45 protein-coding genes are annotated in these 45,106 nt (G+C 72.3%); 28 read left to right on the top strand and 17 right to left on the bottom strand.

Translation table 11 applies throughout. The features are described from left to right. The 10 genes from ADK55_RS26865 to ADK55_RS26820 form a co-directional block, all read left to right on the top strand. Positions 1–1,163, top strand: a 1,163-nt coding sequence (locus tag ADK55_RS26865) for an isochorismate synthase (protein WP_053682398.1), incomplete at its 5' end; no start/stop codon positions are given. Next, positions 1,160–2,806, top strand: a complete 1,647-nt coding sequence (locus ADK55_RS26860) for a (2,3-dihydroxybenzoyl)adenylate synthase (RefSeq protein ID WP_053682388.1) — start codon at positions 1,160–1,162, stop codon at positions 2,804–2,806. The genes ADK55_RS26865 and ADK55_RS26860, both read left to right, overlap by 4 nt. 47 nt (positions 2,807–2,853) lie before the next feature. Further along, positions 2,854–3,486, top strand: coding sequence for an isochorismatase family protein (locus ADK55_RS26855; RefSeq protein WP_053682387.1), 633 nt, complete (start codon positions 2,854–2,856; stop codon positions 3,484–3,486). A 158-nt stretch (positions 3,487–3,644) separates the two neighbouring features. Beyond that, positions 3,645–4,247, top strand: coding sequence for a 4'-phosphopantetheinyl transferase family protein (locus ADK55_RS26850; RefSeq protein WP_234350261.1), 603 nt, complete (start codon positions 3,645–3,647; stop codon positions 4,245–4,247). Between the two features lie 133 nt (positions 4,248–4,380). Next, positions 4,381–4,863 (top strand): DoxX family protein, encoded by a 483-nt coding sequence (locus tag ADK55_RS26845; RefSeq protein WP_053682386.1) that lies wholly within the window; start codon positions 4,381–4,383, stop codon positions 4,861–4,863. A gap of 284 nt (positions 4,864–5,147) precedes the next feature. After that, on the top strand, positions 5,148–6,197 hold the full coding sequence (locus tag ADK55_RS26840) for a FecCD family ABC transporter permease (RefSeq protein WP_053682385.1): 1,050 nt from the start codon (positions 5,148–5,150) through the stop codon (positions 6,195–6,197). A gap of 11 nt (positions 6,198–6,208) precedes the next feature. Then, positions 6,209–7,414, top strand: a complete 1,206-nt coding sequence (locus ADK55_RS26835) for a FecCD family ABC transporter permease (RefSeq protein ID WP_234350260.1) — start codon at positions 6,209–6,211, stop codon at positions 7,412–7,414. After that, positions 7,411–8,217 carry an ABC transporter ATP-binding protein gene (locus ADK55_RS26830; RefSeq protein WP_053682384.1) on the top strand — a complete coding sequence of 269 codons (807 nt, stop codon included), beginning with the start codon at positions 7,411–7,413 and terminating at the stop codon, positions 8,215–8,217. The genes ADK55_RS26835 and ADK55_RS26830 overlap by 4 nt, the downstream gene beginning before the upstream one ends. 14 nt (positions 8,218–8,231) lie before the next feature. Further along, positions 8,232–9,269 (top strand): ABC transporter substrate-binding protein, encoded by a 1,038-nt coding sequence (locus tag ADK55_RS26825; RefSeq protein WP_053682383.1) that lies wholly within the window; start codon positions 8,232–8,234, stop codon positions 9,267–9,269. Positions 9,270–9,357: 88 nt separating this feature from the next. Beyond that, positions 9,358–11,193 (top strand): siderophore-interacting protein, encoded by a 1,836-nt coding sequence (locus ADK55_RS26820; protein WP_053682382.1) that lies wholly within the window; start codon positions 9,358–9,360, stop codon positions 11,191–11,193. A gap of 268 nt (positions 11,194–11,461) precedes the next feature. On the opposite strand, the gene ADK55_RS26815 is transcribed toward ADK55_RS26820, so the two are convergent. Together ADK55_RS26815 and ADK55_RS38795 are read right to left on the bottom strand one after the other, a co-directional pair. Continuing rightward, complete coding sequence (locus ADK55_RS26815; RefSeq protein ID WP_053682381.1) at positions 11,462–12,478, bottom strand: cation diffusion facilitator family transporter; 1,017 nt, start codon at positions 12,476–12,478, stop codon at positions 11,462–11,464. A gap of 156 nt (positions 12,479–12,634) precedes the next feature. Further along, positions 12,635–12,808, bottom strand: a complete 174-nt coding sequence (locus ADK55_RS38795) for a hypothetical protein (protein WP_159041558.1) — start codon at positions 12,806–12,808, stop codon at positions 12,635–12,637. A 279-nt stretch (positions 12,809–13,087) separates the two neighbouring features. On the opposite strand from ADK55_RS38795, the gene ADK55_RS26810 reads away from it, so the two are divergent. Then, positions 13,088–15,481, top strand: a complete 2,394-nt coding sequence (locus ADK55_RS26810) for an ATP-binding cassette domain-containing protein (RefSeq protein ID WP_199826631.1) — start codon at positions 13,088–13,090, stop codon at positions 15,479–15,481. Between the two features lie 99 nt (positions 15,482–15,580). Next, positions 15,581–16,273 carry an RraA family protein gene (locus ADK55_RS26805; protein ID WP_053682379.1) on the top strand — a complete coding sequence of 231 codons (693 nt, stop codon included), beginning with the start codon at positions 15,581–15,583 and terminating at the stop codon, positions 16,271–16,273. 106 nt (positions 16,274–16,379) lie between these two features. Here the strand turns inward: ADK55_RS26805 and ADK55_RS26800 are convergent, their stop codons facing one another. After that, on the bottom strand, positions 16,380–17,249 hold the full coding sequence (locus ADK55_RS26800) for a DUF4394 domain-containing protein (protein ID WP_053682378.1): 870 nt from the start codon (positions 17,247–17,249) through the stop codon (positions 16,380–16,382). Positions 17,250–17,585: 336 nt separating this feature from the next. Between ADK55_RS26800 and ADK55_RS26795 the strand changes: the two genes are divergently transcribed. Beyond that, complete coding sequence (locus ADK55_RS26795; RefSeq protein WP_053682377.1) at positions 17,586–18,323, top strand: VOC family protein; 738 nt, start codon at positions 17,586–17,588, stop codon at positions 18,321–18,323. A 4-nt stretch (positions 18,324–18,327) separates the two neighbouring features. On the opposite strand, the gene ADK55_RS26790 is transcribed toward ADK55_RS26795, so the two are convergent. Next, a complete protein-coding gene (locus tag ADK55_RS26790; protein WP_053682376.1) occupies positions 18,328–19,740 on the bottom strand; it encodes an NADP-dependent succinic semialdehyde dehydrogenase in 1,413 nt (470 codons plus the stop codon). Positions 19,741–19,919: 179 nt separating this feature from the next. Between ADK55_RS26790 and ADK55_RS26785 the strand changes: the two genes are divergently transcribed. Next, positions 19,920–21,164: an FUSC family protein gene (locus ADK55_RS26785; RefSeq protein ID WP_053682375.1), complete on the top strand. Its 1,245-nt coding sequence runs from the start codon at positions 19,920–19,922 to the stop codon at positions 21,162–21,164. Here ADK55_RS26785 and ADK55_RS26780 read toward each other — a convergent pair. Continuing rightward, complete coding sequence (locus ADK55_RS26780; RefSeq protein WP_053682374.1) at positions 21,149–21,523, bottom strand: hypothetical protein; 375 nt, start codon at positions 21,521–21,523, stop codon at positions 21,149–21,151. The genes ADK55_RS26785 and ADK55_RS26780 overlap by 16 nt on opposite strands. Positions 21,524–21,721: 198 nt before the next feature. Here ADK55_RS26780 and ADK55_RS26775 point away from each other — a divergent pair, with 198 nt between their 5' ends. Then, positions 21,722–22,567, top strand: coding sequence for an alpha/beta fold hydrolase (locus ADK55_RS26775; RefSeq protein WP_199826630.1), 846 nt, complete (start codon positions 21,722–21,724; stop codon positions 22,565–22,567). Positions 22,568–22,715: 148 nt separating this feature from the next. Continuing rightward, a complete protein-coding gene (locus tag ADK55_RS26770) occupies positions 22,716–23,210 on the top strand; it encodes a heme-degrading domain-containing protein (RefSeq protein ID WP_053682373.1) in 495 nt (164 codons plus the stop codon). A 58-nt stretch (positions 23,211–23,268) separates the two neighbouring features. On the opposite strand, the gene ADK55_RS38790 is transcribed toward ADK55_RS26770, so the two are convergent. Beyond that, on the bottom strand, positions 23,269–23,439 hold the full coding sequence (locus ADK55_RS38790) for a hypothetical protein (protein ID WP_159041557.1): 171 nt from the start codon (positions 23,437–23,439) through the stop codon (positions 23,269–23,271). 188 nt (positions 23,440–23,627) lie between these two features. On the opposite strand from ADK55_RS38790, the gene ADK55_RS40545 reads away from it, so the two are divergent. Further along, the gene (locus tag ADK55_RS40545; RefSeq protein WP_266973236.1) at positions 23,628–23,750 is read left to right on the top strand and encodes a hypothetical protein; all 123 of its coding nucleotides are present in this window, start codon (positions 23,628–23,630) and stop codon (positions 23,748–23,750) included. Between the two features lie 86 nt (positions 23,751–23,836). After that, complete coding sequence (locus ADK55_RS26765) at positions 23,837–24,520, top strand: DUF4230 domain-containing protein (protein WP_053682372.1); 684 nt, start codon at positions 23,837–23,839, stop codon at positions 24,518–24,520. Positions 24,521–24,586: 66 nt separating this feature from the next. Here the strand turns inward: ADK55_RS26765 and ADK55_RS26760 are convergent, their stop codons facing one another. Further along, entirely contained in the window at positions 24,587–25,567 is a 981-nt protein-coding gene (locus ADK55_RS26760; RefSeq protein ID WP_053682371.1) for an ArsR/SmtB family transcription factor, read from the bottom strand. Between the two features lie 156 nt (positions 25,568–25,723). Between ADK55_RS26760 and ADK55_RS26755 the strand changes: the two genes are divergently transcribed. Then, positions 25,724–26,914 (top strand): MFS transporter, encoded by a 1,191-nt coding sequence (locus ADK55_RS26755; protein WP_053682370.1) that lies wholly within the window; start codon positions 25,724–25,726, stop codon positions 26,912–26,914. Between the two features lie 16 nt (positions 26,915–26,930). On the opposite strand, the gene ADK55_RS26750 is transcribed toward ADK55_RS26755, so the two are convergent. Both ADK55_RS26750 and ADK55_RS26745 read right to left on the bottom strand, forming a co-directional pair. Further along, positions 26,931–27,911 (bottom strand): hypothetical protein, encoded by a 981-nt coding sequence (locus tag ADK55_RS26750; RefSeq protein ID WP_053682369.1) that lies wholly within the window; start codon positions 27,909–27,911, stop codon positions 26,931–26,933. A gap of 104 nt (positions 27,912–28,015) precedes the next feature. Beyond that, positions 28,016–29,290 carry a M14 family metallopeptidase gene (locus ADK55_RS26745; protein WP_053682394.1) on the bottom strand — a complete coding sequence of 425 codons (1,275 nt, stop codon included), beginning with the start codon at positions 29,288–29,290 and terminating at the stop codon, positions 28,016–28,018. Positions 29,291–29,501: 211 nt separating this feature from the next. Between ADK55_RS26745 and ADK55_RS26740 the strand changes: the two genes are divergently transcribed. Beyond that, positions 29,502–30,773, top strand: coding sequence for a hypothetical protein (locus tag ADK55_RS26740; protein WP_053682368.1), 1,272 nt, complete (start codon positions 29,502–29,504; stop codon positions 30,771–30,773). A gap of 103 nt (positions 30,774–30,876) precedes the next feature. Here ADK55_RS26740 and ADK55_RS37975 read toward each other — a convergent pair whose 3' ends face one another. Beyond that, positions 30,877–31,248: an SH3 domain-containing protein gene (locus ADK55_RS37975; RefSeq protein WP_053682367.1), complete on the bottom strand. Its 372-nt coding sequence runs from the start codon at positions 31,246–31,248 to the stop codon at positions 30,877–30,879. Positions 31,249–31,383: 135 nt separating this feature from the next. Beyond that, a complete protein-coding gene (locus ADK55_RS26730) occupies positions 31,384–32,019 on the bottom strand; it encodes a TetR family transcriptional regulator (protein ID WP_053682366.1) in 636 nt (211 codons plus the stop codon). Between the two features lie 96 nt (positions 32,020–32,115). On the opposite strand from ADK55_RS26730, the gene ADK55_RS26725 reads away from it, so the two are divergent. Beyond that, entirely contained in the window at positions 32,116–32,298 is a 183-nt protein-coding gene (locus ADK55_RS26725) for a hypothetical protein (protein ID WP_053682365.1), read from the top strand. Beyond that, complete coding sequence (locus ADK55_RS40130; RefSeq protein ID WP_234350259.1) at positions 32,295–32,720, top strand: hypothetical protein; 426 nt, start codon at positions 32,295–32,297, stop codon at positions 32,718–32,720. The genes ADK55_RS26725 and ADK55_RS40130 overlap by 4 nt, the downstream gene beginning before the upstream one ends. 70 nt (positions 32,721–32,790) lie before the next feature. On the opposite strand, the gene ADK55_RS26715 is transcribed toward ADK55_RS40130, so the two are convergent. From ADK55_RS26715 to ADK55_RS26705, 3 genes are all read right to left on the bottom strand, one after another. After that, complete coding sequence (locus ADK55_RS26715; protein ID WP_234350258.1) at positions 32,791–33,750, bottom strand: aldo/keto reductase; 960 nt, start codon at positions 33,748–33,750, stop codon at positions 32,791–32,793. 41 nt (positions 33,751–33,791) lie between these two features. Further along, positions 33,792–34,142 carry a PRC-barrel domain-containing protein gene (locus tag ADK55_RS26710; RefSeq protein WP_107089316.1) on the bottom strand — a complete coding sequence of 117 codons (351 nt, stop codon included), beginning with the start codon at positions 34,140–34,142 and terminating at the stop codon, positions 33,792–33,794. A gap of 290 nt (positions 34,143–34,432) precedes the next feature. Further along, entirely contained in the window at positions 34,433–34,612 is a 180-nt protein-coding gene (locus tag ADK55_RS26705; protein ID WP_053682364.1) for a CsbD family protein, read from the bottom strand. Positions 34,613–34,815: 203 nt separating this feature from the next. On the opposite strand from ADK55_RS26705, the gene ADK55_RS26700 reads away from it, so the two are divergent. Both ADK55_RS26700 and ADK55_RS26695 read left to right on the top strand, forming a co-directional pair. After that, positions 34,816–34,977: a hypothetical protein gene (locus tag ADK55_RS26700; RefSeq protein ID WP_053682363.1), complete on the top strand. Its 162-nt coding sequence runs from the start codon at positions 34,816–34,818 to the stop codon at positions 34,975–34,977. Between the two features lie 534 nt (positions 34,978–35,511). After that, the gene (locus tag ADK55_RS26695; protein ID WP_159041556.1) at positions 35,512–35,901 is read left to right on the top strand and encodes a hypothetical protein; all 390 of its coding nucleotides are present in this window, start codon (positions 35,512–35,514) and stop codon (positions 35,899–35,901) included. 64 nt (positions 35,902–35,965) lie between these two features. Here ADK55_RS26695 and ADK55_RS26690 read toward each other — a convergent pair whose 3' ends face one another. After that, positions 35,966–36,535, bottom strand: a complete 570-nt coding sequence (locus ADK55_RS26690; protein WP_053682361.1) for a hypothetical protein — start codon at positions 36,533–36,535, stop codon at positions 35,966–35,968. Positions 36,536–36,794: 259 nt separating this feature from the next. Between ADK55_RS26690 and ADK55_RS26685 the strand changes: the two genes are divergently transcribed. Both ADK55_RS26685 and ADK55_RS26680 read left to right on the top strand, forming a co-directional pair. Continuing rightward, positions 36,795–38,120 carry a cytochrome P450 family protein gene (locus tag ADK55_RS26685; protein ID WP_053682360.1) on the top strand — a complete coding sequence of 442 codons (1,326 nt, stop codon included), beginning with the start codon at positions 36,795–36,797 and terminating at the stop codon, positions 38,118–38,120. A 26-nt stretch (positions 38,121–38,146) separates the two neighbouring features. Then, a complete protein-coding gene (locus tag ADK55_RS26680) occupies positions 38,147–39,256 on the top strand; it encodes an amidohydrolase family protein (RefSeq protein WP_078999449.1) in 1,110 nt (369 codons plus the stop codon). Between the two features lie 117 nt (positions 39,257–39,373). On the opposite strand, the gene ADK55_RS26675 is transcribed toward ADK55_RS26680, so the two are convergent. Beyond that, positions 39,374–40,954: an MFS transporter gene (locus ADK55_RS26675; protein ID WP_234350257.1), complete on the bottom strand. Its 1,581-nt coding sequence runs from the start codon at positions 40,952–40,954 to the stop codon at positions 39,374–39,376. Positions 40,955–41,140: 186 nt separating this feature from the next. Between ADK55_RS26675 and ADK55_RS26670 the strand changes: the two genes are divergently transcribed. Continuing rightward, a complete protein-coding gene (locus ADK55_RS26670) occupies positions 41,141–41,725 on the top strand; it encodes a helix-turn-helix domain-containing protein (protein WP_053682359.1) in 585 nt (194 codons plus the stop codon). A 60-nt stretch (positions 41,726–41,785) separates the two neighbouring features. Here the strand turns inward: ADK55_RS26670 and ADK55_RS40125 are convergent, their stop codons facing one another. Then, positions 41,786–44,023: a serine hydrolase gene (locus ADK55_RS40125; protein WP_234350256.1), complete on the bottom strand. Its 2,238-nt coding sequence runs from the start codon at positions 44,021–44,023 to the stop codon at positions 41,786–41,788. A 513-nt stretch (positions 44,024–44,536) separates the two neighbouring features. On the opposite strand from ADK55_RS40125, the gene ADK55_RS26660 reads away from it, so the two are divergent. After that, positions 44,537–45,061, top strand: coding sequence for a hypothetical protein (locus ADK55_RS26660; protein ID WP_053682358.1), 525 nt, complete (start codon positions 44,537–44,539; stop codon positions 45,059–45,061). Positions 45,062–45,106 lie beyond the last annotated feature (45 nt).

The raw sequence follows: 45,106 nt of genomic DNA, 5'->3' as shown, positions 1-45,106 counted from the left end.
CCCCCGCCCACCCCGCCGTGGGCGCCGCCACCGGCCTGCTCGACGCCTACCGCGCCGGCGACCGGTTCCTCGCGACACCGACCCGCACCCTGCTCGCCTCCGGCGTCAGGAAGGAACTGCGCTCCGACGCCTCCCGACTGCCGGGCGACGTGCGCGCCGCGCTGCTCGACGCGGCGCGGGCCGGGGACTCCGGGGCCGTGGTGATGGGAGCCGTCCCCTTCGACCCGCAGGCACCGGCCGCGCTGGTCGTCCCGCAGCGGGTGCGCAGCGGTCCCGCGCTGCGCACGGACCCCCTGGTCGCGCTGGAGGCGACCGCCCCGGCCGCCGCCGACTGGTCGGTGACCGAGGTCCCCGCGGCCGAGGTGTACGCCGAGGGCGTGGCCCGGGCGGTGGAGCGGATGGGGCGCGGCGAGTTCGACAAGGTCGTCCTCGCCCGTTCCCTCGAACTGGCCGCCGCCGGCGACCTGGACCTCCCGGCGATGCTCGGGCGCCTCGCCCGCCGCGACCCCGGCGGCTACACCTTCGCGCTGCCGACCGGCCCCGGACGCACCCTGCTGGGCGCCAGCCCGGAACTGCTGGTGTCGCGCCGGGGGGACCGTGTCGTCGCCAATCCGCTGGCCGGGTCCACCCCGCGCAGCGACGACCTCGCCGAGGACGTGCTCCGGGCCGCGACCCTCCTGCGGTCGGCGAAGGACCTGCACGAGCACGGTGTCGTCGTCGACGCCGTCGCCCGGGCCATGGCCCCGCACTGCGCGGACCTCGACGTCCCGGCGCGGCCCACGCTGATCCGTACCGCCACCATGTGGCACCTGTCGACCACCGTGTCCGGGCGGCCGGCCCGCCCCGACGTGACCGCGCTGGAGATCGCCTCGGCCCTCCACCCCACGCCCGCCGTCTGCGGCACGCCCACCGGGGTCGCGCGCGAGGTCATCCGCGAGACGGAGCCCTTCGATCGGGGCTTCTTCACGGGCATGGTCGGCTGGCAGGACGCGAGCGGGGACGGCGAATGGGTCGTCACCATCCGCTGCGCCGAGGCCGAGGGGCGGCACCTTCGGCTGTTCGCGGGCGCCGGGGTCGTCGAGGCCTCGGACCCCGCCTCGGAGACCGCGGAGACCGCGGCCAAGTTCCGCACCTTCCTCCAGGCCGTGGGGGCGGCGCTGTGACCGCCGCGGCACCCACCTGGCCCGCCGAGTTCGCAGAGCGCTACCGCGCGGCCGGCTGGTGGCGCGGGGAGACCTTCGGCGGCATGCTGCGCGAGCGCGCCGCCGCGCACCCCGACCGGATCGCGATCGTGGACCCGACCGGCGGCCCCGACGGCGGCCGTCGCACCTGGACGTACGGCGAACTCGACCTGCGGGCCGACCGGATGGCGGCCGGGCTGACCGCCCGGGGCATCGGCGCCGGGGACAAGGTCGTCGTCCAGCTCCCCAACGTGGCGGAGTTCTTCGAGGTCGTCTTCGCGCTCTTCCGGATCGGCGCGCTCCCGGTGTTCGCGCTGCCCGCGCACCGGCGGACCGAGATCGGCTACTTCTGCTCCTTCACCGGAGCGGCGGCGTACGTGATCCCGGCCACGCACGGCGGCTTCGACTACCGCGAACTCGCGGCGCAGGTACGCGAGGACGCCCCGGAGCTGCGGCACGTGTTCGTGACGGGCGGCGACCCGGGCGCCTTCACCGCCCTGTCCGAGGTACCCGTCGACCCGGACCCGGAGCCGCCGGTCCACGGCCGGCCGGCGCCCCGGGACCTGGCCTTCCTCCAACTGTCGGGCGGCAGCACGGGCGTTCCGAAGCTGATCCCGCGCACCCACGACGACTACCTGTACTCGGTACGCGGGTCCAACGAGCTGTGCGGGGTGACGGCGGACTCCGTGTACCTGGTCGCCCTGCCCGCGGCCCACAACTTCCCGCTGTCCTCGCCCGGTTCGATCGGTGCGCTGTACGCGGGCGCCCGGGTGGTGCTCAGCCCGCAGCCCGTCCCGGACGTCGCCTTCCCGCTGATCGAGTCGGAAGGGGTGACGATCACCGGTCTGGTGCCGCCGCTGGCCCTGTTGTGGACCGAGGCCGCGCCGCGCTCCCCGTACGACCTGAGCAGCCTGGACGTGTTGTTGGTGGGGGGCGCCAAGTTCAGCGAGGAGGCGGCCCGTCGGGTCGCGCCGGCGCTCGGCTGCACCCTTCAGCAGGTGTTCGGGATGGCGGAGGGGCTCGTCAACTACACCCGGTTGGACGATCCGTTGGAGACGATCGTCACCACCCAGGGCCGTCCCATCTCCCCGGACGACGAGATCCGCGTCGTCGACGACGAGGACCGGGAGGTACCGGCCGGCGCCACCGGTCATCTGCTGACCCGGGGCCCCTACACGATCCGCGGGTACTGGAACGCGCCCACGCACAACGCCCGTTCGTTCACGGCCGACGGCTTCTACCGCACCGGTGACATCGTCCGGGTCACCCCGACCGGCCACCTGGTCGTGGAGGGGCGCGCCAAGGACCAGATCAACCGCGGCGGCGAGAAGATCGCGGCCGAGGAGGTGGAGAACCACCTCCTCGCCCACCCGGCCGTGCACGACGCGAACGTGGTCGCGGAGCCCGACCCGTACCTGGGTGAGCGGACGCTCGCCTACGTGATCCTGCGGGCGGACGCCGAGCCCGTGACGGGCCCGGCCGTGAAGAAGTTCGTCCGCACCCGCGGTCTCGCGGCCTACAAGGTGCCCGATCGGGTCGAGTTCGTGACCGCCTTCCCCACCACCGGGGTCGGCAAGGTCTCCAAGAAGGACCTGCGCGCGGCGGCCGACCCCGGCGTCTCCTGACCCCCGCGTCCCGACCCCACCCCGAAACCCGCACCGAACGGAACACCATGGCCCTGCCCGCGATCGTCCCCTACGCGCTGCCCACCGCCGCCGACCTGCCCGCCAACCGGGTGGACTGGTCGATCGACCCGGACCGCGCGGTCCTGCTCGTCCACGACCTGCAGAACTACTTCCTGTCCTCGTTCGACACCACGAGCGAACCCGTCACCGGACTGCTCCGGCAGGTTTCCCGGCTGCGCGAGGAGGCGATCCGGGCCGACGTACCGATCTTCTACACGGCCCAGCAGGGTGGCCAGAGCGCCTCGGAGCGGGGCCTCCAGCAGGACTTCTGGGGGCCTGGTCTGCCCCTCGACCCGGAGGCGGAGGCCATCGCCTCGGCCGTGTCCCCCGGGCCCGGTGACACGGTGCTGACCAAGTGGAAGTACAGCGCGTTCGTCCGTACGGACCTGCTGGAGCGGCTGCGGGCGCTCGGTCGCGACCAGTTGGTCATCACCGGGGTGTACGCCCACATCGGCGTGTTGATGACGGCGTGCGACGCGTGGATGCAGGACGTGCAGGCCTTCGTGGTCGCGGACGCGGTGGCGGACTTCTCGGCGCAGGAGCACCGGATGGCACTCGAATGGGCCGCCGGGCGCTGCGCGTACGTCACCACGACCGACCGGGTCTGCGAGGCCTGGTGAGAACGGGGCCGGTCCGCCCGCGCCCGCTGCCGCACGCCTCGGCGGCACGGCGGCCGGGTGTCGCGGTCCGGCCGGCCCCGATGTCGCGCGTCCCGCCGGTCCGGCCGGTTCCGCTGCCGGTGACCCTGCCCGGTCAGGCCCGCGTGTGGGTGGCCTCGGTGAGCGAGAACGTCTGCGCCGCCGAGGCCCGCCGCCACGAGCTGGACCGTACGGAACAAGCCAGGGCGGCCCGGCTCCGTCGGGACGACGACGCCGACCGGTTCCTGGTCGCGCACGTGTGTCTGCGCGCGCTCCTCGGCGAGCGGCTCGGGGCGGCCCCGGGCCGGTTGCTGATCGAGCGGGAACCCTGCGCCGGTTGCGGCGGGCCGCACGGGCGCCCGTACCTGCCGGGTCGGCCGGTGCACTTCTCGCTCTCGCACGCCGGTGACCTGGTACTCGTCGCCCTGGCGCCGGTGCCGGTCGGGGTGGACGTGGAACCGGAGCGCGACGCCTCGCTGATCGGGGACACCGTCGACGCGCTGCACGACGTGGAGCGGGCCGAACTCCTCGGCCTGCCGGCGCGGGCACGCGGCGCGGCCTTCGCCCGGTGCTGGGCACGCAAGGAGGCGGCGTTGAAATCCACCGGCACGGGACTCGTGCGGGGTGCCTCCCAGCCGTATGTGGGTTCCGGCCTGGTCCCGGCTCAGCCGGACGGGCATCATGTGCTCGATCTTCCCGCGCCCCCCGGCCACGCTGCCGCCCTGGCGTTGCACCTCGGCTGAGAATCCGTCTCACGGACCGGGCAGGAACTTGCCAACTTAGGTAAGCCTTACTTACGTTGGCACTCATTGCGCACCGCAGCACACCCCCCGCACCGCCCCACTTCGGGACCCGTCCCCAACCGAAGGAGTCACCGTGAACGACCACCTCTCCACCGCCCGGCCATACGCGCTGGGCCTGTTCCGGATCGTCACCGGCCTGCTGTTCGCCTGCCACGGCGCCGCCTCGCTGTTCGGCGTGCTCGGTGGCGCCCACGGCGGCGGCACGGTGCCCGTCGGCACCTGGCCGGGCTGGTACGCGGCGGTGATCCAGTTGGTGGCCGGCACGCTGGTGCTGTTCGGGATCGGCACGCGCAGCGCCGCCTTCATCGCCTCGGGCTCGATGGCTTACGCCTACTTCACCTCCCACCAGCCGAACGCCCTCTGGCCGATCCAGAACAACGGCGAGTCCTCCGCGATGTTCTGCTGGGCCTTCCTGCTGCTGGTCTTCACCGGCCCGGGCGCCCTCGCCGTGGACCGACTGCTTCCCTCCCGGGCGACCGCCGGCGCGCCGCCCGCCTCCCCCGCGTCCGACAGCACGGGCGGCGAGGACCGGCACACCAGCCCCGCCACCGCCTGACCCCACCCGCCACCCCGCCGACTGTCCCACCCGTCGGCGGGGCGCGCACGACGAACGGGCCCACCCCGCGCAGGGGGTGGGCCCGTTCGTCGTGCGCGGTGTCGGCCGTCCCACCCAAGCGGGCACCGCACAAGGCCTTTTCGACCACAAGGGCACTCCGCGTCCCACCAGGAGCCAATCCTGACCCCTGATTGTGAGCGTTTTGGCCTCACGATTGGACCAGTCGCAGTTTGGTAAGCCTAACCTAAGTACCAGTTGCACGGATGAGGAGCACCGGAACACCCATGAGTCAATCGGCCCCGCCGGTGACAGCGCAGCTGCCGGCGCCCGCGAGAACCCGCTTCTCGCGCGGCACGGTGGTGACCCTCGTCGCCGGCCTGCTTCTGGCGACGGTGGTGATCGCGAGCGTCGGCTACGGCGCACGCGACATCTCGGCGCTGGAGACCGTCAAGATCCTGCTCCACCCCGGGGGCGGCGGATACAACCACGACGTCCTGTGGACGGAACGCATCCCCCGCACCCTGCTCGGTCTGGCCGTCGGCGCCTCGCTCGGCGCCTCCGGGCTCGTGATGCAGGCACTCACGATGAACCCGCTCTCCGATCCGGGCATCCTGGGCGTGGAGCAGGGCGCCGCGATGTTCGTGGTCCTCGGCATCCTCTTCCTCGACGTCAACGACGCGAGCGGCTTCTTCTGGCTGGCGCTCGTCGGCTCGGCGGTCTCCGCGGCCCTCGTCTACCTGATCGGTACGCGAACCAACGCGGGCAGCACCACCCTCGGGCTGGTGCTGGCCGGCGTCGCCATCGCCGCCGTACTGGCCTCCATCGTCACCCTCCTCGTCGTCCGCGACGAGGCCGTGTACTCCTCCCTGCGCTTCTGGTCGGTCGGCCAACTCAGCGGTCGCTCCCAGGTCCTGGGCGAGATCGCACCGTTCGCCGTCATCGGCCTGCTGCTCGCACTGCCGCTCGGCCGCACCCTCAACGCCCTCAGCCTCGGCGAGGAGACGGCCCGGGGCCTCGGTGTGCGTGTCCAGCGTGCCCAGTTGGCCGGCGCGGCGGTGGCCGTCCTGCTCTGCGCCTCGGCGACGGCGGCCGTCGGACCCGTGGCCTTCGTGGGACTGGTCGCCGCGCACGTCGCGCGGATGCTGGTCGGCGCGGACCACCGCTGGTCGCTGCCGCTGTCGATGCTCTGCGGGGCCGTGCTGCTGGTCGGCGCCGACACCGTGGGCCGGCTGGTCCTCGATCACGGTGAGATCCAGGTGTCGGTGATGACGGCCGTGGTCGGCACCCCGTTCTTCGTGTGGCTGGCCCGCCGACGCGACCTGGTCCGGATGTGAAGGACGTGCCCGTGCCCCGACAACAAGCCGCCCCGACCCGGGCCGCGGTGACCGCGTCGACACCCGACACCGAGACCGCCGACACCAAGGCCGCCGGCGCCGAAGCCCCCGACCCCAAGGCCGCCGACGCGCGGCCCGAGAGTCCGGCCGGCCGGCCGGACGAGGCCCCCGGCGCGTCGTCGGTCGCCGCCACCGCCGCGCTGCTGCGCCGTGCCCACCGCGCCGCCCGCCGGCGCACGGCCCTCCTGGTCGCCGTGCTCGTCACGGTCCTGATCGGGCTGCTGCTGGCCTCCGTCCTGCTCGGCGGGTTGCGCAACATCCCGGCGGCCGACGTGCTGCCCGCCGCGTTCGGTCAACGCACCGGCCTCGCCGACTACGTGATCCACCGCATCCGGATGCCGCGCGCGCTGGCGGCCCTGCTGGCCGGCGCCCTGTTCGGGCTCTCCGGCGCGCTCTACCAGCGGCTCATCCGCAACCCGCTCGCCACCCCGGACATCGTCGGCATCTCCGCCGGCGCGGGAGCCGGGGCCGTCACGGTCCTGATCCTCGCACCCGGGATCCCCTACGGGGTGGAGGGCGCGGCGCTCGCCGGGTCCTTCCTCCTCGTCGGCGCCGTGCTGTTGCTCAGCCGGCGCGGCGGCCGGGTGGACACCTTCCGGCTGGTGCTGATCGGCATCGGCATGGCGGCGGTGTGCACCGCGTACGTCAACTACCTGTTCTCCATGGCCGGTCAGCACAGCATCGCCCAGGTGACGCGCTGGCTCGTCGGCAGCGTCAGCGGAGTCACCTGGGACGGGGTCACCACCCTCGCGGTCGCCTTCGCCGTGTGCGCCCTGTGCGCCGCGCCGCTGGGTCGGGCCCTGGGCGCCATGTCGCTGGGCGACCAGTTGGCGGCCGGACTCGGTGCCCGGGTGTCGGCGGCCAGAACGGCGGCCCTGCTGCTCGGTGCGGCGGCGGCCGCCATGGCCACCAGCGTGACCGGGCCCATCGGTTTCGTCTCGCTGGTGAGCGGTCCCATCGCCGTGCGCCTGGTCGGCGCGGATCGGGCGCTGCTGCTCGCCGCCCCCATCGGCGCGGTGATCGTCCTCGGGTCCGACGTGCTGGCCCAGCACGGTCCGCTGATCAGCCCGGTGCCCACCGGCGTCCTCACCGCCCTGATCGGCGCCCCCTACTTCGTCTGGCTGATTCTCCGCCGCAGGCAAGGAGCAAGTTCATGAGTTCCACGGCGCCCCCCGGGTTGGCCGCCCGGTCCATCACCACCGGGTACGACCGCACACCGGTCATCGAGAACCTCAGCCTGGACATCGAGCCCGGCAAGATCACCGTGCTGGTCGGCCCCAACGCCTGCGGCAAGTCCACCCTGTTGAAGTCCATGGCCCGCCTGCTGCCGGTCGCCGCGGGCTCGGTCCTGCTCGACGGCAACGACATCCACGCCCTGCCGACCCGCGAGGTGGCCCGCCGGCTCGGCATCCTGCCGCAGTCCCCGATCGCCCCCGAGAGCATCACCGTGGGCGACCTGGTCTGGCGCGGCCGCCACCCGCACCACCGGTTCGGGCAGCGCCGCACGGCCGCCGACGACGAGGTCATCGCCCGGTCGTTGACGGCCACCGGCACGGCCGAGCTGATCTCCCGGCCGGTGGACCAGCTCTCGGGCGGTCAGCGCCAACGGGTGTGGATCGCGCTGGCGTTGGCCCAGGAGACCCCCACCCTGCTGCTGGACGAGCCCACCACCTATCTCGACATCGCGCACCAGATCGAGGTCATGGACCTGCTCGCGGATCTCAACGAGCAGAGCGACAAGACCATCGTCCTGGTGTCCCACGACCTGAACCAGGCCGCCCTGTACGCCTCGACCATCGTCGCCATGCGCGACGGCCGGATCGTGTGCCAGGGCGCGCCCGAAGAGGTCCTCACCGAGCGGACGGTCGCCGAGGTCTTCGGTCTCGACTGTCTGGTCGTTCCCCATCCCCGTTCCGGCCGGCCCCAGATCTTCCCCCTGGGCCGACACACCACCTCATAGGAGAACCAGTCCCCGTGTCCTTCCTCGACAGACACCGCACCCTGGCCGCCCTGACGGCCACCGCCGCCGGCCTCGGCCTGCTCACCGCCTGTGGTGGCGGCTCCTCCGACAAGGCGGACAAGCCGGCCGCCGCCTCGGCCGACGCCGCGAAGGGCGCCTTCCCGGTCTCCCTCAAGAACGCCTGGGGCAACACCGAGGTCAAGAAGAAGCCCCTCAAGGTGGCCACCGTCTCCGACGGCGACACCGACATCGCGCTGGCCCTCGGCATCGTCCCGGTGATCACCCCGGACGTGGAGGACGGCGGGAAGGTCCCCGAGTACAAGCAGCGGGCCATCGACAAGCTCGGCGCCGGCAAGCTCAAGACGTACGACGACACGGACGGCACCGCCTACGAGGCCATCGCGGCCGAGGCCCCCGACGTCATCCTCGGCGTGAACACGTGGGAGATGGACAAGGACTACGCGAAGCTGTCCCCCATCGCCCCGGTCGTCACCTACACCGACAAGGCGCAGGCCGACACCCTGACCTGGCAGGAGCGGTTGAAGACCGCCGCCAAGGCGCTGGGCCTGGAGGCGAAGGCCGACGAGGTCATCGCGGCCAACGAGAAGGCCACCGCCGACGCGGCCGCCGCGCACCCGGAGTTCAAGGGCAAGACGTACACGTACACCGTCGTCCACCCCGAGCAGATCAGCTTCATGTCGTACCAGGCGCAGGACCCGGGCGTCTTCGAGAAGCTCGGTTTCGCCAAGACCGACAAGGCCAAGAACTACGCCCCCGACAAGAACGCCGTCAGCCTGGAGAACCTCGACCAGCTCGACGCCGACGTCCTCCTCGTCACCTACCCCTTCGGTGACCGCGGCGTGATCAGCCCCAAGGAGCTGGAGGGCAACAAGCTCTTCCAGTCGCTGAACTCCGTGAAGGGCAAGCACTTCGCGGTCATCCCGTCGGACAACAACCTGGCCTCGTCCATCGCCTACCCGGACGCGCTGAACGCGCCCTGGGCGGTCGAGCAGCTGACGCCGCTCCTCGCCAAGGCCGTCGCCGGCCAGTAGGCGACACCCGAACAGGTCGACCCGCCGCCTCCCCCGGGCGGCGGGCCGACCGGCCCGACCCCGATCACACATCTGAGGAGTTCTCCCCATGTCCAGCCGCAACCCCCGCCCGGTCGTCACCTTCCCCATCGTGCTCAGGGAGCTGACCGTGCTGCGTGTCGCGGACGTGACCCCGGGCATGCGGCGGGTGACGCTGGGCGGGCCCCAGCTGGCCGCCTTCCGGAAGAACGGCCTGGAGTTGCCGGCGCTGCGCACCGAGGGCTTCGACGACCACGTGAAGTTCTTCTTCGCCGAGGAGGAGGGCGGGGACCCGGTGCTGCCGGGCCAGAACGTCTCCAGTCTGGACTGGCCCGCCGACGCGAGGCCGCTCACCAAGGACTACACCCCGGTGCGTTTCGACCCCGATGCCGGGGAGATCGACTTCGACTTCGTGAACCACGCGGGCGGCGTCGCCTCGTCGTGGGCGCAGGCGGCGAAGCCCGGCGACGTCACCTGGATCGCCGGCCCGAAGATGTCGCACGGTCATCCGGAGGGCGCCGACTGGCTGTTGGCGATCGGTGACGAGACGGCCCTGCCCGCCATCGCCCGGTGGCTGGAGGAGATGCCGGAGGGCACCCGCGCCCGGGTGTTCGTCGAGGTCGGCGAGGACAGTCACCGCCAAGAACTGCCGACCCGTGCCGACGCCGAGATCACCTGGCTGGTGCGCGGGGGTGCGCCCGCCGGGAGTACCGACCTGCTGGAGCAGGCGGTACGGGGCATGGAGTGGCTGCCGGGCACGCCGTTCGTGTGGGCGGCCGGCGAGGCCGTGACCCTGAAGGGCATCCGCCGCCACCTCGCGGTGGACCGGCAGGTGCCGCGGGAGCGGACCCACATCACCGGGTACTGGAGGCGCACCGAACCGGCCGTCGTCGCCGGCCAGGAGGCGCGGGACGAGGACGACGCGCACGACCGCCTGCACGAACTGACCGACCTGGCACCGGGCCTCGCCATCCGGGCGGCGGTGACGCTCGGCCTGGTGGACCTGGTCTACCAGGGGGTCCGGACGCCGGACGCCCTGGCCGCGCGCACGTCCGCGCAGCCGCGCACGCTGGCCGCCCTGCTGACCTACCTGGTCTCGTTGGACGTGTTCGCCCTCGACTCCGAGGGGTACCGACTGACGCCGATCGGCGAGGAACTCGTCGAGGACGACCACTCGTTGGCCGAGTACGATCTGCGCGGCGCGCAGGCCGCCCTCGACCTGTCGCTGTCGGGTCTCGCCGAGACCCTGTGGAGCGGCAAGGCCGGCTACCGCACCCTGTCCGGCCTGCCGCTGGCCGAGGCGATGGTCAACGACGAGCGCCTCGGCGGCTCGGCCCGCGAGGCGGTCGAGGACGAGGCGCTGTGGATCGCGCCCGGTGTCGCCGGCGGGTACGACTGGTCCTCGGTCGGATCGGTGACCGCCGCCGGGCACGGCGCGGGGGCCGTGGTCAACACGCTGCTCAAGGTGTTCCCCGAACTGCGGGCCCGGATCGCCGCGCAGCCGTCGGCGCTGCGGGTGGTGCGGGAGCAGGTGCTGGACGCCGACGTGCTGCCCCGGGTGGACCTGCTCGCCCGCTCCGGACCGGTGCCCCCCGGTGACGGCACGGTACTGCTGTGCCGGCTGCTGGAGCTGCTGCCCGACGAGGACGCCGTGCTCACCCTGGCGGAGACCGCGGCCGCGCTTCCCGACGGGGGCGCGCTGCTGCTGGTGGAGCAGGTCGAGGGGCCGGACGCCGATGACGTCGAGGCGGCGCTGAACCAGTTGCGGCTGGCGTCGGCGTTCGGCTCGGGGGTGCGCTCGGAAGCCGCGTTCGCGGAACTCGTCGCGCGCGCCGGACTGTCGGTCCGCGACCTCGCGGACATCGGCTGGGACCACCGCCTGTGGGTGCTGACCCGGCAGGGCTGATCCCGTGATCGACCAGGGCCTGATCCGAAGGTCAGGCCCTAGTCGCGCAGGAAGAGGTCGGCGCTCTCCACCCGTGCCCAGCGGCGCGGTGGGGAGGGTGGGCGCGGGATCTCCCGGCCCTGTTCGCGCCACTGGCGCACGACGGCGTCGTAGATGGGGGTCCCCGAGGGGCGGGGGTGCTCGCCGGTTCGGGGGCTGAGGCCCGGCCAGGGTGCCGGAACGGTTCTTCTCGTGTCGTTCACGACGTGCCCAACGACGGGAGGCCGCTTCAGGCAACCCTCGGCCGCGCCCCGACCGGCGTGTGGTCGGTGTGGACGGTCGCGGCGATCAGTCGCGGAACGGCGTGCACCAGGGCGTGCTCGGCGGCTTCGGCCAGTTCGTGGGCCTGTACCACCGTCAGGTGCGCGTCGACGACGATGTCGGCCTCGGCGCGCAGGGCGTGGCCGATCCAGCGCATTCGGACCTGCCCGACACCCCGCACGCCGCCGACCGAGCGCAGGGCGTTCTCCGCACTCTCCACCAGTGCCGGGTCGACGCTGTCCATGAGCCGCCGGAACACCTCCCGGGCGGCGCCGAGCAGCACGTACAGGATCGCGACGGTGATCAGCAGCCCGATCACGGGGTCGGCGGCCTTCCACCCGGCGGCGGAGCCGGCCGCGCCGAGGAGGACCGCGAGGGAGGTGAAGCCGTCGGTACGGGCGTGCAGGCCGTCGGCGACGAGGGCGGCGGAGCCGATCCTGCGGCCGGTACGGATGCGTTGGCGGGCGACCCATTCGTTGCCGGCGAACCCGACGAGCGCGGCGGCGGCCACCGCCCACAGGTGGGTGACGTCGCGGGGGTGCAGCAGCCGGTCGACGGCCGCCCACGCGGCCAGTGCCGCGGACGCGGCGATGGTCGCCACGATGAGCATCCCGGCCAGGTCCTCGGCCCGGCCGTAGCCGTAGGTGTAGCGCCGGTTCGCGGCGCGCCTGCCGAGCAGGAACGCGATGCCGAGCGGGACGGCGGTCAAGGCGTCGGTGGCGTTGTGGACGGTGTCGCCGAGCAGGGCCACCGATCCCGACAGGGCCACGATCACGGCCTGGACGACGGTGGTCGCCGCGAGGACGAGCAGGGAGAGCCACAGCGTGCGCATGCCGTCGCGCGAGGTCTCCATGGCCGGATCGATCCTGTCGGCCGCCTCGTGGCCGTGCGGGCGGATCAGGTGCGCCAGGCGCCGGCCGAAGCCCGAGCCCTCGTGGTGGTGGTGGTCCTGACGGTGAGCGTGTACGTGTCGATTCCCCTCCATGACCCCACGGTGGCACATCGCACGCATTGCGGCTACAGCCGTCATACGCCCGGTGACCAGGTGCGATTCACTCGCATGTGCGGCCCCGGAGCAGCCGCCGACCGGCGCGGTCCCCGGGCCCGCGCGAACCCGCCGGCGGACCGACGACGGCGACGGTCAGGACGGTTCCTCCGCGAGGATCCGATCCGCCGCGTAGTGCGGGCACCGCTCCGCGTGCCAGGTCACCGTCAGGAAGTCCGGGCCCGCCGCGATCGTCCGTGCCACACCGTCGACCGGCCCGGCCCCGCAGTATCCGCACACGAGTGTTCTCGGAACCGGCAGCTCCACCATGACCGTTTCCTCCCGCCGAGCCAGCACGCATCCGAAGCATCCACATCTATCAAACCCACACACGATCCGGTCGGGTACCGACGGGTAGTGGCCGACTTCCGTACACATCGGGCTGAGGAGCCGACGGGCCGCGTGCCCGCGCGCGCGATCAGGACCCGCGCGACCGATCAGGATCGGAGAAGCGAAACCCGCCCCGCCCGCCGTAGCGTGAAGTCCACGGGCATCGAGCCCCGCGGGCAGGGAACGAGGCGCCCGGCCCCGATCGACGGATGGAGCGCGATAAGCATGGCCAAGAGGACGGGGACGCGGTCGTCCGCGCCGCACGACGCCGACAGCCACGACCTGATCAGCGTGCACGGCGCGCGCGTGAACAACCTGAAGGACGTCAGCGTCCAGATCCCCAAGCGGCGGCTGACGGTGTTCACGGGCGTCTCCGGCTCGGGCAAGAGCTCGCTGGTGTTCGGCACGATCGCGGCGGAGTCGCAGCGGCTGATCAACGAGACGTACAGCGCCTTCGTCCAGGGCTTCATGCCGACGCCGGCGCGGCCCGAGGTCGACGTACTGGACGGCCTGACGACCGCGATCATCGTGGACCAGCAGCGGTTGGGTGCCGACCCCCGCTCCACGGTCGGCACCGTCACCGACGCCAACGCGATGCTGCGCATCCTGTTCAGCCGCCTCGGAAAGCCGTACGTCGGCGGGCCCGGCGCCTTCGCCTTCAACGTCCCCTCGGTCCGGGCGAGCGGGGGGATCACGGTCGAGCGCGGCGCCGCCACCAGGACGGTGAAGGCGACCTTCAGCCGCACGGGCGGCATGTGCGTGCGCTGCGAGGGCCGGGGCAGCGTCTCCGACATCGACCTCGCCCAGCTCTACGACGACTCCAAGTCGATCTCCGAGGGGGCGTTCACCATCCCCGGCTGGAAGTCGGACAGCTGGTGGACCGTGCGGCTCTACGCCGAGTCGGGCTTCCTCGACCCGGACAAGCCGATCCGCAAGTACACCAAGAAGGAGATGCAGGACTTCCTCTACCGGGAGCCGACCAAGGTGAAGGTCGAGGGCGTGAACCTCACCTACGAGGGGCTCATCCCCAAGATCCAGAAGTCGTTCCTGTCCAAGGACAAGGAGGCGATGCAGCCGCACATCCGGGCGTTCGTGGAGCGGGCGGTCACCTTCACCACCTGTCCCGAATGCGACGGTACAAGGCTCAGCGCGGAGGCCCGCTCCTCGCGCATCGACAAGCTCAACATCGCCGAGGCCTGCGCGATGCAGATCAGCGACCTGGCGGGATGGGTGGGCGGCCTCGACGAGCCGTCGGTGGCGCCGCTGCTCTCGACCCTGCGCGGGACCCTGGACTCGTTCGTGGAGATCGGGCTCGGTTACCTCTCGCTCGACCGCCCGTCGGGCACGCTGTCGGGCGGCGAGGCGCAGCGCGTCAAGATGGTCCGCCATCTCGGCTCCTCGCTCACCGATGTCACCTATGTCTTCGACGAGCCCACGACGGGCCTGCACCCCCATGACATCCAGCGGATGAACGACCTGCTGCTGCGGCTGCGGAACAAGGGCAACACGGTGCTGGTCGTCGAGCACAAGCCGGAGACCATCGTGATCGCCGACCACGTCGTGGACCTCGGTCCCGGCGCGGGCGCGGCGGGCGGCACGGTCTGCTTCGAGGGCAGCGTCGAGGAGCTGCGGACCGCGGGCACGGTCACCGGCCGCCACTTCGACGACCGGGCCGCCGTCAAGGACGAGGTACGGACGCCCACCGGCACGCTGGAGATCCGCGGCGCGACGACGCACAACCTGCGCGACGTCGACGTCGACATCCCGCTCGGGGTGCTGACCGTCGTCACCGGCGTGGCCGGCTCCGGGAAGAGCTCGCTCGTGCACGGGTCGATCCCCGCCGGCGAGGGCGTGGTGTCGATCGACCAGGGCGCGATCCGCGGTTCGCGCCGGAGCAACCCGGCCACGTACACCGGCCTGCTCGACCCGATCCGCAAGGCGTTCGCCAAGGCCAACGGCGTGAAGCCGGCGCTGTTCAGCGCCAACTCGGAGGGTGCCTGCCCGAACTGCAACGGCGCCGGGGTCGTCTACACCGACCTGGCGATGATGGCGGGCGTGGCCATCGTCTGTGACGAGTGCGAGGGGAAGCGGTTCCAGGCGGCGGTCCTGGAGCATCACCTCGGCGGCCGCGACATCAGCGAGGTGCTGGCGATGTCGGTGACCGATGCGGAGGAGTTCTTCGGGGCCGGGGAGGCGCACACGCCGGCGGCGCACCGGATCCTCGGACGTCTCGCCGACGTCGGGCTGGGCTACCTCAGCCTCGGTCAGCCGCTGACCACGCTGTCGGGCGGCGAGCGGCAGCGGCTCAAGCTGGCGACCCACATGGCCGACAAGGGTGGGATCTACGTGCTGGACGAGCCGACCGCCGGTCTGCACCTGGCGGACGTAGAGCAGTTGCTCGGTCTCCTCGACCGGCTCGTCGACTCCGGCAAGTCGGTGATCGTGGTCGAGCACCACCAGGCGGTCATGGCGCACGCCGACTGGATCGTGGACCTGGGCCCCGGCGCCGGCCACGACGGCGGCCGGATCGTGTTCGAGGGCACGCCCGCCGATCTGATCGCCGGCCGATCGACGCTCACCGGCGAGCACCTGGCGGCGTACGTCGGCGCCTGACGGGGACGCGCGGACACGGCGCGGCGGGCCGGAGGGGGTGGCAGGGCACGATGAGGGCGGTACGCGATCGAACCCGTTCTTTCGAGAAGGAGAGAGGGCATGCTGCAAGCCTTCGCCGACCTGTCCACCCCGCTCCTGGCCGATGCCTGTGTCCGTACGAACACGCCGCTGCGCGTCGCACCGCCCGGCATCGGCGCGGTCGTACGGGGGCACCGGGTGGCGGGGCCGGTGCTGCCGGTGCGTCACTACGGGAGCGTGGACGTGTTCCTGGAGGCCTTCGGTCGGGCCGAGGAGGGCGACGTCCTGGTGATCGACAACGGCGGACGTTCGGACGAGGCGTGCGTGGGTGACCTGGCGGTGCTGGAGGCCGCGGCGGCCGGGGTGACGGGTCTGGTGGTGTGGGGACTGCACCGCGACACCGCGGAGCTGGCCGAGATCGGTCTGCCCGTGTTCAGCTACGGCGCCTACCCGCCCGGACCCGTACGGCTGGACGAACGGGAGGCCGACGCCCTGGTCACCGCCCGGTTCGGGGCGCACCTCGTGGACGGCCGGGACTTCGTCTTCGGTGACGTCGACGGCGTGCTGTTCGTCGCCGCGGAGCACGTCGAGAGGGTGCTGACGGCGGCCGGGCGGATCGCCGGGACGGAGCGGGAGCAGGCGCACCGGATCCGATCGGGCGAGACGTTGCGCCGGCAGACGGCCTTCGAGGACTACCTGGTCCTGCGGGACGCGGATCCCTCGTACAGCTTCCGGCGGCACCTGCGGCGCATCGGCGGTGCCATCGAGGAGTAGGACGCGCACGTGTCGGGGCCTTCCCCCTCGCCGGTGGGGGGCCGCCGCCCGCGCGGCGGCCGTTCGGTGGGCCGGTCCCCGCCCGAACGGCCCACCGCGCGGTGGATCAGTTCTGGCCCAGCGGCAGGGCCAGGTCGGTGACCTGCTGCTTGGCGGGGAAGGCGCCGAGGTCGCGGGCCGCTCCGGTCAGTACGTCGATCTGGTGGAGGCGGGAGCCGCGGCCGGTGTCGAGGGTCGCGAATCCCTGGTTGGTGCCGTGCTTGGGCGAGAAGTGGATGTCGAATCCGGCGTCGGGTCCGGCGTTCACACCGAGGTTCCCGGTGGGTGCGAGGGTGCCGACGTTGGCGGGTGACTGGAGCGAGACCCGGTCGGCCGTGGTGTCGAGGTCGAAGAGGGCGGTCGCCGTGGCAGCGTTCAGGTCGTTGTTGGTGTAGGCGGCGCCGGTGACGCCCATGGCGGTGGACGGCGGGGTGGTGGGGTTGGTGAGGGTCCCGTCGACCGTGGTGCCCAGCGGGGCGGCGGCGTCGTCGAGGTTGTGGCGCAGGTTCTGACCGGTGTTGCCGATCACCCGCAGACGGTTCGCGGCGGGGTTGAAGTCCACCCCGAACCGCGTCCCCGACAGGCCCACGGTGAGCTGGGAGACCTTCGTCGCCCTGGCGTTGCCGGTGTTCAGGGTGTAGATGCCGCCCTTGTCGCCGACTCCGTAGAGCTTCTCGTTCTGGACCCGGAAGTCGATGCCCACGAGCCTGGTGTCGCCGCGGAGCCCGGACACCCTGCCGATGCCGGTGGGCTTGGCGGGCGAGTCCACGGTGAACTCCACCAGCCGCTGATCGGAGGTCAGACCGATCGCGGTCAGTGCCCGGTGTCCCGCTCGGTCCATGGCGTGGTCGCCGCCGTCGGCGGAGGCCAGAACGGGCGCCGACACGGCCGCCGCCAGGACGACGGACGCGGCGATGACGATCTTGCGAGTACGCATGTCGCTCTCCAGGATCAGGGTTCGGAGTCAAGGGGTGCCCGCCCGGATGTCGAGCGGGTCGAGTCTGTTTCGACGGCCGGGACCGCACGGACGGGTCGGTGTCCGCGATCCCACCCCAATGGCGGCACCGGACGTCCGGCCGCCTCCTTCCCGCCGGCGGAACTCCCCGCGGCGCGGGGTTCCGACCGGGCGTCGTCCACCGTTCCGCGCGGCCGTGTCTCGCGGCCTGGCGTCGACGCCGGGGCTACGGTGGGCGCCGGGTGAGCGTCAGAGAGGTCGGTGCCGGTGTCGACGTCAAGCCATGAGGTGTTCGGTGCGCCGTGTTGGGTGAGCCTGATGACCCGCGATCTGGAGAACGCGCAGGCGTTCTACGGGGCCGTGCTCGGGTGGACCTTCCGCCCGACCCGGCTCGGCGAGGGTTTCTCGGTGGCGATGCGTGACGGGGTACCGATCGCGGGCATCGGGGCGCTCGCCGGCCGGCTGGGCGTCCCGGTCGCCTGGACGCCGTACTTCGCCGTCGACGACGCCGACGTCACCTCGGCGCGGGTCCGCGAACGGGGCGCCACCATGGCCGTGGGCCCGCTGACCTTCGGCACCGGGCGCGCCGCGCTCGCCGCGGATCCGGATGGGGCGGTCTTCGGTTTCTGGCAGGGCGAGGTCATCCCGGACTGGACGGCACACCGCCACCGCGCCGCCGCGTCGCTCGAACTGCGCACGCGCGACGCGTTCGCCGCCGCCGTGTTCTACGGGGACGTCCTGGACTGGGCGTGCGAGCGCCCGGGGTGCTGTGACGTCTCGTACGAGCACGATCACGTGGTGATCCGACGCGGTCACGACACCGTCGCCCGGATCAGCGGCGGGGCCGTGGAGGAGGCGCCGGATCCGCAGATCCGCCCGCGCTGGCACATCCACTTCGACGTGCCCGACCTGGAGGCGGCCGTGGACACCGCCGTCCGGCTCGGCGGCCGGACCGCCTCCCCGGTCCGGACGACGGGCGACAGCCGCCGGGTCGCGCTCGGGGACCCGGACGGCGCCCTGTTCACGATCGTCACGCCGCTGGGCGCGTCCGGTTGAGCGGCTACGCGGGCTTGGCGCCCGGTTCGGCCGCGTGCCACACCGTCGTGGTGTTGCAGAACTCGCGGATCCCGTGGCCCGAGAGTTCCCGGCCGTAGCCGGAGCGCTTCACTCCGCCGAACGGCAGTGCGGGGTGGGAAGCGGTCATGCCGTTGAAGAAGACACCGCCGGCCTCGACGTCACGTACGAAGCGTCGCTGTTCGGCCTCGTCCCGGGTCCACACGTTCGAGCTCAGGCCGAAGGGCGTGTCGTTGGCCACGTCCACCGCCTCGTCCAGGTCGCGGACCCGGTACACGGTGGCCACCGGGCCGAAGGCCTCCTCGTGGTGGATGCGCATCTCGGGGGTGATCCCGGTGAGGACCGTCGGCTCGTAGAACCAGCCCTTCGGGAACGCCTCGGGCCTGCTCCCGCCGCACAGGGCCCGGGCTCCTCGGCGCACCGCGTCGTCCACGAGTCCTTCGACGTCGTCGCGGCCCTGCTCGGTGGCGAGCGGGCCGACGTCGGTGGATTCCGCCATCGGGTCGCCGACGGTCAGTTCGGCCATGCGGGCGGTGAAGAGGCGGGTGAACTCGTCGTGGACGTCGGTGTGCACGATGAAGCGCTTGGCCGCGATGCAGGACTGGCCGTTGTTCTGCACCCGGGCCGTCACCGCGACACGCGCGGCGCGTTCGACGTCGGCCGACGGCATCACCACGAAGGGGTCGCTGCCGCCGAGCTCCAGGACGGTCTTCTTGACCTCGTCGCCGGCGATGGCGGCGACCGCGCGGCCCGCCGGCTCGCTCCCCGTCAGGGTCGCCGCGGCCACCCTGGGGTCGCGCAGGATCCGCTCGACCGCGCCGGAGGAGACGAGCAACGTCTGGAAGGCTCCGGCGGGGAATCCGGCGCGCCGGAAGAGGTCGCCCAGGTACAGCGCGGTCTGGGGCACGTTCGACGCGTGCTTGAGCAGACCCACGTTGCCGGCCATGAGCGCGGGTGCCGCGAAGCGGACGACCTGCCAGAGGGGGAAGTTCCACGGCATCACGGCCAGGACGACTCCCAGCGGCCGGTAGTGGACCCGGGCGCGAGCGGCCCCGGAGTCCGCCACCTCCTCCTCGGCCGGGAACTCGTCGGCCAACAGGCCCTCGGCGTTGCGCGCGTACCACCGCATGGCCTTGGCGCACTTCGCCGCTTCGGCGCGGGCCGCCGCGATCGGTTTGCCCATCTCGGTCGTCATCGTGCGGGCGATGTCGTCCTGGTCCTCGTCCAGGAGGTCCGCCGCGCGGTCGAGGAGCCGGGCGCGCTCGGCGAACTCCGTGATCCGAAACGTCCGGAACGTCTCGGCGGCGAGCGTCAGCCGTTGTTCGATCTCGTCTTCCGTCAGTTCGTCGAACGTGCGGAGCGTCTCGCCGTTCACGGGGTTGATCGTCGCAATGGCCACGTGGGGCTCTCCTCTTCCTTGGTGCACCGGTCTCCGATGATGCAATCGCGGGTGGGCGGTGGGCCGGAAGCGCGCCGGACCTCGACGCGCGCCGTTCCGCCCCGTTCGCGTGTGCCCCGCGTGGGCCGAGTGATCGGTGCGCTTGTTGATCACGCCGAGGACTGGGCAGGGGCGGGCTTATGACACTGGCAATCACACCTCTCCGTCGGCTCGCCCACCGGTACCGGGAACCCGCGGTCGTCCAGGCGATCCGTTCGACAGCGGCTGCCGTCGTCTCGTACGTCGTCGCCCTGGCGGTGAGCGACGAACCGGCACCCCTGACCGCGCCGCTCACCGCCCTGCTCGTCGTCCAGGTCACGCTCTACACCACGCTCACCACCGGAATCCGGAGGGTGAACTCCGTCGTCGCCGGCGTGCTGATCGCGATCGGCTTCAGCGCCCTGGTCGGACTGACCTGGTGGAGTCTCGGTCTGATCATCCTGGCCTCGCTCGTCATCGGCCGCGTGGTGCGGGCCGGCGAGTTCGTCCCGGAGGTCGCGATCAGCGCGATGCTGGTGCTCGGCGTCACGAGGGTCGCCGACACCGCCTGGGACCGTGTCCTGGAGACGCTGATCGGCGCGGCGGTCGGCCTCCTCTTCAACGTGCTGTTCGTGCCGCCCGTGTGGATCCGTCCCGCCTCCGATGCGATCACCGGTCTCGCGGCGGGCATGAGCACCCTGCTGACGCACATCTGCGCGGAACTCGGCGGTCCCACCACGGTGGAGAAGGCCGCCGCCCGGCTGCACGAGGCACGACGTCTCGACAACGACATCGCGCTGGTCGACGCCGCGCTCCGACAGGCCGAGGACAGCCTGCGACTGAATCCGAGGGTGCGCGAGGGGCTCCTCTTCCGGCTGGTGCTGCGCACGGGGCTCGACACCCTGGAGATCTGCGCGGTGGTGCTGCGGGTGTCCTGCCGGACCTTGACCGATCTCGCCAGGACCCGGCCGGCGGACACCCTCTTCCCGCCGCTCGTCACCCAGGCCCTACAGGAGTTGTACGGCCATCTGGCCATCGCGATGGAGAGCTTCGCCGAGCTGATCACCGCTCAGGTCAGCGCGAACGCCGAGGAGGCCGAGGGCCGGCTGACCCGGGAGCTGGAGATCGCCCGGATGAGCCGCGACCGGCTCGCCGTGCTGTTGCTGGAGCGGGTCCGCGCCGAGCCCGGGATGTGGCAGTTGTACGGGGCGCTGCTGGCCGAAGCGGACCGCGTACTCGACGAACTCGGCGTGGACAAGCGCTCCCAGCGCCTGATGGAGGAACTCGACCAGCACTCCCGTCTAAGGCTCGAACGGTATCCGCGATGGCACCGTCTGACGCGCCGGGTGCGCTCCCTCCGGTCGGGCCGGGGCCGCGCCCGGGACCGCGATCAGGTCTCGGAGTAGCTGAAGTCCCCCATCGTCCAGGCGCTGACGTCCTTGATCGCGATCCGGTACATCCCTCCGGTCTCGGGGATGCCCATGGTCCCCTGGAGGATCCTGGCCACGTGGAAGTGCAGGTAAGAGGGCGACTCCTGGCGTGGGGAGTCGTCGGCCGTCTCGGCGTCCGCGAACAGCGGCGCGAACGGACTGAGCCGGTCGGAATCGATCAGGACCTCGGCCACGCGCCGGCGCCACACGCTCTCGGGAGCGAGGCGGCCCGTGACCACGGCGCCGTGAACCAGGACGGTCAGTGACATCTGGTTGGTCTGCTCCGATTCCACCGCGGCGGCGATGGCGACGAGCAAGACGTCAGGCTTCGACATGAGCACCGATCCTACAAGGCGCCGGTCCCCCCGGCCGGCGTGTCCGCGCTGCGCCGGTCCCCGCGTCCGCACATCGCGCGGCGGATCGCCGCACGGCCGCGCGGCGAGCGGCGGGGCGTGCGGCGGTCGCGGGGCCGGTACCTTGACGCCACCGGGGCGGCCACGACCCGACCCGTCCGCACCTCGGAGGGACCCCTGATGAACGAGAGCGATCTGCGGACGGCCGACGGGCGCGTCCTGCACGTCCACGACAACGGACCCGGGCGGTCCGCCGACGGTCCCGTCGTGTTCTGGCACCACGGCACGCCGAACATCGGGGCGCCGCCCGCGCCGCTCTTCCCCGCCGCCGCCCGACTGGGCATCCGGTGGGTGTCCCACGACCGCCCCGGCTACGGCGGCTCGTCCCCCTGCCCGGGGCGGACCGTGGCGTCCGCGGCGGCGGACGTGCGGGCCGTCGCGGACGCGTTGGGCATCGACCGGTTCGCGGTCATGGGCCATTCGGGGGGCGGGCCGCACGCGCTGGCCTGCGGTGCGCTGCTCCCGGACCGGGTCCTCGCCGTGGTGAGCGTGGCGGGGTTGGCGCCCTTCGACGCCGAGGACCTCGACTGGTTCGCCGGCATGAACCCCTCCGGCGCGGCGTCCCTGCGTGCCGCCGCGCGTGGGCGCGGGGCGAAGGAGCACCACGAGGCCGGTGCCGTGTTCGATCCGGAGATGTTCACGCCGGCCGATCATGCGGCGCTGGCCGGTCCCTGGTCCTGGTTCGCCGATGTCGTCGGCCCGGCCGTGGAATCCGGTCCCGGTGGTCTGATCGACGACGATCTCGCCTACGTCACACCCTGGGGCTTTCGTCCCACCCTGATCACGGCGCCCACGCTCCTCCTGCACGGCGCCCGGGACCGGGTCGTACCGAGCGCGCACGGTCGATGGCTCGCCGACCACATCCCCGGGGCGGAACTGCGGATGAGCCCGGACGACGGTCACATCTCGGTGTTGGGTGCGGGCGAGAGCGCCCTGGAGTGGCTGGCGACGCATCGGGGTGTGTGAGCCGGGCCGCGACACGCCCCGCACCGACCTGCCCGTTTGCACTTCGGCAACAGTGTTGCCAAAGTGGCGGCATGATTGCCTCGACCGCTGACCCCACCCCCCTCGGCAAGGCCGTCGGCTCTGCCGCCGCACGGACGGAGGTGACGCCGTGAGCGCCCCCGCCCCCGACGTGGCCGAGCTGGAGGCCCAGGAGGCCCGGCTCACGCTGCCCCGCTTCACCCACGAGGACGCCTGGGAACTGGGTTCGCTGCTCGTCACCCTCGCCCGCGAGCGGTCGGCCCCCGTCGCCATCGACATCCGACGCGGCGCCCAGCAGCTCTTCCACTGCGCGCTCCCGGGGTCGAGCGCGGACAACGACGCCTGGATCGAACGCAAGCGTCGTGTCGTCGAACGCTACGGCGTCTCTTCCCTGTTGACCGGGACCCGCTTCCGGGCCCGCGGCAAGGACTTCGACGCGGACGGACGCCTGGACCCGGACCTGTACGCCGCACACGGGGGTTCGTTCCCGATCGCCGTCGAGGGCGCGGGGGTCATCGGCGCGGTGACGGTGTCGGGGCTGCCGCAACTCGATGACCACGCGCTCGTGGTCGAGGCGTTGGAACGCTTCCGTGACCGCCCCCGGGGCGAACGCGCGGCCCGCTGATCGTCGACCCGGCCGAGCCGGGCGGAGTGCCCTCGCCGGAGGGGCACTCCGCCCGGCGTCAGTGGGCGCTGCGGCGGTGGCCGCCACGCTGCGGGGGAATCGTCCGCAGCCGGCGCGACTGGACGCCACGTCGGGGCGCGTTCGACCGGACGGGAGCCGCGGGGGCTGCCACGAGAAGAGCGATCAGGGCTCCGACCGCGACGAGAATCACCACGATGGACATCGACATGCTCGTTCCTTTCGTCGGGCGCTGACAACTTGCCACTACCTAGTGTTACCTGAAGCACGATCATCAAACACGGCGAGTGACATTCGTCGGGGCGTGGAGGTCGCGCCGAACGACTCGCACGACGCTCCGCGGGCAACGTGGCGCACATCCGGGCGCGTCGATCCCTCCGGGGCGGGCAGACGCGGGAGATGACATCGAATCAGCTGCTCGCGTTCGCCCCCTCCCCCACCCCCGGGCCCGCCTGGCTGCATCTCCTCGTAATGGCCTTCGCTCTGTTCGTCCTCCTGCGAACCCTGACCAAGCACCGCTGAACTCCCTTGTCCGGGCCTCTGGTTGAACCCGGCCGCGGTCCGCACGACACCCGGTGAGACGGCCGTTTTCGGGGCATCCGCAGGGCATGGACAACTCATCGCTCGACTCGGAGCGGCAGGACCGCCCAAGACGCCCGCACCGTCCGGCCCGTTGGGGACGGATCGTCGGCGCACTGGCCGCGCTCGCCCTGCTGTTCGCGCTCGTCAGCCGGTTCGACCTGATACCCGGCTTCGGTGATCTCTTCGGCGAGAAGACGCGGGACCGGACCGGTCCCATGCTCCTCAAGTCGATTCGGGACATGCATCGTTACGAGGGCGCGGCGGGCAACTTCCAGGTCGTGGTGGACCTGGAGAAGGACGCGAAGTTCCTCCCCGACTCGATCCGCGGCACCCGCACCCTGTACGTCGGAGCGGGCACCGTCAGCGGCTACGTGGACCTCGGTCGGCTCGACGAGCGGAGCGTCACGGTGAACGAGGACCGCACGAAGGCCACGCTCCGCCTGCCCCACGCCGTCCTGGGCCCGGCAGCCCTCGACCTGGACCGCTCGTACGCCGTGTCCCAGCAACGGGGGCTCCTGGACCGACTCGGGGACCTGTTCTCCGACAACCCGGCCGGAGCACAGGGCGTACAGCGCCTCGCCGCCCAACACATCACCGAGGCGGCGCGCGACAGCGGACTCGTCGAGCGCACCGAGAAGAACACCAGTGCCATGCTGGAGGGGCTTCTGCGCTCCCTGGGATTCAAGGAAGTGACGGTCGGCTACGCGTGACGCGCGCCGCCCCGCGAGGGAGTGACCCGGTGGCCGCGCACCCCGGGTCACCCTTCGCCGCGCCGGTCAGCGCCCGCCGGCCAACCGGTCACCGAGAGGACTGCGGCGGTACAAGACCTGCCGTCCGTCGCGCGCCCGGGTCAGCAGGCCCGTGGCGTGCAGCACGCGCAGGTGTTGGGACACGGCGCTCGGGGTGACCCTGAAGCGACGGGCGATCTCGATCGTGGGCAGTGGCTCGTCCAGGAGGTCGAGCAGTCGGGCCCTGGTCGCGCCGAGCAGCGACACCAGGGCCGCCGAGTCGGCCGTCGCCGGTTCGGTCCAGAGCGTCGCCACTCCACGACTGGGATAGACCAACAGCGGCGCTTCCCCGGGGTCGACCGGGGGCGCGGGTTTGTGGGCGAAGACGGACGGCACCAGCAGGAGCCCTCGACCGGAAGCCTCGGCACGATGACTGTCGATCATCCGGTCGATGTGCAACACGCCGTTCTCCCACCGCAGGTTCGGGTGCATGCCCGCGAACAGCCTGCGGGCGCCGCCCATGGCCAACTGCCGTGCGCGGTAGGTCATGTCGGCCTCCAGGAGGAGCCTCATCCGCGGCCACGCCGGCTCGACGGCGAGTTCCCAGTAGCGCCGCAGGAGGTCGCAGATCGCGTCGCGGAGCCCGTCCACCGCCGCGTCGTCGGCGCCCGCGGCGGCGCGCAGGGCCTCGGGGAGCGGATCCGACGCGTGGGCCGCGGACAGATCGCGACGCACCCGGTCGGGGGGCGTCACCCGGACGAGGGCCAACTCCTCCTCGAAGCTCGGGGCGAAGCCCGGCGGTCGCGGCGTCAGGAAGTCGGGAAGGGTGAGCCTGCGCGCGACCAGTGACATCAGCAGGCCGGTGTCGAGCGCCCCGAGCCGGCCGAGCACGGACCTGCGCCACGGCAGGTGCAGCGCGGACAGCCCCGGATCGCGCAGCACCCGCAGGCTGAAGACCGTCTCACCCAGCGGCGAGAGCGCGAAGCGCGTGTCCGCGAGGTCCTCGACACCCAACACGAAGCTGATCATCAAGCCATACGCTACATCCATTGGAGGCCGCCCGAAGGTGCCGTGAACTCGGCGCATGACACCCACCGCTGCCGCGCAGCGCACGAAGAAGGATCCCGGCTCGACGCACGGCCCCGGGCGCCGCCCGCGCGCCGCGGGCGGGGCGGTGGACTTCACGTGAGCCGCCGACTGCTCCTGCCCCTGGCCGTGACCTGCGGCGTCGCCGTGGGCAACATCTATTTCCCGCAGGCCGTCGGCCCGCTGATCGCCGCCGGCCTCCACGTGCCCCCCGCCGAGGCCTCGTACGTGGTGACGGGCACTCAGGTCGGTTACACCCTGGGGCTCTTCCTGCTGGTTCCGCTCGGCGACCGGCTCCCGCACCGTCGGTTCCTCGTCACGCTGCTCACCCTCACCGGACTGGGCCTGCTCGCCGCGGGCTGCGCGCCCACCTTGCCGTTCCTCGTCGCCGCCTCCCTCGCCGTCGGGGTCTCGACCGTGGCCGCCCAGGTCATCGCCCCCCTGGCCGCGGGGCTGGTGGCCGACGACGGCCGCGGCGCGGTGATGGGCACCCTCTTGAGCGGATCGATCGGCGGCATGCTGCTGGCCCGTACGTTCAGCGGAACGCTGGGCGAATGGCTGGGCTGGCGGGCCCCCTATCTGGTGGCCTCGGCCGTCGTCCTGCTGCTGGCGTGGGTCCTGGCCCGCACGCTCCCCGTCACCACCCCCTCCTCGCACGGCTCGTACCCGGCGCTGCTCACCGCGTCGCTCCGTCTGCTGCGCACCGAGCCCGAACTGCGTCGCTCGTGCTTCTACCAGGCGACCGTCTTCGCCGGGTTCTCGGCCGTCTGGACCAGTGTGGCGCTGCTCCTGACCGGCCCCCGCTACGGCCTGGGCGCCCAGGCCGTGGGCATGTTGGCGCTCGTCGGTGGGGTGACGATGCTCTGTACCCCGCTCGCCGGCCGGCTGGTGGACCGCGAGGGCCCGGATCGGGTGAACCTGGTCTCCCTGATCGGTGTCCTCCTGTCGGCCGCGATCCTCGCCGCGGGTACCGCGGGCGGGGTGGCGGGGCTCGCCGCCCTGACGCTGGGGACGGTGCTGCTCGACGTCGCGATGCAGTCCGGCATGGTCGCCAACCAGTCCCGGGTCTTCGCGGTGCGCCCCGACGCGCGCGGCAGACTCAACACCGCCTACATGACCTGCGCCTACCTGGGGGGCAGCGCGGGGTCGTGGCTCGGGGTGCGAATCCACGACCGGGCCGGCTGGGCAGGCGTGTGCGTGCTCTTGGCCTTCCTCGCCGCCCTGGCCCTGGCCCGCCACCTGGTCGTTCCGTCCCGTTCGCGCCTTGGGGAACGGCAGTCGTCGCGCTGACCCTCGGCGGGAGGCGTCAGCGGCGCAGGGCCGTACGGAGCGTCAGCCCGTGGTGGAGCCGCAGCCGGCGCAGCTCCCACCAGGACAGGGCGGTCACCGTGACCGGGGCGCCGAGGATGAAGGCCACCCTGGCACCCGCCGGAACCTGGTCGTAGGACCCGGTGATCACATCCACGAGGGCCATCTCCCACACCAGGACGCCGGCGAGGATCGGCGGCAGCACCTCGTGGATGTCGGCGGTGCGGAAGACGTGCACCAGCGACAGTCCGATGCCGTAGAGGGCGAAGCCGATCGACCACAGGCACAGCACCAGCACGGCGATCTTCCCCGGCAGCCCCACGGCGTCCCGCACACCGGCCAGTTCCGGGGCCATGGCGAGGGCGGCGGTGCCCATGGACGCCATGATGGCCAGGACCGAGCCGAGCGGGCGCAGGGCCCGGCGCAGGTAGACCCGGCGCAGCCCGTCCCGCGCGGCCGCCACGAAGGCGCCGACCACCACGGGGAAGGTGCACACCAGTACGAGGACGCTGGACCAGCTCTGGTCGAGGCGTTCGCTCGCGACGCCGTGGATGTCGGCGGCGCTCGCGACGGCGTTGTAGGTGACCATCAGGCCCACCCAGGCGACGAGTCCCAGCCCGGTCCGCCACAACTGGAGCTTGCGGACCTCCCGGTCGTCGACGATCCCGGGGCGCGAGGGACGGAAGGTCCGCCGGGCGGCGTACACGGGGTTGTAGAGCCCGCGCAGGATCTTCCGGGCCCGTGACTGTTCTACGCGCGGGGGCGGGCCCGGCGGAAAGGGCGGTCCGTACGGGTATCCGGGCGGCGGTCCGGGCTGTGCGTACGGATACCCCGGCGGCGGGCCGGACCGGCCGTACGGGTACCCCTGCGGGGGAACCGGTGGTGCGTAGGGGGGCCCTGGCGGCGGATGCGCGGCGCCGCCGCCCGCCGGATCTCCGTACCCACCGCCGCCGTACCCGCCACTGCCGTGACCGCTCATGCCGCATTCCCCCGATGTGCCGCCCTACCGAACCCAGGCATCTTAGGGTGTGCCCGCGGCGGGGCCGGTCCGATCCTCGGTGGAGGGGCGCGCGGGAGGCGACCTCAGCAGCCGAACACCGGCTCCCCCGCCGCGAGATGGTGCGCGGCCCGGCCGTCGAGCAACAGGGGGACGAGGATGCGCAGGGATTGGCGCAGGGGAACGAACGCGCCCGTACCGGAAGCGGTGACCCGTACGCCGTGGAGGGCGAGCCGCTCACGCACTTGCGCGTACCGGGCGGCGGTGAGGCGGTATCCGCACGGCGGTTCGGTCAGCGTCTCGGCCGGGGACGCGGGCCGGTTGTCCGCGCCGGCCCAGCGGATCGCCCCCTCGTCCCGGTATCCGGCGATGCGCGCCCGCCCCGTGGCGGCCGCGAGCGGCCGGGCCTCCTGGACCGCGTAACGGAACAGACCTCGCAGTGCGGCGAGTTGGGAGTCGACGCGGCGCAGGTGGTTGCGGGTGGGGTCGGCCTTCTCCGTGGCACCCGCCGGCTCCAGGCGGCTCTCGACGAGCAGGGTGACGGCGTGTTTGAGGCCGGCGGCGTTGCGCAGGATGTGTTCCTGTCCGTCGCCCGCCGTCTGCCCGATCGGGGCGCCGGTGACGGGGTCGGTCCGGATTCCGTAGGTGCCGGTCGAATACCCGGCGGCGCGGGTCGTGTCGCGCACGTGGGCCTCGGACAGCAGGCGGGACTGGGCGTACACGGCGGGGTCGGTGTTGGGGTTGCGCGGCCAGAGGTCGAAGAGGTCCTTGTCGTACGTGCCGGGGGTCGACCGGTACTCGTGCAGGTCGAACACGACGTTCGGGCGCCGGTCGCGCAGCACGCCCGCGACGGCCCGCGCCTCGGGTGAGGTCAGGGCGACGTGGTCGCGGTTGACGTCGACGCCGTCGGTGTTGGTCCGGGTGCCGGCGGCCCGGCCGTCGGGGTTCGCGTTCGGGACGACCAGGACCGTGGCGGTCGCGAGGAGGCGCCGGGTCGCCGGGTCCCGTGCGTACGCGAGATCGCGCACAGCCGTCAGGCAGGCTTCGCGTCCCGCCGGTTCGTCGCCGTGCTGGCCGCACACCAGCAGCACGGTGAGCGGCGCCCTGCCGTCGCCGATGCCGACCATGCGCAGCGGACGACCTTGGCGGGTGGTGCCGATCCGCAGCAGGGCGGCCCGGTCGCCGCCCCGGTCGACGGCGTCGAGGAAGTCCCGCTCCTCGGCCTCGGTGGTCCAGCGTGCGCCGGCCGTCGTCTCGAAGCCGGTGCGGGGCGGGGCTTCGGAGCCCCGGGCCGGGCCGGCCGTCAGGAGCAGGGCCGTCAGCGCGCCGACGAGGCCCAGCCGCGTGGCGAACCGTCTCACGAGGTCACCGCTCACGATGTCGGCTTCGGCGTGATCTGACACGGCATCTCCCGGTGTGGGACGAACGGTCCGCACAGTCTGTCGCTTCGGAGTGGCCGTGACCGCCGGACCGTCCCGTGTCGCGCGTCCGGTCAGTTCCGATGGGTTCCGATGGGGTTCCGGCGCGAAGGTGCCTGTCGGGGGCCGGGGAGCCTATGTAATGTCACATCGCATGATGTTCTTACGGCGTACCGCGTCGGCCGCGGCCCTTCTCGCCACCCTGATCCCGTTGACCGTCGCCACGGCCGCCACGGCGGACGAGCGCACCCCCTGCCGCACCTCGACCTCCGCGCCGCTCGACGCCGAGCAGGCGCGACTGTCCGACCCGAGGACGACCGCCCTCGTCGAGCGTGCCGGGTTGGGCGACTTCGTACGACGGTTCCCCGCCGCGCTGTGCGGGACGCGCGGCCCCGCCGAGGCCGAACGGCTCCTCGACGGCTGGGGCGAGGCCCTGTGGCAGTCGGCCGTAAGCCGGGCCCAGGGGCAGCGGCCCGGCGGTGATCTCGCGACCGGCGACGACCGGCCGTTGTACTGGACCCGGCTGGCGATGACCGCCGCGCTCACCCGCTGGGAGCCCGCTTTCGCCGTCGACCGGCGTGCGCTGCGGGCCCGCTTCGAGGACGCCTCCCGAGGTCTCACCGACAACGGGTTCCGGTCGGCTCCCGGCGTGCGGCGCGTGTTCATCAGCGGCTTCGACCCGTTCGGGCTGGACGCCGAGATCCGCCGCGCCAACCCGTCCGGATCGGCGGCCCTGCGCCTCAACGGCCTCCGCGTCACCCTCGCCGACGGCAGCCGCGCCGAGATCCGGGCCGTCGTACTCCCCGTGCGGTACGCCGACTTCGACGCCGGCATGGTGGAACGAGCCTTCGCCCCGCATCTGGCCGCCGGCGCCCAGCGGGCGGACGTCATCACCACCGTCAGCCAGGGCTACCCCGGCATCTTCACCCTGGAGGACTGGGCGGGACGCGCACGCTCGGCCGACCCGTACCCGGACAACGCCCGCGCCCTCTCGGGAGGCACCCGCGAACATCCGGTCACCGCTCCCGGTATGGGCCGGGGCGCGGAGTTCATCCGGACCACCCTGCCGGCGGACGCGGTCACCGCCGCCGTGCAGACGCCCTATCCGGTGCTTCTCAACCGCGCCGTCACCGAGATTCCCGCCGGGGGCACGGCGCCGGTGGACCGTACCGACGGCCCGACGCCCGGGTCGCGCGCCGTGGAGGGCGGTGGTGGCGGCTACCTCTCCAACGAAGTGGCCTACCGCTCCAATCGGTTGCGCGTCGAACTCGCACCGGGAATGCCCGGCGGACACCTGCACACCCCGGTACTGACCGGACTGCCGGCCGACCCCCAGGTCCTGACCGGACCCGAGTTCGAACGCAACGAGAGCGCGATCACCTCCGAGGTCCGGGCCGTACTCGAACACGCCGCTGTCCGACCGTGACGTCCGCGCCGTCCCGGTCCTCCCGGTGGCCGGCGCGACGACCGTCATCGCTCAGCGCCGGACGGGTCACCGCGCGACCGGCGCGACCCGTCCGGCGCTCCGGTCAGCAGGGCCTGATCGGCTGGAGGTTGTGGACGTAGCGGGCCGCGACCCAGCCGTTGACCCCGTGGACGCGGTACCAGATCGGATTGCCGTCGACCCACTTGCCGCGCTTCTCGCACACCAGGCCGATGCGCCGGTGGGTAGCGAGCGTCTTCACGACCTTCGAGTGGATGGTGGGCTTGCTCCGCACGTTGACGCCCCACTTCGACACCACGACGCCGAAGGTGTGGACGGGCTTGGGTGCCGCCTCCACTCCCGCCCGGTGGGCCGCGCCCGCTCCGGTACTCGCACCGGCCGCCCAACCCGAGGCCCCCAGGGGCCCGATCAGCAGGCCTGCCGCGAGCACGCACGCCGTCGCCGTCTTCTTCACCATCGCTCAACACTCCCGTCGCCCTGTTCAGCCGTAGGCGGTCACGCCAGGCACCGCCGATCCGACTATCACCACGGCGTCGGCCTTACGGGTGCTTGACACGCCTGCCCGTCACCCGGTCGGCCCCGCTCCGCGTGCTCACGCCCGGGTCCCGTCGACCCAGTTCAATCGCCCCCGGTGGATGAGTCGCAGCTGACGGCGGGCGGTGTCCGTCACCTCGGCCCACTCGTTGTCCTCCAACGCCGCGGCCAGGTAGGCCGAGGCCGTCATCACCATGTGGTCGACGTACAGACGGGCCAGCATCAGGAGGTCCGCCGGGCTCCAGCCCGCGCCGAGCGGATCGGAGGCGAGTCTTTCGGCCACTTCCCGGGCGAAGGCGTCGAGCCGACCGGCGATCGTCTCCCGCACCCCGCGTACCCCGCCGTGCCGTTCCCGGACGATGAATCGCAGGTGTCCGGGGTACGTGCGCACCAGCTCCGCCATGAGATCGACGGCCTCGTCGAGGCGCCGGTCGGCGTTCCCCGAGGCGCCCAGGAGGGAGCGGACAGCGCCGTGGAGGTTCTCCAAGGCCTCGTCCACCAGGGCGATCCCCAGTTCCTCGATGTCCGCGAAATGCCGGTAGAAGGCGGTCGGCGCCACGCCGGCGGTACGGGCCACCTCCCGCAGGCCCAGGCTCCCCAGGCTCTGTTCCTCCAGGAGCGACAGGGCGGCGTCCAGCAAGGCCCGGCGGGTGCGGTGGCGTTGGGCCTGACGGGCCCCGACGGTCTGACTCATGTCGGAAAGTAAACCCCGATCCCCCGGCAACCGCATGCCACCATTTAGACTGGGTAGTCAGTGCACAACTGTCACCCATTTTTGGGAGGAAGCACGATGCTCTTCCTCGTTGCGGCCCTCATGTTGTTGGGGGTCCTGCTGGGAACCGTGGCCCACGTCCCGGCGCCGGTCACCCTCATCGGAACGGCCGTGATCGCCGCCTGGCTGCTGATCTTCGCCGTACGTGAACGGACCACGCGCCACCACCGATCCGCGAGCCGTCAGGAGGGTTCCTCATGACATCCCACCGCACGACCCTGGACCGCACCGCCCACGACCACACCGACCTCGACGACAGCCGAGTCGACGTCCCCACCGCGGCCGGCGGCGACACCGCCACCCGTGACACGGCACCCGGATCCGCCCACGGGCAGGCCGGCCGCGCCGACGCCGCCGACCGCGAAGCCGGAACGGGCAGCGCCGGGACCACCCGCGAGGCCGACGGCATGGCCGTCGTCTCGTTCCTCTCCGGCCTGGTGGGTCTGCTCGCGATGAACCTCGTGCTCGGACCGATCGCGATCACCCTCGCCGCCCTCGCCCTGCACCGCGGCACGAGCCGCCCGGGGCGCGCCCGCCTCGGCCTCGTGCTCGGCGTCGCCGACCTCGCGATCCTGGCGTACCTGATCAGCGCGGACGGCACCTGGTCGTGGAGCGTCGGCTGAGGCCGGCGCCGAGCGGACGGCCGGAGACGTCCCTACGGAACGACACCCGTCCGCGAGGGCCCTCGCCCGGTCAGGGCAGGGGAACGCCGCGCGCCGTGAGCCACAGCTCGTACCACTCCTCGTGGCTGAGCTCCGGGTCTCGTCGCGCGGCGTCCCCACAGGCCCGAATGCGCTCCGGGCGGCCACTGCCCACCACCGGCACGATCCTGGCCGGATGCCGGCGCAGCCACCACAGCAGAATCGTTTCTGGGGTGGTGCCCTTCTCACCGGCGAGCTTGGCGATCAGGCGCGCCGTCGCGTGCTCCCGTTCGCTCTCCTGACGGCCGGTGAACCGGCCCTGCGCCAGGGCTCCCCAGGCCTGCAGGCGAACGCCCCGCGTCAGGCAGTACTCGATCGCCCCCGTGGGGAACCCGTTCTCCGCCGCGCCGGGCGTGTTCACGAGCACGCCGTCCTCCAGCCAGTCCCGACGGTCCAGGCTCATCTCCAACTGATTGGCGACCAGCGGGAATTCGAGGTGGGACTGGAGCAGCGCGATCTGGGCGCCGCCCATGTTGGACACGCCGAACTCCCGGACCAGCCCCTGCCGGCGTAGCGAGGTGAGCGCCTCGGCGATCTCCGCCGGGTCCGCCAGCGGATCGGGCCGGTGCAGGAGGAGGACGTCGATGACGTCCGTACGGAGCCGCGAGAGGCTCTCCTCGACCCGCCGCACGATGGTGGGGCCGCGCAGGTCGTAGATGCCGGGGCGTCCGCCCTCGGCGAGGCGGATCCCGCACTTGGTCTGGAGCGTGATGCGTTCGCGCAGACCGGGGGTGCGGGAGAGGACCTCGCCGAACACCGCTTCGGCCTTGCCGTGCCGGTAGATGTCGGCGTGGTCGAATCCCGTGATGCCACTGTCGAGGGCCGCCTCGATCGCGGCCTCGGCCGCGTCGATGTCGCCGGGCCCGTACGGCTCCGTGTCCCATCCGCCGCCGAGCGCCATGCATCCGTAAAGCAGCCGGTCCCGATCCGCCTCTTGCGCCTTGATCACCATGTGGCACAGCCTACGGGCGCGGCCGAGAGCCGGTCCGGGTGTCAGCCGATGAAACCGCCGTAGTAGCCGCCGATCCGGCTGTAGTAGTCGGTGTCGCCGATGTGCTTCTCGCTCACGAACTCCGGAGCCGCCTTGATCTGCTCCTTCGTGCGGTCGACGTAGATCTTCTCCTGTGCCACGTCGACGTGGATGACCGTGCCGGCGGGCAGCAGGACCTCCCGGCCGAAGATCCACGGGCCGGTGTCCACCACGATGTAGGAGGACCCCGCGTCGTCGGAGTGCTTGCTCACCTTGCCGATGTCCCCGTCGGCCGCCTCGACCTTGAAGCCGGTCAGGTCGATGGCCTCCAGTCGGCCCGAAGTCTCGCGGTATCCCCACACGTTCACGTTCACGAGCTGCTCCCTCATCTCCGGATCGACGCGCCCGCCCTGCCCGACCACCGCGCGGCGGGGGCGGCGGGCGCCTTCGATCACCGCCTGCCCAGGGCCCCCGTTCTCACACGTGCGTCGCGTGCGGCGCCGCCGGAGCACTCGGGAGCCGGGTCACTCGCGGGTGGGGCTCGGGACGACGACGGGGGCCGGACCCCTCGTGGGGAGGTCCGGCCCCTGTGGTGAGCGCCGCGTCGGTCGACGCTTCGGCCCCGGCGCTCTCGGTCAGCGCTTCGGTCAGTGCTTGGCTTCGGTCAGTGCTTGAAGGTGTCCTTCAGCTTTTCCTTCGCCTCGCGGGCATCGCCCTTGACCTGCTCGGTCCGGCCCTCGGCGGTAAGACGCTCGTTCCCCACCGCACGGCCGGCGATTTCCTTCATCTTGCCCTTGGCCTGCTCGGTCTTGGCCTTTGCCTTCTGCTCACCGGACACGGTCATCACTCCCATGCGGTTGAAAACGCTTACCCCGCGGCACCTGACCAGAAAATCGGACTTCAAACGCCCCGGCTCCGCTTTCACCGGTTCCATTTCCTTCTCGACCAGGCGGGTGTACCCACCGCCCGTCCGGCATAAGAATCGAGTAAGAAGAGAAAATGCCGAACACGCGGTCGGGCAGACGGACATTCGGAGGTCGATAAACCATGGTTCCCCTTCTTCTCGTGCTTCTGCTCGTACTGATTCTTTTCGGTGCGGGTTTCGCGCTCAAGATCCTCTGGTGGGTCGCGATCATCGTCCTGATCCTCTGGCTGATCGGCTTCGTCGCCCGGCCGAAGGGCAGCAGCGGACGCTGGTACCGCTGGTAGCGCCGCCGACCACGCCGTACGTCACGTGGGCCCACCCCGCACTCCGGGGTGGGCCCACGGTCGTGCCGGCACGGTCCGGCGCGCAGGCGCCGGCCGAGATCGCATGCCGGCAGGGGGCGCCGGGCGCCCGCCATGACGCTTCCCGTCGAACCGGCCGACCCGGAGAGTGGGGGGCACCACGTGGCATCGAAGCGTGGATCGAGACGCGTACGGACACGCGGCGGGCGGGGTCGGGACCGCCGGCGCCCGCAGCCGCCGCGGCGACGCTCCCGGGGGCCCTGCACCCGGTGTCCCCCGGCCGGTCGGTCATCCCCTGGACTTCGCGGCGGCGCGCGAGACGCGTTGACGCCGGGCGGAATCGAGTCGTCCAACCGCCGGGATTCGCCCCCTCAGTGGTCCGATCGGCCGGCGGTCGAGGGGCTAACAGGGGTGAAGGTGACTCCATCATGACAGGTCAGACGGCTTTTTTGTAGGACTGACGACACAGCCGATCTCCCTTGTTCGGGGGCCTGTTCGGATTTGAGAATCTCCCTCATGAATCCCTCGGCGCACATCAATCACCACGCGGTCCTTCGAGCACGAGTGGCTCTCCTCGGTTCCAGGAAGCCGCCCCTCGACCAACGGGTCGCCGCCTACCGTGTGCTCGCCCAGGTGAGCCCCCTGGCGTATCTCCCCCTGCTGGCCATCGCCTTGGGCAAGTACGCCCGGCGGGAATTCGCCGATCGTCCCGACATCGCGGCGGCCCTCCACGCGGAATCGGTCGCCGCCGCGCGCCGCGTGTGCGCACTGGAGCCCGAGCGCGTGGAACTCCTCGTCCATTCGCTGACGTTGTACAGGGAGCAGCTGATCCACATGGACCGTCAAGAGGAAGTCCGCGCGGTGGAGCTGGAATTGACCACCCTCTTCCAAGCCGATCAGCGGTAGCGCGGCGAACCGCTCGGCGGCCGGCCGCCGAGCGGTTCGAGCCGACCGGACCCGGGGGCCCGGGTCAGGTCCGGGGCTTCGGGCGGGTGGTGCCGGGGAGGCAGGTCACCGCGGGGTTGTAGGTCTCGTAGGTGCCCTTGGGGTTCTCCTTCCACAGCCACATGTGCAGGGCGTAGTGGACGGGCTGGCCGGGGAAGTGTCCGCGCAGCGGGCCCGTGAAGGACCGGCCGAAGAGCTTCGGGCGGTCGCCGTCCGTCGTGAGGTCCTGGTCCTTGTCGTAGACCAGCCACTGGACCCCGGTGAGGCGCTTGCCGCCGCGGCCGTCGTCCTCGTAGTACAGCGCGGCGGGCTTGGCGGGATCGACGGAGTTGTCGTACGCGTGGTTGAAATGCGGGTAGCCGAGGGCGCCCGTGCCGGCCGGGTCGGCCACGCAGTACTTGTCGGGGACGTAGCCCGCCTTCACGCCGCCGGCGTGCCGGAGGAAGGGGGCGGTCGCCCGGTAGGTGACGGCTCGGTCGGCGGCGGCCCTGCCGGTGTCCGCGCCGGATGCCGCGGACGCGACGGTGGGACCGGCGGCCGCCGTCAGGGCGAGTGTCGCGGTCGTGATGAGGACCAGGGTGGTGCTGCGAGCCATGCGCGGACTCCTCGGTGGCGGGCTGGTTGCTCGACGAGCAGCATGATGTCCCGGCCCACCGGACCCGCCACGCGACCCGACCGCACGGCGACCGGACGACTGACCGCCAAACGGCCGAGCGGCCGGACGGCGAGGGCCGACCCGTTCCGCACGTCCGGCCCGGGCCGCCTGACTCGAACGAACCAAGCCCCGTTTTGCGAACGCTCCCGTCGGGGAACCGCTGAGTCCACACAGGCGAGTGGCACGGAGGGTGCGGAACATGACGCAGGAGAACGCGACGACACCGGACGGCGCCGCCGCCGTGCACGACCTCGTGGCGGCCGTGTCCAAGGGCGCACCGGAGTACCGCTCGTGTCCCCACCCCGTCTACGCCGGCCTGCGCGAGCGGGATCCGGTGGCCCGGTTGACCCCTCCGCACGGCGTCGCGACGTACCTCATCACCCGCTACGACGACGCCCGGGACGCCCTGTCCGACCCGCGTTTCAGCAAGAACATGCGCGGGGCGATGGACATCTACCACGCCGTGTTCGGGGACTTCTTCGACGCCTTGGACGACAACGTGCTGTTCTCGGACCCGCCCCGGCACACCCGGTTGCGCCGTGTCCTGCGGAGCGCCTTCACCCCCAGACGGGTGGAGGAGATGCGGGCCGGGATCACCGAGATCGCCGAGCGCCTCCTCACCGAGTGCCGCAAGAACAACACGGTCGATCTGATGTCGTCATTCGCGTTCCCCCTGCCGATCTCGGTCCTGTGCGAGCTCATGACGATCCCGGAGGCCGATCGCCCCGAGATCCTGGAACAGTTCGCCGTGGTCACGCGCTCCCGGTTCAACCCCGCGGCCAAGGCCGAGTTGAAGGCCGCCGAGGAGTGGCTGCAGGATCGACTGCGGCGGCTGATCGCGCACCAGCGGGCGAACCCCTCGGACTGCTTCCTCGGGGACATCATCAGGGCGGAGGAGGCCCTGGACGACGCGGAGCTGGTGTCGTCGCTGTGGGTCCTGTTCTTCGCCGGGCACAAGACCACCGCCTACCAGATCGGGAACTCCGTACTCGATCTCCTGCTCCACCCCGATCAGCTGGCGACGCTCCGCACCGACCCCACTCTGATCCCCCGGGCGGTCGAGGAGATCGTCCGCTTCGAGGGGTCGGTGGAGACGTCGACGTTCCGCTACGCGACGCAGGACGCGGAGATCAGGGGCACGGTGATCCCCAAGGGGTCCCTCGTCCAGATCGCCATCTCGTCGGCGAACCGGGACCCGGAGAAGTTCGACCGCCCCGACGACCTCGACGTGACGCGCGAGGGACTCCAGGGCACGCACCTCGGCTTCGGGCACGGAACGCACTACTGCCTGGGCGCGCCCCTGGCACGGCTAGAACTCGAGATCGCGCTCTCCTGCCTGCTGCGGGAGTTCCCGGAGATGGAGATCGCACCGGACGAGGAGCCCGCGGGGGCGTGGCTCAAGGGGCCGATGGCGGCGTTCCGCGGGCTGGAGCGACTGCGGCTCGTCCTGGAGCCCTCGCGCCCGGTCGAGACGCCCGCGCCGACGCACCGATCGGCCACGACCTCTGTTTCCGCCCACAGGTGAACCGATCCGAGGGACGGTGATTTGGCATGCAGAATCCCACGAACACCACCTCCGGCCTGCGCCTGGTGCGCGCGTCCGTCGAGGGGCTCCTGCTCCCCTCGACGGTCACGGGTGACCTCGTCGGTGACCTCGCCCGGGTCGCCACGGACGATTCCTCGCCGGTACTCGACTCGGGGCACGGAACCCGGCCGAAGATCGACATGCACCATCACTACTGCGCCCCGGAATGGCGCGAGTGGGCCGAGCGCCACGAGCTGATCGATCCGAGGCAGTTGCCGCGTTGGGCGGGGCTCGGCATCGAGGAGGCGGTCCGGTTCATGGACGGCGCGGGCATCACGACGGCGGTGCTCAAGCCGATGCTGCCGGCCCGCTACCGGTCGTCGGCGCAGCTCCGTGAGGCGATCACCATCACGCTGCGCTCGATGGTCGAGGTGAGCGCCTCCCATCCGGGCCGCTTCCTGCACTACGTGCCGCTCTTCCTCGACGACCTCGACTCCTCGTCCTGGGCCATCCGCCGCGGACTCGGGCAGCTCGGCGCCGTGGGTGTGAACGTGACGGCGAACTACGGCGGCGTCTACCTCGGAGACCCTTCCTACGACCGGGTGTTCGCCGAGCTGAACGAGGCCTCCGCCGTGGTGGACACCCACCCGCACCACCTCCCGGGTGGTCCTCCCGGCGCGCCGACGGTCCCCGGTATCCCGAACTTCATGTGCGACTTCCTGTTGGACACCACACGGGCCGCCGTGAACATGATCAGCAGGCGGACGCTCGACCGTTTCCCGGACATCTCGGTGATCCTGCCGCACGCCGGTGGCTTCCTCCCGTACATCGCGCCGCGCCTGGAGGCTCTCGGACGGTTCTGCGACCCGCCCATCGAGCCCGCCGCGGTCCGCGACCACCTCCGACGCTTCTACTACGACACGGCGGGCCCCATGGCGCCGGCCGCGACCCTCCTCCCCCACGCACCCGCCGACCACATCCTGTTCGGCACCGACTGGCCCGCCGCGCCCCCCGACACGGTGCTGGACCTGGCGCTGCCCGCGCTCGACGCGGACCTGGCCCTCACCCCCGAACAGGTCCGGGGGATCCACCACGACAACGCGCTCCGGCTGATCCCGCAGTTGGCCACGGCCTGACTGCGGCGCCGCGCCCGCTCCCGGGCCCGGCGCCTGCGGCCTTCCCGCACGCCATCCACGCACACGCGTGGGTGGCGGGTGCCGGGTCGGGCCGAAGAGGTACCGGCGGGCATGCGGTCAGCGCCCCCTCCCGCCGGGGTCGGTGGCCGCGCGGGCCGGCGGCGTCCCCGCCGCGCCGGGGGTGGGGTTCCTACCGCCGGGGCGGGTGTCCGTACCGCCGGGGCGGGTGTCCGTACCGCCGGTCGCCCGCGACGCGTACGCCCTCGCGAGGAGACCACCGCCCACCACCAGGGCGAGTGCGCAGAGGATCAGCGCGGCCCCCACCGCGAAGGTGAAGCGCACACCCGTCGCCACGGCCTGCGGGCTCGCCGTCGTGACGTCGTCCGAGGCAGCGGCGAACGTGAACACCGCTCCCATCACGGACGCACCGGTGACGAGCCCGAGATTGCGCGAGAGGTTCACCAGCGCGGAGGTCACGCCCCGACGCTCCGGGGCGATCTCCGCCATGACGGCGGTGTTGTTGGCCGTCTGGAACACCGCGTATCCGGCGGTGACGACCACGAGCGGGACGACGTAGCCCGCGACTCCCGCCGTCACGCGTGTCATCGACAGGGCGGCGGCGCCGGCGGCCATCGCGAGGAGTCCCGCGCAGGTCGTGCGGCGCGCTCCGAAGCGGTCCACCAGCCGCCCGGCCGGTACACCGGTCAGCGCGGCGACCACCGGCCCGACGGCCAGGACCAGTCCGACGAGGGCGTCGTCGAGTCCGAGCCCGCGCGAGAGGTGGAACGGCCCGACCACGAGCGTCGCCATGACCACGGTGGTGACGAGCGTGCCTGCGGCGAGGCCCGCGCTCAGGACCGGGTCACGAAACGCTGCCAACCGGACCAGCGGGGACGCGACGCGCCCCTCGACCCGCGCGAAGAGGACGACCCCGAGCACGGCGGCCGCCAACAGGGCCGCGTTCGCCGCACCGAAGCCGCCGCGCCCCAGGGTCATGGCGAGGGCGTAGGCCGCGAGCGTCAGGGCCAGCAGCGCCATGCCCGCACGGTCGAAGCCGGGCCGCGCGCCGGCGGGTTCGCTCGCCTGCCGGTCGACCGGGAGGTGACGGCGGGCGAGGAGCAGGGTCAGGAGTCCCAGCGGCGCGTTGACGAGGAAGAGCGCCCGCCATCCGAGCCCGGAGATCAGCACGCCGCCGAGCGAGGGACCCAGGGCGGTACCGATCGCGGACATGGTCCCGAGCATTCCCATGGCCCTGCCGATCCGCGCCCTGGGAACCGTCTCGGCAACGAACGCCATGGTGAGGGCCATCATGACGGCCGCCCCGAGACCTTGTACCGCCCGGGCGGCGATCAGCAGCCAGAGGTGGGGCGCGCCGGCGCACAGCAGCGAGCCCGCCGTGAACACCGCGATCCCGGCGAGCAGCAGCCGCCGGCGGCCCACGAGGTCGCCGAGCCGTCCGGCGCCGACGATCAGGGCGGTGACGGCCAGGAGGTAGGCGAGGACCACCCACTGGACCTGCTGGAAGGAGGCCGTGAACACGTGCGCCAGCGTGGGCAGGGCGACGTTGGCGCTGCCGGCGCCGAGCGAGGAGAGCACCGTGGCCAGCGAGAGCGCGGCGAGCGCTCCTCCCGGCGAGGTCGTCCCCCCGGCGCCGCCGGCGGCGACTGTCCCGCGTCCCTCGTCGATCGGTTTCAACACGAACTCCGTTCTCTCACGGCCTCCTCCGGCCCGGCCGCCGGGTGGCGGCGGGTGGGGCGGGGAGACGGCGTGGCCGGCGGCCCGGGCCGGTGCTCGGCCTCGGTGCGCTGCCGGGGAGAGTGCACCGGCCCTCGTGAGTCGACAATCTTTGTTGCCGGTTCCGGGACGACGGTATGGAATGCGTCCATGGACAGACCACAGCCCTACCGAGCGGTCCTCGACGAGGTCGGCCCCCGACTCAGGCGGGTGCGCGCCGCGCGCGGACTCACCCTCGCGGCTGTCTCCGAGGCGACCGGCATCTCCAAGAGCACCCTGTCCCGGCTGGAGTCCGGGCAGCGCCGCCCCAGCCTGGAACTGCTGCTGCCGCTCGCCGGCACGTACCACGTACCCCTGGACGACCTGGTGGGAGCTCCCGAAGTGGGCGATCCCCGGGTGCGGTTGACGTCCCACTCCCTGCCGAACGGTGGGGTGTACGTGCCGCTGTCGCGTACCCCGGGACCCATCCAGGCATACAAGATGATCATCACCGATCGGGGTGCCGACCCCTCCCCGCGAACCCACGAGGGTTACGAGTGGCTGTACGTGCTGAACGGCCGGTTGCGCCTGGTCCTCGGCGAACACGACCTGGTCCTCGGCGCCGGCGAGGTGGCGGAGTTCGACACCCGGGTGCCCCACTGGTTCAGCAGCGCGGACGGACGGCCCGTCGAAGTCCTCAGCCTCTTCGGACGGCAGGGAGAACGCATGCACGTACGCGCGAAGCCGCAGGCCTGACACGCCGGCCCGGCACACGGGGTCCCCGCCCGGGCAGTCCGGCGGGGACCCCGCGGGCCGTCAGCCGAGGCGGGTCAGCCTGTTCCCGAACGAGGGCTCGGCCAGGTCGACGCCCACCGCCACCTCTACGGTCTTCGCGCCGTCGCCGTCACCGACCGTCAGCACCCCGACTTCGGCGCCGGCCTTCGCGGTGTGGGGCAGCGTGGAGGCACCGCCGCCGAGCGTGAGGCGCAGCCGCTGCCCCGGAACTCCGATCGCGTTCAGGTCCTTCGTGGCCACCAGCGGCGTACGGCCGCCGAGTCCGTCGTCGACGTGACCGACCACCTGTCCCTTGTGGATGACCGGAGTCGAGGCGAGTGCCTTGCGGACGGCGTCGATCACCTTCCGGCTGTTCTCCTTCACCAGCTTCAGGCTGTCGCCGCCGTTCAGGTCGGGGCCGTCCGCGTGCTGGTCCATCATCGTGCCGAGGATCAGGGGCGTCTCCTCGCCCACCGACTTGAACGAGGCCCACAGCAGCGTGCCGCCGGCCGCCGAACTCGATCCGGTCTTGATGCCCTTGACGCTGAGGTCCGCCGCCGTGAGCAGGGTGTCGTTGTTGTTGTAGATCGGCTTCGGCAGCCCCGGGATGGTCGCGTTGGGCAGTTTGACGATCGCGCGGAAGGAATCGTTCTTCATCACCGCCTCGGCCAGCTTCAGTTGGTCGACGGCGGTGCTGACGGTCGCCTTGTCCAGGCCGCTGGGATCGGTGTAGACGGTGTCCTTCATGCCGAGTTCCGCGGCGGCGGCGTTCATCTTCGCGACGAAGGCGTCCTGCGAGTCCGTGCCGGAGTCCCAACGTGCCAGCAGCCGGGCGACGTTGTTGCCCGAGGGGATCATCAGCATCTTGAGCATGTCCTGCTGGCTGTACTTGGCCCCCGCCTGGAGTCCCTCGATGCGGGACTCGTCCTCGGAGGTCCCGTCCGCCACCGCCGCCGCGTCGACCGTGATGTCGGGGCCCTTGTCGGTGGGCTTGGCCAACGGGTGGTCCTTGAGGATCACGTAGGCCGTCATGACCTTGGCGACGCTCGCGGTCGGGACCGGCCTCTGCTCACCGAACACGGCGATGTCACCGGAACCGGGCACGCGGATGGCGCCTTGGCCCTCGGTGGGCCAGGGGAGGGTGAGCTGTCCGTCGACGGTGTGGACGGAAGCCGCGGCGACGAGCTTCGGTTCGGGCAGGGGGCGCATGAGCTGGGCCCCGGCGAAGCAACCGGCGAGGACCAGCACGATCGGCGTCCAGATCTTGACGCGACGCAGCGCGGTCCGGCGGGGGGTCTCCGCCGGCGGCGGGGTGTTGGTGAGCTCGGCCAACATGTCCAGCGGCGGCTGCGGAGGTTGCGGGACCTCCCGGGTGCGCTCCGGGGCGGGAGCCATCGGGGCGGGAGCCGTCGGGGCGGCAGCGGGCACGCGGGCCGGGGCCGGCATCCGCGTGGGGGTCGGGGTCCGGGGCGGGGTGGGGGCCGGGGTCCGCGTGGGTGCCGGGGTGGGGGCTTCCAGTGCCTTCAGGGCGACGAACTCACTGGTCCGCTCGCCGTCGCCCGCGTTCTCCCGCGCCCACGACGGCACGCGTACGGGCGCGGGTGCGACCGATCCGCCTCTCGTTCCCTTCTCGGGCCCCGCCTTCGGTCCCGCGTCCGGTCCCGATGCGGCTCCCCCGGTGGTCCCCTCCCCGGAGGGGCCTTCGCCGGCCTTCGGGGTCTTCGTGGCTTGCGGGGCTTGCGGGGCTTGCGGGGTCGGCTCGGTCCGCGGAGCCGCCGGAGCGGTCCCCGGCCCCCGTTCCGGCCCGGTGGGCCCTTCCGGGCCAGGGGTCGTCTCCCCGGATTCGGCCGTCCGCTCGGGCTCCGGCGTCTCCTCGGCGTCCGGTGCCGGGTCGGGAACGGCCGTCGCCCCGGAGCCGTCCGACGCCCCGGAGCCGTCCGACGCCCCGGAGCCGTCCGACGCCTCGGAGCCGTCCGACGCCTCGGAGCCGTCCGACGCCTCGGGGACGACCGCGTCCTCGGCGCCGGCCTCCTGCTCGGGCTCCGCCGCCTCCTTGGACTCCCCCGACGCTCCAGGCCCTGCCGTCACCCCAGGCCCTGCCGTCGCCTCGGGCTCCGACGTCGCCTCGGGCTCCTCCCGGCCGTCGTCCGACGCCTCGGCCCGTCCCGCAGGCTCGGGCGCCTCGACACCCTCGGCCTCCTCGGGAACGTCTTCGGTCGGGCCGGTTGCCGCGGGCCCGGCCCCACTCGTTTCGGCCTTGTCGCCGCCGTCCACCCGCACGGGCTCGACGGTGGTCGCCCGCCCCGCATCCGGTTCCGAGGTCCCCGGGTGCGCCGCGGTCTCCGTAGTGCCCGAAGCCTTCGGAGCCTCCGCAGGGTCCGAGGAACCGTCCGCCACCGTTACCGCCTTCATCCCAGCCCCGCCTTGACATTCGCCTCCGGCGGCCGCTCCATCGCCCACGCGATGACGGTGGCCCGCCGGCTCTCGCCGATACCGTTCACCGGCGGGTCGCACGGAACCCGCCGGACGTCTAGATGCGCGACGGGCCCGGGGCGTTCCCCCTCCCCCGTCCTGTGACCATTCGGTCATACTCCGACGTCAGAGCAGGTACGGGCGATGCCCCTGCGGACAGGTGTACGAGGTTGTGGCGAGGGTGGCCGTACGGTTTTCCGAGTGACCGTTCTCACGTCGCCCTCGGCCCCGCCGCTCCCCTCGGCCGTCGTCGCGCCCTGACAGACTCCCTCCTTGATCACGAGGCCAAGGGGCCTTCGTACGGGCGGAATCGGGAGAGTTGTGCGCAAGGTGAAGTGGGTGGCCGTGGCCGCCGGTGTGGTGTTGCTGGTGGCGGGTTGTGGGAGCGAGGGCGGCGCCGACAAGGGCAAGGGCGGCGAGGGGCCCGCGTCCGGGACGGCGGCCCCGGCGGAGCAGGGTGCGGGCACCCTGGACGCCGCCGCGGTGAAGAAGGAGATCGCGGGCGCCGCCACGGCCGCCGGCTTCACGGAGAAGTCGGGTGACGATGTCCCGGCGACCCTCCGGTCCTGCATGGTCTCCTGGAGCCCGGACGGCAAGAAGGCCGCCGATTCGAGGCAGTCGTTCGACGGCACGGTCACCGCCCTCGTGAAGGGAGGCTGGAAGGAGACGCGGACCTCCGATCAGCCGATGTCCGTCATCAAGTCGCTGGACAAGAGCGGCTGGACGGTGAAGGCGAGCCACCAGGGCAAGGCCGGCAGTCTCCTGGTCATCTCCTTCATCGCCGTGGACAACGGTCCCACCTGCGCGAAGGCCTTCCAGGAGGACCTGACCAAGAACAAGCAGTAGCCCCGGGCCGCCGCGCCCTGTCCGGCGGGCCGGGCGGGGCGGGCG

This window comes from Streptomyces sp. WM4235 (assembly GCF_001279725.1).
Taxonomy (GTDB): domain Bacteria; phylum Actinomycetota; class Actinomycetes; order Streptomycetales; family Streptomycetaceae; genus Streptomyces.
Note: the sequence above shows the minus strand (reverse complement) of the source record. Positions and strands in the feature narration are given on the sequence as shown.

Excerpts from the sequence above, each read along its gene's own strand:
- ADK55_RS26670 (WP_053682359.1), top strand. The coding sequence starts at position 41,141 with ATGGACAGACCACAGCCCTACCGAGCGGTCCTCGACGAGGTCGGCCCC.
- ADK55_RS26805 (WP_053682379.1), top strand. The coding sequence starts at position 15,581 with ATGCTGCAAGCCTTCGCCGACCTGTCCACCCCGCTCCTGGCCGATGCC.
- ADK55_RS26765 (WP_053682372.1), top strand. The coding sequence starts at position 23,837 with ATGGACAACTCATCGCTCGACTCGGAGCGGCAGGACCGCCCAAGACGC.
- ADK55_RS26695 (WP_159041556.1), top strand. The coding sequence starts at position 35,512 with ATGAATCCCTCGGCGCACATCAATCACCACGCGGTCCTTCGAGCACGA.
- ADK55_RS26800 (WP_053682378.1), bottom strand. The coding sequence starts at position 17,249 with ATGCGTACTCGCAAGATCGTCATCGCCGCGTCCGTCGTCCTGGCGGCG.
- ADK55_RS26780 (WP_053682374.1), bottom strand. The coding sequence starts at position 21,523 with ATGTCGAAGCCTGACGTCTTGCTCGTCGCCATCGCCGCCGCGGTGGAA.
- ADK55_RS26795 (WP_053682377.1), top strand. The coding sequence starts at position 17,586 with ATGACCCGCGATCTGGAGAACGCGCAGGCGTTCTACGGGGCCGTGCTC.
- ADK55_RS26685 (WP_053682360.1), top strand. The coding sequence starts at position 36,795 with ATGACGCAGGAGAACGCGACGACACCGGACGGCGCCGCCGCCGTGCAC.
- ADK55_RS26815 (WP_053682381.1), bottom strand. The coding sequence starts at position 12,478 with ATGGAGGGGAATCGACACGTACACGCTCACCGTCAGGACCACCACCAC.
- ADK55_RS37975 (WP_053682367.1), bottom strand. The coding sequence starts at position 31,248 with ATGGTGAAGAAGACGGCGACGGCGTGCGTGCTCGCGGCAGGCCTGCTG.
- ADK55_RS26680 (WP_078999449.1), top strand. The coding sequence starts at position 38,147 with ATGCAGAATCCCACGAACACCACCTCCGGCCTGCGCCTGGTGCGCGCG.
- ADK55_RS26750 (WP_053682369.1), bottom strand. The coding sequence starts at position 27,911 with ATGAGCGGTCACGGCAGTGGCGGGTACGGCGGCGGTGGGTACGGAGAT.
- ADK55_RS26715 (WP_234350258.1), bottom strand. The coding sequence starts at position 33,750 with ATGGTGATCAAGGCGCAAGAGGCGGATCGGGACCGGCTGCTTTACGGA.
- ADK55_RS26855 (WP_053682387.1), top strand. The coding sequence starts at position 2,854 with ATGGCCCTGCCCGCGATCGTCCCCTACGCGCTGCCCACCGCCGCCGAC.
- ADK55_RS26700 (WP_053682363.1), top strand. The coding sequence starts at position 34,816 with ATGGTTCCCCTTCTTCTCGTGCTTCTGCTCGTACTGATTCTTTTCGGT.
- ADK55_RS26820 (WP_053682382.1), top strand. The coding sequence starts at position 9,358 with ATGTCCAGCCGCAACCCCCGCCCGGTCGTCACCTTCCCCATCGTGCTC.
- ADK55_RS40130 (WP_234350259.1), top strand. The coding sequence starts at position 32,295 with ATGACATCCCACCGCACGACCCTGGACCGCACCGCCCACGACCACACC.
- ADK55_RS26775 (WP_199826630.1), top strand. The coding sequence starts at position 21,722 with ATGAACGAGAGCGATCTGCGGACGGCCGACGGGCGCGTCCTGCACGTC.
- ADK55_RS26785 (WP_053682375.1), top strand. The coding sequence starts at position 19,920 with ATGACACTGGCAATCACACCTCTCCGTCGGCTCGCCCACCGGTACCGG.
- ADK55_RS26740 (WP_053682368.1), top strand. The coding sequence starts at position 29,502 with ATGATGTTCTTACGGCGTACCGCGTCGGCCGCGGCCCTTCTCGCCACC.
- ADK55_RS26760 (WP_053682371.1), bottom strand. The coding sequence starts at position 25,567 with ATGATCAGCTTCGTGTTGGGTGTCGAGGACCTCGCGGACACGCGCTTC.
- ADK55_RS26730 (WP_053682366.1), bottom strand. The coding sequence starts at position 32,019 with ATGAGTCAGACCGTCGGGGCCCGTCAGGCCCAACGCCACCGCACCCGC.
- ADK55_RS40545 (WP_266973236.1), top strand. The coding sequence starts at position 23,628 with ATGACATCGAATCAGCTGCTCGCGTTCGCCCCCTCCCCCACCCCCGGG.
- ADK55_RS26725 (WP_053682365.1), top strand. The coding sequence starts at position 32,116 with ATGCTCTTCCTCGTTGCGGCCCTCATGTTGTTGGGGGTCCTGCTGGGA.
- ADK55_RS26840 (WP_053682385.1), top strand. The coding sequence starts at position 5,148 with ATGAGTCAATCGGCCCCGCCGGTGACAGCGCAGCTGCCGGCGCCCGCG.
- ADK55_RS26690 (WP_053682361.1), bottom strand. The coding sequence starts at position 36,535 with ATGGCTCGCAGCACCACCCTGGTCCTCATCACGACCGCGACACTCGCC.
- ADK55_RS38795 (WP_159041558.1), bottom strand. The coding sequence starts at position 12,808 with ATGGTGGAGCTGCCGGTTCCGAGAACACTCGTGTGCGGATACTGCGGG.
- ADK55_RS38790 (WP_159041557.1), bottom strand. The coding sequence starts at position 23,439 with ATGTCGATGTCCATCGTGGTGATTCTCGTCGCGGTCGGAGCCCTGATC.
- ADK55_RS26830 (WP_053682384.1), top strand. The coding sequence starts at position 7,411 with ATGAGTTCCACGGCGCCCCCCGGGTTGGCCGCCCGGTCCATCACCACC.
- ADK55_RS26705 (WP_053682364.1), bottom strand. The coding sequence starts at position 34,612 with ATGACCGTGTCCGGTGAGCAGAAGGCAAAGGCCAAGACCGAGCAGGCC.